Source organism: Methylobacterium frigidaeris, assembly GCF_022179185.1.
Taxonomy (GTDB): domain Bacteria; phylum Pseudomonadota; class Alphaproteobacteria; order Rhizobiales; family Beijerinckiaceae; genus Methylobacterium; species Methylobacterium frigidaeris.
In genome coordinates this window covers 1-54,573 of sequence record NZ_BPQJ01000038.1, presented here as the reverse complement: position 1 = coordinate 54,573, position 54,573 = coordinate 1, and the positions used below count along the sequence as shown (strand labels likewise).

The window sequence follows — 54,573 nt, the reverse complement described above, 5'->3', positions numbered from 1 at the left end:
CAGGACTTCACCGCCTCCCTGGTGCTCCAGGCCGATGACGGATTCCGGTTCAAGCCGGCAACCCGGGTCGAGAATGCCTGCGCGACCGGCTCGGCGGCGGTGCACCAGGGCATCAAGACCATCGAGGCCAAGCGCGCCCGGGTGGTGCTGGTGGTCGGCGTCGAGCAGATGACCCGCACGCCGGGCCCGGAGATCGGCCGCACCCTGCTCAAGGCCTCCTATCTGCCGGAGGACGGCGACAACCCGGCCGGCTTCGCCGGCGTGTTCGGCAACATCGCCGGCGCCTATTTCCAGCGTCACGGCGACCAGTCCGACGCGCTGGCGATGATCGCCGCCAAGAACCATCATAACGGCGTCCAGAATCCCTACGCGCAGATGCGCAAGGATCTCGGCTTCGAGTTCTGCCGCACCGAATCCGACAAGAACCCGTTCGTCGCCGGCCCGCTCAAGCGCACCGACTGTTCGCTGGTCTCGGACGGCGCCGCGGCCGTCGTGCTCGCCGACACCGAGACGGCGCTCCGCATGCGCCGCGCCATCGCCTTCCGGGCCACCGCCCACGCGCAGGACTTCCTGCCGATGTCGAAGCGCGACGTGCTGAAGTTCGAGGGGGCCGCCACCGCCTGGGCCAAGGCCCTGGGGCAGGCCGGCATCACCCTCGACGACCTCTCTCTCGTCGAGACGCACGACTGCTTCACGGTCGCCGAGCTGATCGAGTACGAGGCAATGGGCCTGACCAAGGAGGGCCGCGGCGCCGACGCGATCCGCGAGGGCTGGACCACCAAGGAAGGCAAGCTGCCGGTCAACCCGTCCGGCGGGCTGAAGGCGAAGGGCCACCCGATCGGCGCCACCGGCGTGTCGATGCATGCACTCTCGGCGATGCAGCTCTGCGGCGACGCCGGCGGCATGCAGATCCCCGACGCGACCCTCGCCGGCGTGTTCAACATGGGCGGCGTCGCGGTGGCGAACTACGTCAGCGTGCTCGAGCGCATCAAGTAACCGCGAACCGTGAACGGGGCGGCAGGACCGTGACACCCTTCCTGGTTCTGCTGCTCGCCTACACGATCAGCCAGTTCGACCGCGGTTTCCTGGCGATGGTCGCGCCCGATCTCGGGCCCGACCTCGGCCTCGCGCCCTCAGATCTCGCGCTGCTCTCGGCAGGCTGGTTCATGGCCTTCGCCCTGGGCCAGGTGCCGACCGGCCTCCTCCTCGACCGGGTCGGGCCGCGGCGGACCGTGGCGGGATTCCTGGTCGTCGCCGCGCTCGGGGCGGCCGCCCTGGGGCTGGCGCAGGGCTTCCCCGGGGCGGCCGCCGCGATGGCGCTGATCGGGCTTGGCTGCGCGCCGGCCCTGATGGGCGGGCTCTACCTGTTCGGGCGGGCCTATCCCCCTGAGCGCTTCGCCATGCTGTCCTCGCTTATGATCGGGCTCGGCACGTCGGGCGACCTCCTCGGCTCCACGCCGCTGGCGCTCGCGAGCCACGCCTTCGGCTGGCGCACGATCCTGTTCGGGCTGTCCGCCGTCACCCTGGCCGCGGCCGGGCTGGTCCTGTGGCTGATCGAGGATCCGCCCCGCCTCGCCGATCCGCCAAAGACCTCGGTCTGGCGCGGCTTCGCCGAGGTCGCCCGGATGCGGGCCCTGTGGCCGATCTTTCCCGTGGTGTTCGTGAGCTACGCCGTCGTCATTGCGACACGCTCGCTCTGGGTCGGATCGTATCTCGGCAGCGTCCACGGTCTCGACGCGCTCCAGCGCGGCAACGGCACGCTCGCGATGAGCGCCGCCATGGCGGCCGGTGCCATCGGGTACGGGCCGCTGGAGCGGTTGCTGCGCGATCCGAAGCGCACCGCTTTCGCCGGCTGCCTCGTCACCGGCCTGGCGCTCGCCGGCCTCGGCCTGTTCGGCGGCGGCTCGACCGCGCTCGCGGTTGCGCTGCTGGCGCTGACCGGCGCGGCGGGCCTGAGCTACGGCATCCTGATGGCCCATGCCCGGCGGTTCTTCCCCGCCCACCTGCTCGGGCGCGGCGTCGCTTTCATGAACATCGTCTTCATGGGCGGGGCAGCAGCTTTGCAGGGGCTGTCGGCGCTGTTCGTGCTGGGCACCGGCGGACTCGCCCCGGACGCGCTCTACGGCCGGCTGTTCCTGGCCTACGGGCTGGCGCTGCTCGCCGCGACGGTGGTCTACGCCTTCGCGCCGCGGGAGCCAGTGTTCGGGTCGTTAGCCCCCACCGATCCGGGTCGAGGATCGCCCGGCCCTACCCCGCCTCCCCCGGCGTCCGCGCCCGCAGCGCCAGGGCGTGCAGGCCGCGCTTGAAGGCGTCGTCGAGCAGCGCGTTCACCATGCGGTGGCGCTCGACCCGGCTCTTTCCCTCGAAGGCCGCCGACACCACATCCAGTCGGAAGTGAGTTTCACCCCCCTCCCGCCAGCCGGAATGGCCGGCATGTTGGTGTGACTCGTCGACGACGCTGAGCGCCGTCGGCGCCAGCCGCTCCTCCAGCGTCGTCCTGATCCAGTCGTTCAGGCTCATCGCGCACCCGTCCTTAACCTGCTTCGGCTCGAGTGACCGGAGCGGGCGATCCCCGTCAAGCCGTCCGGTTCCGCCTGCGGCATCAGGCCCGAAGGCCTTGTGCCCGTCCGCCCGCCCCTCATAATCGCTCCGTCATGGATCTGAACTCGCCCCTGTTCGACCGCATCCGCATCCGGCCCTCCTGCGACGAGCCGAAGAAGGCCGAGGGCCCGGCCTGCGACCGGCCGGGCTGCACCCAGCCCGGGCTGCACAAGGCGCCCAAGGGGCGCAAGCAGGAGGGCCAGTACTGGCGCTTCTGCATGCAACACGTGCGCGAGTACAACGCTGCCTACAACTACTTCGACGGGATGAACGACGCCGCCGTCCAGGCCTATCAGAAGGACGCGGTGATCGGGCATCGCCCGACCTGGACGATGGGCGTCAACCCGGGTGGGAAGACCGGCCCGAAGCCCGAGGCGCCCCAGCGCGACTGGGACTACGTCGACCCCCTCGGCATCCTGCGCGGCGAGGGCGCTGGTCCGGCCTCGCGCCGGGCCCGGGCCGAGCCGCCGCCGCCGCGCTACTCCGCGCCGGTGCGCAAGGCCCTTGACGTGCTCGGCCTCGACGAGAGCGCCGATCCGGCCGCCATCAAGGCGCAGTACAAGGTGCTGGTGAAGCGCTTCCACCCCGATGCCAATGGCGGCGACCGCTCGTTCGAGGACCGGTTGCGCGACATCATCAGGGCCCACGACACCCTGCGGGCCGCCGGCCTGTGCTGATGCGGCGGGCACTCCGGAGGTGGGCACGGATCTCGCATCCCTGATCCGCGGCGGGAGGGGCTCGAAACGCGCCGCCTCCCCCATATATCCGGGTCAGGCACGTTTGCGCCGGCTCCCCCCGCAGATTAAGGACATGCGGCGCCCGCCGGTCTCTCCCGCGCCGTCGCGACATTCGCAGGCTCGCCCATGGAGGGCCGCCTGCCCCGACGAGGCTCCGTATGCTTGCTGAGAATACGCCACCCGCTCTCCCGGACACGACCGTCTCGGTGCGCAAGGTGTTCGGAATCGATTCGAACCTCGAGGTGCCGGCCTTCTCGGCCACCGACGAGCACGTGCCGGATCTCGACCCCGACTACCTGTTCGACCGCGAGACCACCCTGGCGATCCTGGCCGGCTTCGCCCGCAACCGCCGGGTGATGATCACCGGCTATCACGGCACCGGCAAGTCCACCCATGTCGAGCAGGTCGCCGCGCGCCTGAACTGGCCCTGCGTGCGCATCAACCTCGACAGCCACGTCTCGCGCATCGACCTCGTCGGCAAGGACGCGATCGTGCTGCAGGAGGGCAAGCAGGTCACCGCCTTCCAGGACGGCATCCTGCCCTGGGCGCTGCAGAACAACGTCGCCCTGGTCTTCGATGAGTACGATGCCGGCCGGCCGGACGTGATGTTCGTGATCCAGCGCGTGCTGGAGGTGTCGGGCCGCCTGACGCTCCTCGACCAGAAGCGGGTGATCCGCCCCCATCCCGGCTTCCGCCTGTTCGCCACCGCCAACACGGTCGGCCTCGGCGATACCTCGGGCCTGTATCACGGCACTCAGCAGATCAACCAGGGCCAGATGGACCGCTGGTCGATCGTCACCACGCTGAACTACCTGCCGCACGACCGCGAGGTCGACATCGTCCTGTCCAAGGCGCCGCATTATCGCGGCGAGGGCGGGCGCGACATCGTCAACAAGATGGTGCGCGTGGCCGACCTCACCCGCAACGCCTTCATCAACGGCGACCTGTCGACCGTCATGAGCCCGCGCACGGTGATCACCTGGGCCGAGAACGCCGACATCTTCAACGATATCGGCTTCGCCTTCCGGGTCACCTTCCTCAACAAGTGCGACGAGCTGGAGCGGGCGCTGGTGGCCGAGTTCTACCAGCGCTCCTTCGGCAAGGAGCTGCCCGAGAGCGCGGTCAACGTCGCGCTGAGCTAAGCCTTCAGGAGGTCGTCCGATGGCGGACCCGGTCTTGAGCGAGCAGCGTTCCGACGAGGCGCGGCCGTCGCAGGACCGGGCCCGCTACGAGGACGATACTTATGCCTGGGCGCTCGAACAGGCGCGGCTGCTGCGCGCCGGCCGCCTCGATGCGGTCGATGCGGAGCACGTGGCCGAGGAGCTGGAGAGCTTGGGCAAGAGCGAGTTCGCCAAGCTGCGCAGCGGCCTGCGCGTGCTCGTGATGCACATGCTCAAATGGGACCAGCAGCCCGAGCACAGGACAGCGAGCTGGATCTTCTCGATCCGCGAGCAGCGCCGACGCTACGAGCAGGTGATACGCGAGAATCCGAGCCTCAGGCCTCGCCGGCCAGCGGCACTGGCGGAGGCCTACGAGGAGGCCCGGCTCTGGGCCGCCAACGAGACGCATCTCCAGCCGGAGGAGTTCCCCGGCACCTGCCCCTACACCTGGGACGACCTCCTGGACCGCCCCTTCGACTTCGACTCGCTGAAGAAGTAGCCTCGCCATGTCCATCTCCAACCGCAAGCCCGGCGAGAAGCGCGAGTCCGTCGCCGAGCCGCTGAAGCGCTCGGTGGCCGGGACGCTGCGGGCCATTGCCCGCAAGGCCGAGATCGAGGTCACCTTCGCGACCGACCGGCCGGCGCTCACCGGCGACAAGGCCCGCCTGCCCGAGCCGCCGCGCAAGCTCGCGCCCGGCGATGTCGCGATCCTGCGCGGCCACGCCGACTCGATGGCGCTCCGCCTCGCCTGCCACGACAACGCCGTCCATCGGCGCCTGGCGCCCGAGAACGCCGCCGCCCGCGCGGTCTACGACGCCGTCGAGCAGGCCCGCGTCGAGGCGATCGGCTCGCGCCGCATGGCCGGTGTGGCCAGCAACCTCACGGCGATGCTGGAGGACCGCTACCACCGCGGCGGCAAGTACGAGGAGATCACCGATCGGGCCGACGCGCCGCTCGAGGATGCGGTCGCCCTGATGGTGCGCGAGCGCCTGACCGGCCAGACCCCGCCCCCGGCGGCGCAGCGCATCGTCGGGCTGTGGCGCGAGTTCATCGAGGACCGGGCCGGTCGCAACCTCGACGGGCTGCTCGGCACCCTCGAGGACCAGCGCGCCTTCGCCCGCTCGGTGCGCGACCTGCTCTCCTCCCTCGACATGGCGGACGAGGCCCCCCTCGACCCCGACGACGAGGAGAGCGACGACGAGAACGAGGCCGAGTCCGACGAGCAGCAGGCCGGCGAGGGCGAGGCCGAGCAGCAGAGCCAGGGCGACCGGGCCGAGATGGAGGTCTCGGACGAGGCCTCCGACGAGATCGAGGAGGGCGCCACCGAGGCCGCCGACGCGCCGTCGGGCGAGTTGCCGGAGGATGCCGAGGACGCCGATTCGGAGGAGGCCTCCGAGTCCTGGCGCCCGCCGGGTCCCCGGGCGAACGAGCCGCGAGGCCCGGACTACAAGGTCTTCTCCCAGAAATACGACGAGGTCGTCCACGCCGAGGACCTGTGCGACGCCGACGAGCTGGCGCGCCTGCGCTCCTACCTCGACAAGCAGCTCGCCCATCTCCAGGGCGTGGTCGGGCGCCTCGCCAACCGCCTGCAGCGGCGCCTGCTCGCGCAGCAGAACCGCGCCTGGGAATTCGACCTGGAGGAAGGCCAGCTCGACCCGGCCCGCCTGGTGCGCGTCGTGATCGATCCGTTCCAGCCGCTCTCGTTCAAGCACGAGAAGGACACGAACTTCCGCGACACGGTCGTCACGCTGCTCCTCGACAATTCGGGCTCGATGCGCGGCCGGCCGATCACCGTGGCGGCGACCTGCGCCGACATCCTGGCCCGCACGCTGGAGCGCTGCGGCGTCAAGGTCGAGATCCTCGGCTTCACGACGCGGGCCTGGAAGGGCGGGCAGTCGCGGGAGGCCTGGCTGCAATCGGGCAAGCCGCCGACACCGGGCCGGCTCAACGACCTGCGCCACATCGTCTACAAGTCGGCCGACGCGCCGTGGCGCCGGGCGCGCAAGAATCTCGGCCTGATGATGCGCGAGGGCCTGCTCAAGGAGAACATCGACGGCGAGGCCCTGGATTGGGCCCACAAGCGCCTGCTCGGCCGGCCCGAGCAGCGGCGCATCCTGATGGTGATCTCCGACGGCGCCCCGGTCGACGACTCGACCCTCTCGGTCAATCCGGGCAACTACCTGGAACGCCACCTGCGCTACGTGATCGACGAGATCGAGACCCGCTCGCCGGTGGAGCTGCTGGCCATCGGCATCGGCCACGACGTGACCCGCTACTACCGCCGGGCCGTCACCATCATCGATGCCGAGGAGCTGGGCGGCGTGATGACCGAGAAGCTGGCCGAATTGTTCGACGAGGATGCGGGCACCGTGCCGGTGCGCAGGATGGCGGCGGGCGGGCGGCGCTGAGCCGCCCTGCTCCCGGGCCGCCGCGCGGCGGCCCGGGACCCGATCCATGCGAAAAACCCCCGGGCGCCGCTGGCGCATCCGGGGGTTTTTCATGGTCTTCGCTGGTGGAGGCGCCGAGCGCCTCCGTCGAGGAGTCAGGCCGCCTCGGCGATCTTCTTCTCGATCTCGCGCTTCAGCAGGCGGGCGTTCTGCGACAGGTCGGTCTCGCCGGCCTTGATCAGGAACGCATCGAGGCCGCCGCGGTGCTCGACCGAGCGCAGGGCGTTCGCGGAGACGCGCAGGCGCACCGAGCGGCCGAGCGTGTCGGAGAGCAGGGTGACGTTGCACAGGTTCGGGAGGAACCGGCGCTTGGTCTTGCGGTTCGAGTGGCTCACGAGGTGGCCGGAGAGCACCCCCTTACCGGTGAGCTCGCAGCGACGCGACATGGTCTGTATCCTCAACTGGTCTTCGTTCGGCGAGGGACCACGCAACGCGAGAGCCGGGCGTGCTGCGCACCCCGGACTGAACCGGACCCCGCGAAGTCCCTGGAAAGCACGCGCCTATAGAGGCGGAAGGCGGGTCTCGTCAAGGCGCATGCTCCGGACGCCGACGAGGACCGGTCATCGGCCGGGGGTCCTCGCCGGCGGCCCTGGGGTCGAACGGGAACCGGCGAGAGTTGCGGCGAGGTCCACCGCCCAGGTTTCCGCTGCTGTGAACGCCGCCGCCGCAAGTTGTCCACCGGATTGGCGCCGATCGGGGCCGTCGATGGGCGAGACCCGCGACGTGCCCTTGATTGTCCCTCGACACTTCGGCATCCGGGACTACGGCGATCGACTGCGAACGAAGCCGGGCGGACGCTCACGGACGCACGGGTCGGTCATGCAAAGGGTTCGTCATGGCCGAGAGCAGCTTCCTCGCCTGCATCGATGCGGTCTATGCGGCCGGCCTCGACCCCGAGCTTTGGCCCGAGGCGCTCGGCCAGGTGTCGGAGGTCACCGCATCGGTCGGCGCCCTGCTGATCCCCGTCTTCCCCGCGGAGGCAATCCCCCTCGTGGTCTCGGAGAGGCTCGAGGAGGCGAATCGCGATTACGGGGCCGGTTGGGCGCAATACGACAGCCGGGTCCTCGCCAGCCATCGCCTGGCGCTCCGGCCGGGCCTGCTCGTCACCGACACGGCATTGTTCACCCCCGAGGAGATCGCGCGGGATCCGTTCTACCAGGACTTCCTGCGCCGCCACGGTCTCGGCCTCGGTGCCTACCGGCTGATTCCCGACGGGACCGGCGCCCTCGCCTCGGTCTCGCTCATGCGCGGGTTCGGCTGCGGCACGTTCGACGGCGATGAGTTGCTGCGGGTGGACCGGCTCTCCGGCCACCTGGCGCGGGCGCTGGGCGTCAACGCGCGGCTCGCCGAGGCACGGCGCCTCGCCGGCACTCTCGCGGAGGCGATCGAGCATCTGGGAACCGGCCTGATCCTGCTCGATGACCGCGGCTGCGCACGCTTCGTCAACGCCTCGGCCCATCGCCTGCTCGGCGACGGGCTCGATCTCAGCCGCGACCGCCACCCCGTGGCACACATGCCGACGGAGCGCCCGCGGCTCGCCGCCCTGCTCGCCGCCGCCCTGTCCGGACAGCCAACCGGGCCGCTGCTGCTCGCCCGGCCGCAGGGGGCACCGCTCCACCTCGACGCCGTGCCGATCCACGGCCGCGGCGCGGCGGCGGACACCCTGTCGGCCACGGCCGGCACCCGGCACGCGATCATGCTGCTCCTGCGCGATACCGCCCGGTCGGGACCGGCCAGCACAGTCGACCAGCTCCGCCAGCTCGGCCTCTCCCTGGCAGAGGCCCGCGTCGCCGACCTGATCGGGCAGGGGCAGTCCCCGGCCGATGCCGCCGATGCCCTGGCGGTCGGCATGGCCACGGTGCGCACGCATCTCAAGGCGATCAACCTCAAGCTCGGCCTCTCGCGCCAGGGCGAGCTCGTCGCTCTGGTGATGCGGCTCGCCGGCTGGACCCGTCCCGACCGCCCGTAAGCATCCAACCATACGTAAGCACTTGGGGAGACGATCACTTGGGGAGACGATCCGTTAACCCTAATCGCGTCACGATAGAGCCAGATTTCCCCCGCTTCATCGGTAGCGGGCGACGGCGTTCGAGATCGGTTCCCGCATGCGTTCCAAGGCCTTCCTCTCGCTCGCCCTTGCGGCGGGGCTCGCCCTTCCGGCCGGCGAGGCGAATCCGGCCCAGGCCGCGCGGGGCCGCGCGCCGAAGGCCGGCGAGACCGCCGTCACGGTCGATTACGGCATCATGCTGGCGGGCATGCCGATCGGGACCGCGCAGGTCACCGGCTCGGTGCAGGGCCAGCGCTATACGATGGATGTCAGCGCCCGCCTCACCGGCCTCGTCGGGGCGATCACCGGCGGCTACGGCTCGGGCCGGGCGAGCGGCACGGTGGCGGCCCGGCCGGTGCCGGCCGCCTTCGCGCTCGCCTCCCACAGCGCCAGCGCCTCGATCACCGTGCGGATGGCGCTGGCCCGCGGCAACGTGGTCGCCTCCGACATCGCCCCCCCGCTGGTGCCGGACCCCGAGCGGGTCACCGTCAGCGAGGTGCACAAGCGCGGCATCATCGATCCGGTGAGCGCCCTAATGATGCCGGCGCAAGGGCGCGGCGACCTCACCGACCCTCAGAACTGCAACCGCACCATCCCGGTCTTCGACGGCGCGAGCCGGTTCAACGTGGTGCTGAGCTACGGCGAGACCCGCAGCGTCCAGAAGCCCGGCTATGCCGGCCCGGTCCTCGTCTGCAACGCCCGCTACCAGCCGATCGCCGGCCACCGGCCGGACCGGCCCGGCGTGAAGTTCATGGAGGAGAACACCGAGATGTCGGTGTGGCTCGCCCCCGTCGAGGGGGCGCGGGTGCTGCTCCCCCTGCGGATCGCCGTGCGCACCCAGCTCGGCCTCAACATCATCGAGGCGACGCGTTGGTCGCAGAGCGGCGGCGGCCAGGCCGCCCCGGACGCGACCGTGCAGGCGGCCGTGCAAGGGCCGGAGACGCCGACGGACGGGCGCTAGAGCGGTGCTTCGCGCCCTCCCCCTCCTCCTGCTGCTGGCTCCGCTCCCGGCTCTGGCGAACGGATCCGCGAGAGAACCCGATTGCGGCGGCGACGCCTATTCCTCGGCGACGATCGGGACGAACCCGCCGGGACCACTCACTGCCGTGCCCGACACGCTCTGCGCCGACCTGGAGCAGGGCCAGGCGCCCGGCACCCGCATCGAGATCATCGCTCCGGGAATCACCTCTCCCGGCCTCGCGCCGCCCTCCCCTTATGGCGATCGCTACGCCCCCGCCCCATATGACGGGAGGCCGCTGCCCGGGCCACGGCCGCGGGGCGGCCGCGATCCGGAGCGCTAGACGGGGTCGCGCGACGGTCCCGGCGCCGAGTTCGGGACGGCGCGGCGGCCGCCGCCGCTTCTCGCCCCGAGGATGTCTGTCCAGCCCGATGACGCGCCGTTCCCTCTCACCGCAGGCCCGCTTGCGCGGCGCCACGGCGGTGCTCGGTCCTACCAATACCGGCAAGACCCACCTCGCCATCGAGCGGATGCTCGGCCACCCGACCGGCATGATCGGCCTGCCGCTGCGGCTGCTCGCCCGCGAGGTCTATCACCGCGTTGTCGAGCGGGTCGGGCCCGAGCGGGTCGCCCTCGTCACCGGCGAGGAGAAGATCAAGCCGAACCGGCCGAGCTACTGGATCTGCACCGCCGAGGCGATGCCGCGGGACAATACCGTCGACTTCGTCGGCATCGACGAGATCCAGCTCGGCGCCGACCGCGATCGCGGCCACACCTTCACCGACCGCCTGCTGCACCAGCGCGGCCGCGAGGAGACGCTGCTGATCGGCTCGGCGACGATGGAGCCGCTGGTCAAGGCGCTGATCCCGGGCATCCACGTCACGACCCGCCCGCGCCTGTCGCAGCTGAGCTTCGCTGGCAGCCGCAAGCTCTCGCGCCTGCCGCACCGCAGCGCCATCGTGGCGTTCTCGGCCGAGGAGGTCTACGCCATCGCCGAATTGCTGCGGCGCCAGCGCGGCGGGGCGGCGGTGGTGCTCGGTGCCCTCTCGCCGCGCACCCGCAACGCCCAGGTCGAGCTCTACCAGTCCGGCGAGGTCGATTACCTGGTAGCGACCGACGCCGTCGGCATGGGGCTCAACCTCGACGTCGACCACGTCGCCTTCGCGTCGAACCGCAAGTACGACGGCACGCGCTTTCGCGACCTCTCCCCCTCCGAGATGGCGCAGATCGCAGGGAGAGCCGGGCGCCACCTGCGCGACGGCACCTTCGGCACCACCGGCCGCTGCCCAGCCCTCGAGGCCGAGATGGTCGAGGCGCTGGAGAGCCACACCTTCGAGCCGCTGCGGATGCTGCAATGGCGCAACCCGGACCTCGATTTCGGGTCGGTCGACGCCCTGCGCCGCAGCCTCGCCGAGCACCCGACCGAGCGCGGCCTGACCCGGGCGCCGACCGGTGACGACGAGGCCGCCCTCGATCTGCTCGCCAAGGAGGACGACATCCGCGACTACGCCACCTCGCGCAGCGCGGTGGAACGGCTCTGGATGGTCTGCGGCGTGCCGGATTACCGCAAATCCGCGATCCAGACCCATGCCGACCTCATCGCCCAGCTCTTCCGCTTCCTGATGCGCGGCATGGCCGGACGGATCCCGGTCGACTGGTTTGCCCAGCACGTCGCGATGGTCGACCGTACCGACGGCGACATCGACGCCCTGTCGCAGCGCATCGCCCACGTGCGCACCTGGACCTTCGTGGCGAACCGTCCGGACTGGCTCGCCGACCCGGAGCATTGGCAGGGCGAGACGCGTCGGGTAGAGGACAGGCTGTCCGACGCCCTGCACGAGCGGCTGGCGAGTCGATTCGTCGATCGGCGCACCAGCGTGCTGATGCGGCGCCTGAGAGAGAATACCATGTTGGAAGCTGAGATCACCGCGGGCGGCGACGTGACGGTCGAGGGACAGCACGTCGGCCATCTGCACGGGTTCCAGTTCGTGCCGGATCCCGGCGCCGAGGGCCAGGAAGCCAAGACCCTGCGCAGCGCCGCCGAGAAGGCGCTGGCGAGCGAGATCGAGGCGCGGGCCGACCGGTTCGCCGCCGCGGCCGACGCGGCGCTGGTGCTCTCGAACGACGGCACGATCCGCTGGACCGGCAATCCGGTCGCCAAGCTCGTCCCGGGCGAGAAGCTCTACGCCCCCGGCCTGCGCCTGCTCGCCGACGAGCAGCTCACGGGCGCGGCCCGCGAGAAGGTCGAGACCCGGCTCAACGCCTGGCTCAAGGCTCACATCGTGCGCCTGCTCGGGCCGGCGCTCGAGCTCGAGACCGCCGCCGACCTGACGGGCCTTGCTCGCGGCATCGGCTTCCAGGTCGCGGAGGCGCTCGGCGTGCTGGAGCGCGCCAAGGTCCTCAACGAGATGCGCAGCCTCGACCAGGAAGGCCGCGCGGCCCTGCGCAAGCACGGCGTGCGCTTCGGCGCCTACCACATCACCATGCCGGCGCTGCTGAAACCCGCGCCCCGCACCCTCGCGGCGCAGCTCTGGGCACTGCAGAATGGCGGCCTCGACCAGCGCGGCCTCGACGAGATCGCGCATCTCGCCGGCTCCGGCCGCACCTCGATGCCGGTCGATCCCGAGATCGCCAAGGGCCTCTACCGCGCCGCCGGCTTCCGGGTCTGCGGCGGCCGGGCGGTGCGCGTCGACATCCTGGAGCGCCTGGCCGACCTGATCCGCCCGGCGATCGCCTACGTGCCCGGCACCACCCCCGGCGAGCCGCCTCCGGGCGCCGCCGACAAGGACGGTTTCGTGCCGACCGTCGGCATGACCTCGCTGGTCGGCTGCTCGGGCGAGGATTTCGCCTCGATCCTGAAGTCGCTCGGCTACGTCGTCGACCGCCGCCCCGGCCCGGCCATCACCGTGCCGCTGCGCCCCTCCGCCCCGACGGTGCCGGTGCAGGCGAAGCCCGCGGAGGCTTCGGCCGAGGCGGGCGAGACCGCCGACGCTCAGTCCGAGACGCCGGACGAGGCCGTGACCGCCGAGGTGGCGCCGGACGACAGTGCGCAGGCCGAGGAGGCCGCGCAGCACGAGGCTGCTGCCGACGAGATCCCGGCCGCAGAGCCGGTCCAGGCCGAGGCGGTCGAGCCTGCGGCGACGGCCCAGGACGCGACAGCTCAGGGCGCGACAGCTCAGGACGCAGCGGCTCACGACGCTCCGGCTGAAGATGCCGTGGTCGAGGACGTGCCGGTCGAGGCGCCCGCATCCGAGGAGCCGGCCCCGGTGGAAGCCGAGGCTGCCGATGCCGCACCGGTCGCGCAGGCCGGGGCGGGCGAAACGGCCGCCGAGGGCACGGAGGCTGCGGGTACCGAGGCTGCCGTCTCCGGCGAGATCGCGACGGCGGAGACCGCCGAGGCCGCGGGCGAGCCCGCCGCGCCGGCGGAGCCGATCGTCATCGACGTGTGGCGGATGCATCGCCACCAGCGGGGCCACGCGCCACGTCACCAGGGCCGCGGCCGGCCGCAGGACGGCCCGCAGCGCGAGGGCCAGCGCGACGGTCGCCCGCGCAGCGGTTTTCAGCGTCCGGAGGGCGGCGAGGGTGCGGCGGCCGAGCAGCGCGCCCATCGTGGAAGCCCGCGGGACGGCCAGCGCTGGGGTGACCGGCGCCAGGGCGAGCATCGTGGCGAGAACCGCCCCGCCGGGGAAGGCCGGCCCGAGAACCGCTTCGAGAGCCGCGGCGGTGAGAACCGGGGCGAGGGCCGCCGCGACGGCCGTCCGCCGCGCGGGCCGCATCCGGGCGGGCGCGAGGGTGGTCGTCCCCCGCAGGACCGGCGCGACGGCGCTCCCCGCAACGGCGGCATGCACGACGCCCGGCCGCCCCGGCGCGAGCGCGCCCCGGACCCGGATTCCCCCTTCGCCAAGCTTCTCGCCCTCAAGGCGCAGATGGAGGCGAGGGACGGCGACAAGCGCTGACTGCGAGCCATGCGCGCGGACCGGCAGCGCCTCGACAAGTGGCTGTGGTTCGCGCGCTTCGCCAAGACGCGCTCCCTCGCCGCGCGGCTGATCGAGGACGGCTTCGTGCGGGTGAACGGCCAGCGGGCCGATGCCCCGTCTAAGGCCGTGGCGGTGGGCGACGTGATCACGGTCGCGGCCCAGCACGTCACCGCGGCGGTGCGGGTGCTCGATCTGGGCGAGCGGCGGGGCCCGGCGCCGGAGGCCCGGCTGCTCTACGCCGACCTCTCGGCGAACGCGTCGCCCGACGAGGCGGGCTGACCGGTCCGCCGCGAAAGCGTGACGCGAAGGCGACGCTTCCCGGTTACGCAACGCTGCCCCCCATAGGGCGGCTTGCAAGCCCGCCCGCCCGGGTCTAAGGCCCGCCCCATACGCCCGGGCGCCGCGCGCGAGCGCCCTTCCCTGGCTGCGAGGTTTCACCAGCCCATGACCTACGTCGTCACCGACAACTGCATCAAGTGCAAGTACATGGACTGCGTGGAGGTGTGTCCGGTCGACTGCTTCTACGAGGGCGAGAACATGCTCGTCATCCAGCCGGACGAGTGCATCGATTGCGGCGTGTGCGAGCCCGAATGCCCGGCCGAGGCGATCAAGCCCGACACCGAGCCGGGCCTGGAGAGCTGGCTGAAGCTCAACGCCGACATGGCGAAGAGCTGGCCGAACATCACCCAGAAGAAGGCCGCGCCGGCCGACGCCAAGGAGTGGGACGGCAAGCCCGGCAAGTTCGAGGCCCATTTCTCGGCCAATCCCGGCTCGGGCGACTGAGCGGATCGCGCGCGATCCGACCGGGTTCGGTTGCTGCTGCGTTGCGATCCCGGCAGGGATCAGCTCCCATCTGTCGCGATCCCTGCCGGGATCGCATGGCGGGTCTGCGATCGGCCAGCCAAGCTGGTGAAACATGGTGCAAGGTGCCCGCGCAGCCATGCCGGGCGCCTGAATTTTTTTGATTTTCAGGCCTCTTCGTGCTAGGTTCCTGATTGCCGTCGCTTGCGTCCGACGTGCAGCCTTCGTCCACCGAGCGGGAATTTTTCGATGGGACGAGGCGGCATGCGATCAGCCGAGGTGGATCTAATGCGGTCCGCAGCGCGTTCGGACGTTCCTTAGCTATGGTTTGACAGGGACTGACGGGCGCCCCTCGGGACGTCCGGCAGGCGCGTATTTTTCGCCGGGCGCCCTGACCCGGATGAATGATCCGGTCGCGGACATTGCCGCGAACGGTGACCTGGAGGCCACCCCCGCATGACGACCGCCAAGAAGACGACAGCCGCCCGGCAGGGCTTCAAGACCGGCGAAGCGATCGTGTATCCGGCTCACGGCGTCGGCCGCATCACGGCCATCGAGGAGCAGGAGATCGCCGGCTACAAGCTCGAGCTGTTCGTGGTGTCGTTCGAGAAGGACAAGATGGTCCTGCGGGTCCCGACCGCCAAGGCGAACTCGGTCGGCATGCGCAAGCTCGCCGAGCCGGAGCTGGTCAAGAAGGCGCTCGACGTGCTCACCGGCCGCGCCCGGGTGAAGCGCACCATGTGGTCGCGCCGGGCCCAGGAATACGAGGCGAAGATCAATTCCGGCGACCTGATCGCCGTCACCGAGGTGGTGCGCGACCTCTTCCGGTCCGATGCCCAGCCCGAGCAGTCCTATTCCGAGCGCCAGCTCTACGAGGCGGCGCTCGACCGGGTGGTGCGCGAGATCGCAGCGGTGAACCGCATCACCGACACCGAGTCGCTCAAGTTGATCGAGCAGAGCCTCGCCAAGTCGCCCCGCCGGGCCAAGGGCGCCGAGGCCGAGGCCGATGGCGAGGACCTGCAGGACGAGGCCGAGGCCGCCTGAGCCTCCAGCACTGTCCGAGACGAACGAAAGCCCGGCCATCGTGCCGGGCTTTCGCGTTCGTGACCCCGCTCCCGACGGTCCGGTTCCCACCTTGGATGCCCCTGAACCAGCTCGCGAAGCGCTGCGCCCGCCAAAGAATCGTGCCACCGGCGATTTTTTCGCAATGCGGGAACCGACGAGGGGATCCCGCCGTTGTCGCAGGCCTTGCGGTGTAACGGGCGCGCATCATGCTGCGCTTCCGCCTCATCGCGACACACAGCGCTCACCACAGCGGCGGAGGCGGGGATGGCGGAAATCGCAGGCATACGTCGGCAGTTCGTGCGAGTTGCGATGGATGCCCCCTTCCTCGAGAGGGAGGAAGAGCGCGGCCTCGCGGTGCGCTGGAAGGACGAGCGTGACGAGCAGGCCCTGCACCGTCTGATCTCCGCTCATATGCGGCTCGTGATCGCCCTGGCCGGCCGCTTTCGCCATTACGGCCTGCCGATGGCTGACCTGGTCCAGGAAGGCCATGTCGGCCTGATGGAGGCCGCCGCCCGCTTCGAGCCCGAGCGGGACGTTCGCTTCTCGACCTACGCGACCTGGTGGATCCGGGCCTCGATCCAGGACTATATCCTGCGCAACTGGTCGATCGTGCGCGGCGGCACCTCCTCGGCCCAGAAGGCCCTGTTCTTCAACCTCCGTCGGCTGCGTGCCCGGCTGATGCAATCGACCGACGAGCGCGTCGGCGACGAGATCCACCGCCGCATCGCCACCGCCATCGGCGTCTCCCGCGAGGACGTGGCGCTGATGGATGCCCGCCTCTCGGGCCCGGACATGTCGCTCAACGCCCCGGTCGGCGACGACGGCGAAGCCTCGGCCGAGCGTGTCGACTTCCTGGTCGACACCTCGCCCCTGCCCGACGAGACCGTCTCAGACGCCGTCGATGGCGAGCGGCGGCTGACTTGGTTGCGCCAGGCGCTCACCGTGCTCTCCGAGCGCGAGCTGCGCATCCTGCACGAGCGGCGTCTCGCCGAGGATCAGGCAACCCTGGAAGCGCTGGGCCATCGCCTCGGCATCTCCAAGGAGCGGGTGCGCCAGATTGAGAATCGCGCCCTCGAGAAGCTGCGCCGCGCCTTGGCCGAGCGCTTCCCGCAGTCGAATGCCGGCATGAGCGCTTACGTCTGAGTCCCTTGATCTCTGTCCTGAAGTTTTGACGCACTCCATGTCATTCCGGGCCCCGCTTCGCGACCCCGGAATGACCCGGCGAGTAGCCATTCTTCAATGCAGATCAGGTGAGCGTTCGCTGGCGAGAAGGAACATCACCGCAACGCACGTCGAGTGATCTCCTCGATCAGTTCTCCACTACGACCGTCACCCCCACGCCCTCCTCCACCGCCCAGGCGAACCGGGCCCCGTCCGGGAGAACCCGCGACGCCGCCCGCAGCGACAGGCCCGCCCGCGCCAAGCGCCAGGCTGCACCGTCCGGCGTCAACCAGATCGAGCGGGGCTCGGCGACCAAGCCCTCGCCGGTCGCCTTCAGGCAGGCCTCCTTGACCGACCAGAATTCCAGCGCCCGGCGCGGCCGTGCGCCGGCCGGCAGGCCGCGATAGGCGGCAAGTTCGGCTGGGTGCAGGAACACCGGTGCTATCCCATCCCAGTCGACCGGTCGGGCTGCGCCCTCGACATCGACGCCGATCCGGCCGGAGGTCGACAGCCCGACCGCGACCCAACCGGCGCCGTGGCTGAGATTCAGGTCGAGGCCCGGCACCCCGGGCAGGAACGGCCGGTCGCCCGCATCCCGCGCCAGGACGATCCCGGTCGGGTCGTGGCCGAGCCAGGGCGCGAGCAGGTGGCGGAGCAATCCATGCGCCGCCGCCCGCTCGTGACGGTCCTGCGCCTGCCGGAAGCGGGCGATGCGCACGGCCTCGTCCGGCGGCAGGCTCAGGCGCTCCGCCGGCAGGGTGGCCACCGCAACGGCCGGCGCCGCCACCGCCAGCGCGCCGCCCGTGAACACGAGATCCGAGAGTGTCGTCACGTCGCCCCCCCGTCCACCGAGCTAAAGCACGGGCGGCCCGTATGCGTCACGCCTCCTCCAGGTCGTACAGGGCGGCGAGTTCGGCCTCGTCCAGGGCGATGCCGCGGGGCGTCAGCTGCTCGGCGAGCTGGCGCGAGGCGAAGGCGATGAAGCTGCGAGTCTTTGCCGGTAGCAGCCGCGAGGTCGTGACGATGTAGACCGGGCTCGGGAGGCCGCGCCACCCGGGCAGCACCCGCTCCAGGCGACCGGCTTCCACATCCTGCTCGGCGTCGATCGCCTGCAGGAGACCGATGCCGTACCCCGACGTGGCCAGGCGCCGGGCCATGCCCTGGCTGTTGCTGGAGACCGCGCGGCCGACGGGGGCCGAGACCGTGTCGTCGTCCCTCTCCAGCGTCCAGGTGCTCGACGCGGTCGGCGGGCCCACCATGACCGTCTGATGCTGCGCGAGGTCGGTCGGGCTCTCGGGCCGTCCGGTCCGGTCGAGGTAGGCGGGCGCAGCGAACAGGCAGGTCTCGAGCTGCGCCACCTTGCGGGTGATCATCGACGTCTCCCGCGGCGCCCCGACGGCGAGCGCCAGGTCGTAGCCGTCCTGGGCGAGGTCGACGAGATGGGGCCAGAGGTCGAGATGCACCCGCACCTGGGCGTAGCGGCGCGCGTACTCTCCCGCGACGGCCGAGAGATGGTGAAGCACCCAGGGATCGGGCGGCGCCGCGATCTTGAGGAGGCCGCTCGGCCCCTTCGCTTGGGCGATCAGCTCGTCGAAGGTGCGCTGCGCCTCTTCCACCAGGCGGGTCGCCTGCTCGTAATAGGCCTCGCCGTGCGGGGTCAGCACCAGCTTGCGGGTGGTACGGTCGAGCAGGCGCAAGCCGATCGAGGTCTCGAACTGGGTGATGCGCCGGGAGAGGGAGGAGATCGGCACGTCGAGCGCCACAGCGGCCTGGCTGAAGCTCTTCCTTTTCGCGACCTCGACGAAGAGCGCCATGTCGCGAAGGACTTGCGGGTGGGCCAAGCGGGAACCTCCGGGCGGCGGACGGGGAGGCGCGGCCGCGCCTCCCGAGCCTGATCCTCTAGATAATAAGGTGCAACTCTAGATAATGGAACTCCGTCCCGTCCCTGCGTCAGCTCGTGCCTGGAAAACAGATTTGCGCCCGCCTGTCCCAGCGGGCCGCCCGTGCGACGGACGCGGAGCCGGCTTCTCAACTCGGGCATGCACAACCGAACATACAACCGACCTCACGGTCGAGGCTCCGGCCAGTTGACGCAGGGCGCCTTCGCGGGGCAACACCGCCGCGCCGACGCGGACGACGAGGCGTCGGCGGACCGGAGTCCCGCATGTCTCACCCCGTCTCGCCGCTCGCGCCCAAGCACCAGCCCGCCCTGCCGCCGATCGCCGGCGTGCGCCTCGCCACCGCGCAGGCCGGCATCCGCTATCGCGGCCGCACCGACGTGCTGCTGGTCCTGCTCGACCCCGGCACCCGGGCCGCCGGCGTCTTCACCCGCTCGAAATGCCCCTCGGCGGCCGTCGACTGGTGCCGCGAGACCCTGCGCGGCGAAAAGTCGGCCCGGGCGCTCGTGGTCAATTCCGGTAACGCGAACGCCTTCACGGGCCTCAAGGGCCGTGACTCGGTGCGCCTCACCGCCGAGATCGCCGGCAAGGCGGCGGATTGTGCGCCGGGCGAGGTCTTCATCGCCTCGACCGGCGTGATCGGCGAGCCCCTCGACGCCACCAAGTTCGACGGCGTGCTGGCCGAGTGCGCCGGTCGCACCGGCGAGGGCGCCGAGCGCTGGACGGAAGCCGCCAGCGCCATCATGACCACCGACACCTTCCCGAAGCTCGCCACCCGCCGGGTGCGGCTCGGCGGGGTCGACGTGACGATCAACGGCATCGCCAAGGGCGCCGGCATGATCGCCCCCGACATGGCGACGATGCTCTCCTTCGTGTTCACCGATGCCGACCTGCCGGCGGAGGTGCTGCAGGCGCTGCTCACTCGCGGCGTGGCGAAGAGCTTCAATTGCTGCACCGTCGACGGCGATACCTCGACCTCCGACACCCTGATGCTGTTCGCCACCGCCAAGGCCGGCAACGCTCCGGTTACGTCGGCCGAGGATCCGGGCCTCGCCGCGTTCGCGGAAGGACTCGACGACCTCCTGATCGAGCTCGCCCAGCTGGTGGCCCGCGACGGCGAGGGCGCGCGCAAGTTCGTCACCGTCGAGGTCGGCGGTGCGACCGACGACGCCTCCGCCCACCGGATCGCGATGTCGATCGCCAACTCGCCGCTGGTGAAGACTGCGGTGGCGGGCGAGGACGCCAATTGGGGCCGGGTGGTGATGGCGGTCGGCAAGGCCGGCGAGCCGGCCGACCGCGACCGGCTGGCGATCTGGTTCGGCGACGTGCGCGTCGCCGTCGAGGGCGCCCGCGATGCCGGCTACGACGAGGAGGCGGCGTCCGCGGCGATGCGCGGCGACGAGGTTACCATCCGGGTCGATCTCGGCCTCGGCGCCGGCACCGCCCGGGTCTGGACTTGCGATCTCACCAAGGCGTACGTCGAGATCAACGGGGATTACCGCTCGTGAGGGCGGCCCCCTTCCTCCTGGCGCTCGTCCTGGCGGGGCCCGCTCTCGCCGACGAGCCCCCCGGACGGATCAGCGTCATCGGCCGGGCGAGCCGGGAGGTGCCGCCGGACTTCGCCACCGTGGAGGTCGCGGTGGAGAGCCGCGGCCCCAACCCGGCGGCGGCCCTCGACCAGAACTCGACGGCGGCCCGCAAGGTGGTGGAGCTCGCCGGCGAGTTCGGCATCGCGGGTCCCGACATCGCCACGGCGGCCGTGTCCCTGCGCCCCGCCAGCAAGACGGTGCGCGACCCCGGCGGGCAGATGCGGGACGTGCCCGACGGTTACCAGGCCACCAACGCCGTTTCGGTGCGGGTGCGCGACCTCAAGCGCCTCGGTGCCCTGATGCGCCGCCTGCTCGATGGCGGGGCCGACCGGATCGGCGGCGTCGCCTTCGGGCTGTCGGATCCCGGCCAGACGGAGAACGCCGTCCGGGCCGACGCGGTGCGGGACGCGCGGCGCCAGGCCGAGACCCTGGCCGAAGCGGCCGGCACCCGCCTCGGCCGCCTCGAGAGCATCGTCTCGCCGCCGCGGGAAAATGCGCCGGCACCGATGCACGCTCGCGCCTTCGCCGCCAAGGCGGCGCCCGGCGGCGTCGCCGTCCCGATCGAGCCCGGCACCCTCGCGGTCGAGGCCGCCGTCGAGGTCACGTATCAGGTCGCGCCCTGACGGGCGCGACTTCCCCCCTCAGGCGAGCCGCCCCGCATGACCGAACCCCTCAAGCTCCTCCTCGTGGTGGCGGTCGCCCTCGTCGACCCGGACGGGCGCGTGCTCCTGGCGCAGCGCCCGCCCGGCAAGCAGCTCGCCGGCCTGTGGGAGTTCCCGGGCGGCAAGATCGAGCCCGGCGAGCGCCCGGAGGAGACGCTGATCCGCGAACTCGCGGAAGAGCTCGGCATCGCCGTGAAGGCAGACTGCCTGGCGCCTCTCAGCTTCGCCAGCCACGCCTACGAGACCTTCCACCTCCTGATGCCGCTCTATGTCTGCCGGCGCTGGGACGGATTCGTGCAGTCGCGGGAGGGGCAGGCGCTCAAATGGGTGCGCCCGCGCGACCTCGCGAGCTACCCGATGCCTCCGGCCGACCTGCCGCTGCTGCCGGCGATCGTCGATCTGCTCGGGCCGTGATGCTCAATCCGTGAATTCCTCGATCGCGTCGACCTTGTTCGGGTAGAATGCCAGATATCCGGCGATCGCCGATACCGCCGGGAACGGCGCCTCGTAGGTCCACACCGCGTTCGCCCGCTCGACCCCGCCGGCCGTGAGCGAGTAGTAGCTCGCATCGCCCTTGTGCGGGCAGTGCGTGCGGTGCTCGGTGCGGTCGAAGAGATCCATCTCGGCATCCTCCCGCGGGATGTACTGCACCGGCGGCAGGCCGCCCTCGCGCAAGGTGAGCGCCCGGGTGGTCTCGGCGACGATCGTGCCGCCGAGCATCACGCGGATGCGGTGCGGGTTCGGCGTGATCGTGATCGGATGATCGGTCATGACGGCTCCTTGCGTTCGACGGTGCCGAGGGCGTCGGCCAGCCGCGCCTGGGCACTGCCCGGGCGCAACGGCTTCTGCTGGCTCTCGTGCGGCACCCAGCCCGAGAGCCAGATCAGCTCGAAGGTCGCGCGCAGGCGCCCGTCCGGATCGGCGAAGCGCTCGGCATAGAGGCTGGCGGCGCGCATCAGGGTCTCGCGGCGCAAGGTCCCGCGGCGCTCCCGCAGGGCGTTGGTGAGCCCCATGGCACGCAGGTCGCGCATCAGCCCGAACGGGTCGCCGTAGCGGACCGTCAGGGTCTCGACATCGGTGACCGGCAGGGCAAAACCGGCACGCTGGAGCAGCCCGCCGAGGTCGCGCACCTCCGCGAAGGGGGCGACCCGCGGGCTCACCCCGCCCTCGACCTCGCTCTCGGCCTGGGTAAGGACCTGGCGCAGCTCCGTCAGCGTGCGCCCGCCGAGCAGGCAGCCGACGAACAGCCCGTCGGGCTTCAGCGCCCGGCGGACCTGGACCAGGGCGCCCGGCAGGTCGTTGGCGTGCTGGAGCGCGAGCAGCGACACCGCGAGGTCGAAGCTGCGATCCGCGAAGGGCAGCGCCTCCGGGTCGCCGACCGCGACCGCGAGGCCGGGACTGGCCGGCTCGGGCACCGGGGCGAGGCGCGTGACGGCGCCGGCCCGGCCGCTCAGCCGAAGCCAGGTCGCCGCCGCCGGCACCGGGGTGGCGAAGTCGAGGGCGCGCGGAAACTTCCGCAGCACCGCGCCGAGGCGGTCCGACAGGTCGTCGACCGCCCGCGCGACCAGGAAATCGGCGAAGCCGGTGCGGCGGGCGCGCGCGAGGCGCTGGCGGATGAGGGCGGAGTCGAACAGGAGCGGCGAGGACATCGCCCGCTAGATGGCGCGGGTCTGTACCCGGCGCCAGGGCCTCACGCCTCGCGCGGACCTGAAACACCCCCGCGACGATCACACCTTGCCGAATCGTTCAGCGAATCGCGGTAAAGGTGCACCCGTGACCCGCATCGCACTCCCCCTCCTCCTCGCCCTGACCCTCGCCGCCCCGGCTTTTGCCGCTCCGGCGGCGCCCGCGCCGGCCGGCCCCGCCGAGAGCAAGGAAGAAACCGTCGAGCAGGCCCTGTGCCGGCTGATCGAGGGGGCGGCCAAGTCCAAGGGGCTGCCGGTCGCCTTCCTGACCCGCCTGATCTGGCGCGAGAGCAGCTTCCGGCCCGGCGTGGTCAGTCGCGCCGGCGCCCAGGGCGTGGCGCAGTTCATGCCCGGCACGGCGCAGGAGCGCGGCCTCGCCGATCCGTTCGATCCCGAGCAGGCCATCCCGGCGGCGGCGCGGTTCCTGATCGACCTGCGCGGGCGCTTCGGCAATCTCGGCCTCGCAGCGGCGGCCTATAACGGCGGGCCAGGCCGCGTCTCGGCCTGGCTCGCCGGCACCGGCGGCCTGCCGGCCGAGACGCGCGCCTACGTCGCGGCGATCACCGGGCGCAGTGCCGAGGACTGGGCCGCCGCCGCCAAGGAGGACCCGCGCACCGACCTCTCCGAGCCCGAGGGCACCCGCTGCCTGCAGGTCACGGCCGCCTTGCGCATCCGCGGCCGCACCGAGACGTTCTTCGCCGAGACTGCGGCGGCGCTCGCGCCCTGGGGCGTCCAGCTCGCCGGCAACTTCTCGAAGTCGATCGCGCTGGCGAGCTTCGGCCGAGCCCGCGACCGCTACGCCGCGATCCTCGGCGACGTGCGCCCGATGATCATCGGCACGCGGCTGCGCCACCGCGGCACCCGGGCCTTCTACCGCATCCGCGTGCCCTCCGAGACCCGCGCCAGCGCCGAGGCCCTGTGCGGCCGCATCCGCGGCGTCGGCGGCGCCTGCATCGTGCTGAAAACCTGAGGTTGGCGCCACGTCACCCAAATGGGTGATGACAGGGGGGACCGCCCCTGTTTCGTTCACAAGGCGACATCGGTCGCGTGGCGGGCGAGCAGGGAGGGAAGCCCCATGAAGTTCGGCGATGGCGTACCCCGGTGGGCGCGGAGACGGGTCGAGCGGCATCTTGCACGTCACAGCGACGGCAAGGTGGTGCGCTGGATGTCGTTCGCGATGGGGAATCAGCGGGTTCGCGCCGAAGCGGGGCCGACCGCGACCACCGGAAACGTCCTCCCCTTCATCCGCCGGGCCCCGGTGGCGGAGCCCGGCGGCGGCGCGTCGGTGCTCGACGCGACGGGATCGTGACTCTCACCTAGAGTAACAGAGAGCCGGGGCCAGGGGCGCCGGCTCTCCTCGACGCCTGCGGCCTCAGGGTCGCGGATCTCGGCCGATCTGGTCCTGACCGATCTGGGCCAGCAGCGCGGCGAACCACGGCGCCGTCGGATCGAAGGCCTTTCCGCCGCGGATGCGCGGGAACTCGATCGCGCGCAGGCGGCCGCCCTGGTCCTCGTCGTGGCCGATCACGCCGGAGACGCCCTTCAGGCCACACTCGACCGCGAGGTCGACCATGCCCTGGATCAGCCGCAGGTCGTCCGGGTTCGGCGCGGCCGAGCGGCCGAAATGGCCCGACTTCAGCACCAGGGTCTTCTCCGCCCCGATCATCGGCGCGAAGCGATCGGCGAACCACTTGCCGACATTGACCGTGTCGATCTTGACGTGGCCGAACGGATCGCGGCCCAGCACCTCGCCGCGCCCCTCGATCTCGGCCACGATCTCGTCGAGGCCGGCGCCCTCGCTCAGGAAGATCGTGACGCAGTCCTTGGCGTCGAGCCGCTCCTTAAGCCGCGCGGCCTCGCGCTCGATGTCGAGGGGCATCTCCGGCAGGTAGACCGCGTCCACCTCCTTGTGCGCCCGGTCGAGCCCGAATTCCGGCAGGAAGGCGGTGCGGTCCAGGCGCTCGCGATAGGCCCGGGCCGTCGCGGCGGTGAGCCAGCCGCATTTGCGGCCCATGATCTCGTGGACGATCAGCATGCGCGGGTTGGCGCTCTGCTCGTTGACGATGTTCTCGGCGAAGATCGCCCCCTGCTCCGCCGCCGTCCAGGCGCCCAGCGTCTGGCGGATCGGTACCACGTCGTTGTCGATGGTCTTCGGCAGGCCGACCACCGTCAGGTGGTAGCCGTTCGCCTCGAGATAGGCCGCGAGATCGGCCGCCGTGGTGTTGGTGTCGTCGCCGCCGATCGTGTGCAGGATCGTGACCTGATCGCGGGCGAGCTGCTCGGCCGCCACCTTGAGCGGATCCTGGCCCTCCTTGACGAGGCCGCGCTTCACGCAATCCTTGACGTTGGTGAGCTTGATCCGGCTGTTGCCGAGGGGCGAGCCGCCGTGGCGCAGGAGCACATCGGCCTTTGCCCGCACCTGCGGAGTGACGGGCAGGTGGTCGCCCAGGAGCAGGCCCTTGTAGCCGCTGCGATAGCCGATGATCTCGGCTTCGGGCGCGAGGTCGGTGTAGCGGGCGATCAGCCCGCCGACCGCGGCCGACAGGCAGGGGGCGAGGCCGCCGGCGGTGAGCATGGCGATCTTCTGGGTGGGCATGGTGGGCTCCGCTTGACGACGCGAGGCCCACATTGGGCCACTGAGCCCGTCGGTCCAGTCCCGAACGCTCAATCCTTGTCGAGGCTGAGGTCCGGCGCCTCGGGATTCTTCATGCCGACGACGTGGTAGCCGGCATCGACGTGCAGGATCTCGCCGGTCATGCCGCGGGACATGTCGGAGATCAGGTAGGCGGCGGTCTCGCCGACCTCGTCGATGGTCACCGTGCGCCGCAAGGGAGCGTTGTACTCGTTCCACTTCAGGATGTAGCGGAAATCGCCGATGCCGGAGGCGGCGAGCGTCTTGATCGGGCCGGCCGAGATCGCGTTGACGCGGATCTTCTGCGGCCCGAGATCGGCCGCGAGGTAGCGCACCGAGGCTTCCAGGGCCGCCTTGGCGACGCCCATCACGTTGTAGTGCGGCATCCACTTCTCGGCGCCGTAATAGGTCAGCGTGAGCAGCGAGCCACCGTTGCGCATCAGCTTCTCGGCGCGCTGCGCGACCGCCGTGAACGAGTAGCAGGAGATCAACAGCGACTTCGTGAAGTTCGCCTCGCTCGTCTCCAGATAGCGGCCCGTCAGCTCGTCCTTGTCCGAGAAGGCGATGCAGTGGACGACGAAGTCGATCCCGTCGGGGAAGTGCCGGCCGGTGGCCTCGAAGGCCGCGTCGATCGAGGCCGGGTCGGTGACGTCGCAATGGCCGACGACGACGGCATCGAGTTCGCGGGCGAGCGGCTCGACGCGCTTCCTCAGGGCCTCGCCCTGATAGGTGAAGGCCAGCTCCGCGCCGTGCTGGCGCGCGCTGCGGGCGATACCCCAGGCGATCGAGCGGTTGTTGGCGACGCCGAGCACGAGGCCGCGCTTGCCGGCGAGAAGTCCGGCCTTGGGGGATGCGGCCTGCCCGTCATCCTGTACCTGTGCCCGGTTCGAGTCAGCCAGGTTCGAGTCAGCCATGAGTCACCCAAAGAACAGCCGCCACGGGAGGCCGGTGGCGGCCGGGTGGACCCGGCCGTGCATGGCTCCCCAGCGGCTTCCTTAACCGACGCCCGCGGGCGACGGAAGTGCGCCGGCTCCGGTAAAGCCGCGGACGCCCGCGGGCTCAGCTCGTCGCGGTTGCGGCCCGGCGCTTGCGGGCGAACTCGGTCAGGGCCTCGTCGGCATTGGCCGGGAGGGTGACCGCGATGGTGGCCATCAGGTCGCCGCGGGTGCCGTCCTTCTTCGGCAGGCCCTTGCCGCGCAGGCGGAAGACACGGCCCGAGCTGGTCATGGCGGGAATCTTCATCTCGACGGCGCCGGTCAGGGTCTGGACCCGGATCGGTCCGCCCAGGATCGCGTCCTCGAGCGGAACCTCGGCGGTGGTGCGCAGGTCCGAGCCCTCGATCTGGAAGCGGGAATCGGCAGCGAACCGGATGGTGAGCAGCGCGTCGCCCGGATCGGCGCCGTGGGCGCCCGGATAGCCGAGGCCGCGCAGGCGAATCACCTGCCCGTCGACCACGCCCTTGGGCACCACCACGTCGACCTCGCGACCGCTCGGGAGGTTGAGGCGCAACTTGGCCTCGCCCGCGACCTGGTCGAGGGTGACGGTCAGCTCGGCCGCGACGTCCTCGCCCTTCTGGGGTGCGGCGCGCCCGGGCCCGCCGGCGGAGCGGAACGCCTCGCCGAACAGGTGCGAGAAGATGTCCTCGCCGAACCCACCGGCACCCGCGCCGCCGGCCCCGCCGCGGCCGCGGGCCATCGACTCGAAGTCGAACCCGGCCCCGCCGCCACGACCGGCGCCGCCGCCGAAGCCCTCGAAGCCGGTGAAGCGGGGCTTGCCCTCGCCGTCGATGGCGCCGCGGTCGAACTGCTCGCGCTTCTTGGCGTCGCCCAGGATCTCGTAGGCCTGGTTGACCTCGGCGAAGCGGTCCTGCGCCTTGGCGTCGTTCTTGTTGCGATCGGGGTGGTAGGCCTTGGCGAGCTTGCGGAAAGCCTTCTTGATCTCCGCCTCGTCGGCCGAGCGGCTCACGCCGAGTACGTCGTATGGGTTGCGCATGGCGATCCGATGGCGATTCGAGCGGCACCGGCCCCGGGGCTTGACCGCCCGGGGCCACGCCGCCGAGTGAAAGAGGTGAGCCCTATCTGGCGACCGTGTTGCCGGATTGCAACGCAGGCGGCGCAGGAAGCGGCCAGGTTACGTCACTTCCCGCGGCGGCGCCAATTCCTCCGGAGCCGCCCGGCTCAGCTCGGCTTCGTCGTCGCCTTCAGGCTCTTCAGCTCCCAGGCGCCACCCGAGGGGCGGCAGCCGGTGCCGCGCACGAAGCGGTTGCCGCCGGGCCCGATCACCGAAGCCAGGAAGCCGCGGCAGATCTCGTCGTTCTTCACGAAGGGCAAACCGGTCGGGTTGACCATGCCGCGCATGCCCGAGTCCGGATTGTCCCACTTCACCGGCTGGCCGTTGCCCTGGGGATCCAGGGCCACGGAGAGCGCTGCCTTCGCCCGGCGCCAATCCTCGCCGGAGAGGTCCGGGCCGAAGCTCTTCGGCGCCGCAGGCTCGATGCTGCCGGTGCTCTCCGGCTCCGGCGGCGCCGTATCGACCTGAGGCGCGAACATGATGAGCGGCTGACTGCAGCCGCCGATCGCCAGGACGCTGCCCAAGGCGCTCGCCGCAACGACGAGCCCGAGCGTCACCGAACCGACTTTACACGCACCGCGACGCATTACACCTGTTCTCACGACCGGACGGTCCGCCGCGACGCATGAGGATGCGATGCCGGCCCGCCCCCGGTTCCGGTTGTCACATTGGCGCTCAAGCCACTTGGGTAAGGACGATGCCGTGGACGGGTTAACGAAAAGTGATTTTACCCTGAACCCGGATCCCTGGGGACTGTTCCGGCAATGGTTTGCCGAGGCGCAGGCCTCGGAGCCGGAGGATCCGAACGCCATGGCGCTCGCCACCTGCGACGCCGACGGGCTGCCGGACGTGCGCATCGTGCTCCTGAAGGATGCCGACGAACGCGGATTCGTGTTCTACACCAACACCCTCTCGACGAAGGGGCTGGAGCTCTCGGCCAACCCGCGCGCCGCCCTCGTTCTGCACTGGAAGAGCCTGCGCCGCCAGGTGCGGGCCCGCGGCACGGTGACGAAGGTCGAGGATGCGGAGGCCGACGCCTATTTCGCCACCCGCGCCCGCGACAGCCGTCTCGGCGCCTGGGCGAGCCGCCAGTCGCAACCCCTCGACAGCCGCGAGACCCTGATGCGGGCGGTGGAGGACGTGGGCCAACGCTTTCCCGGCGAGAGCGTGCCGCGCCCTCCCCACTGGACAGGCTACCGCATCGCCCCGGTGACGATGGAGTTCTGGCAGGACGGCGCGTACCGCCTGCACGACCGGGTGCGCTTCACCCGCCGGGGCGGTGCTTGGGAGAGCAACCGCCTCTATCCTTGAAGCCTTGCCTTAAAGCCTTGCCCTGACTCCCGATCCGGGCAAGCTTTGCTGCGGCGCGGCGAGCCCTGGATTTCCGGGACATGGAGCCCTACCCTGAGGCTCTTCGCGCCGCGCAGCCCACCGCCGGCGCCCCGCACCGGACATCCCGAGGAACGGCCGTGGCCCAACCGTCGAACGAACGCCGCCGCGTGATGCTGCTCACCGGCGCGAGCCGGGGCATCGGCCATGCCACCGTCAAGCGCTTCTCGGCGGCGGGCTGGCGCGTCATCACCTGCTCCCGCCACGCCTTCCCGGAGAATTGCCCGTGGGAGATGGGGCCGGAGGACCATCTGCAGGTCGACCTCGCCGACCCCGAGGACACGGTCCGCGCCGTCAAGGAGGTGGCCGGGCGGCTCGAGGCCGAGGGCGGGCTGCTGCACGCCCTCGTCAACAACGCGGGCATCTCGCCGAAAGGGGCCGGAGGGGCGCGGTTAGGGGCGATCGATACCCCGTTCTCCGACTGGCAGCGGGTCTTCCAGGTCAATTTCTTCGCCCCCATCCTGCTCGCCCGCGGGCTGTGCGAGGAGCTGACACGGGCCCGCGGCTCGATCGTCAACGTGACGTCGATCGCGGGGTCCCGCGTCCATCCCTTCGCGGGAGCGGCCTACGCCACCTCGAAGGCGGCGCTCGCCGGCCTGACCCGCGAGATGGCCTCCGATTTCGGGCCCCTGGGCGTGCGGGTGAACGCGATCTCGCCGGGCGAGATCGACACCTCGATCCTGTCGCCCGGCACCGACAAGCTGGTGGCGCAGATCCCGCAGCGGCGCCTCGGCACGCCGGACGAGGTCGCCAAGGCGATCTATTTCCTGTGCACCGAGGCCTCGTCCTACGTGAACGGCGCCGAACTGCACATCAACGGCGGCCAGCATGTCTGAGCGGCGGCCGCTCGCGGTTGCGCTCGCCTGCGGCTGCCTTGCCGCCCTGCTGCCAGCGGTGCCCGCCGCCGCCGAGCCGCGCGTCACGCTCCTCGACCTACCGTTCCGGGTGACGCAGCTGCGCGATCAGGCCAGCGAGGCGGCGCTCGCCGTCACGACCGCCGGGCTGCCCCAGCTGCCGCGCAAAGCCGGCCCGGTCGCCGTGGTGTGGGGCGAGGGCGGTGCGGCCGTCCTGACGCTGTCGGGCGACCGGGTCGCGGCCGTCCCCCTCCCGCTCGACGCGATCGAGGGCCTGACCGCTGGCGAGACGCCGAAAGGCGCGCTGCCGGGAACGCGCCGGGTATTGGCGGGGCCGGTCAGCGCCTACCTGTCGGGGCCGAGCCGCGCGCCGGACGGGCGCCCGGGCGCCGCCGGCGTGACGGTCCGCGAGCGCCAGAAGGTGACGATGAGCGCCGACCCCAAGCCCGTGCCGGTGGCGACCGCGACGGTGCCGCCGGGGGCCGGCGCGGTCTTCTCCGCCGACACACTGCGGCCGGTCGAGATCGACGGGTCGCTCAACCTGCTCGCGCTCGGCGAGCACCCGGAGGGCACGGGCCTCGCCGTGATCGGGCGTCAGGACGGCGCCTGGCGGGTGCGGGCCGAGACTCCGCCCGAGCCGGGTCCCCTGGCCCTCGCGGCCGACCTTCCGGGCCAGGCGCCGGGGGCCGTGCTGGTGCGCGGCGAGGAGGGCCGGCTCGAACACTGGAGCCTCGCGGGGGGTAAGCCGGCCCGGCAGGCGCAGGGCGCCAGGAGTGCCGACGGCAAGGGCTTCTCCGCTCCCGGTGCCGTCCTCGGGGGCGAGGTGGTGGTGGCATCCCGCGACCGTGCCGCCCTCGCCTACGTCTCGCTGAAGGACCTGACCGAGCGGACGCGCGCGACCTTGCCGGCGCCGATCGGACCCGGCCTCGCGGTGCTCGGCAACCAGGTCGTGGCGGCTCTGGCCGACGGGCGGCTCGCCGTTCTGCAGGACGGGGATGCGCGGCCTTGAGCGCGGATGCCGAGGACCTGGCCTGGCGCCGACGCTACCCCCTTCGCCCGTTCATCGCCGCCTCCGCGGCGGTGGTGCGCGATGGCCGGGTGCTGCTCGCCGCCCGCGGCCAGGCGCCGATGCGCGGGATCTACACTCTGCCGGGCGGCCAGGTCGAGGTCGGCGAGACGCTGGCCGAAGCGGCCCTGCGCGAATTGCACGAGGAGGTCGGGGTAGTGGCCGAAGTGGTTGCGGGCCTGGATCCCCTCGAGGTGATCGAGCGCGATGCCGACGGCGCAGTGCTGCACCACTTCGTGATCCATCCCCACGCGGCGCGCTGGCGTTCCGGCGAGCCGACGACCGGGCCGGAAGCCCTCGATCTGCGCTGGGTGACGCCGGCGGAGGCGCGCGACCTGCCGACAACCAAGGGGCTGCATGGGGTGATCGCGCAGGCGCTCGCGGCGGTCGGGGAAGAAGTAGCAGGGGACTTGGCAGGGGACTTGGCAGGGGACTTGGCGAGGAACTTCGCAAGGAACTTGGCAGGAGGCACGACATGAGGCGCGCCGTCATCCTGGCCGCCTGCCTCGTCGCGGCGGCCCCGGCTCTGGCCCAGAACCGCCCGAAACCTGCGCCTAAACCGCCCGAGAAGGAGGCCCCCGCCCCGCCCCCGCCGGCCGACACGCCGGCGCCCTACGACCGCGACCTTCTGCGCCTGTCCGAGATCATCGGCTCGCTGAGCTTCCTGCGTGAGTTGTGCGGTAATCCCGACGCACCGGAATGGCCCGCCCGGATGAAGGCCCTGCTCGATGCCGAGGGCACCAGCCCGGGCCGGCGCGACCGCCTCGCGGGGGCCTATAACCGCGGCTATGGCGGCTATGCCGTGACCTACCGGGTCTGCACGCCCTCGGCGGTCGAGGCCGCCACCCGCTACATTGCGGAGGGCGAGCGCCTGTCGGTCGCCCTGGCCGGGCGGTTCGGAGGCTGAGCCCCTCTGTTGCAGTTGCGTCACGCTGTGGCGTCCGTGTCGGAGAGGGCGGCATTCTCGTGGCGCCGTTAACCTCTTCGCAATTCCTTGCTGGCTCGCCGCCGGGCAAGGGCCTATGAATCAGGTCATCACACGAGGCCGCTGCGGATCCGAGACCGCCGTTCTCGCCAGAGACCCGATCTCAAGGCTGTCGATGACCGAGTTCGAAACCCACGACCCCGCGCTCGATTCCGACCAGGAGGCGAAGCGCGTCGCCCTGAGCTACGTCTCGGAGGCCTTCGCGGAAGGTTGCCTGGACGGGATCGACGGCGACTGCATGGCCCAAGCCGCCCTGTTCGCGGCCTTCCAGGAGCTGGTCCAGACCTACGGCGAGGAAGCCACCGCTCGCTACGCGGAAGGCTTTCCCGAGCGCATCCGCGGCGGCACCTACACGGTGCGGCCTCAGGCCCGGCATTAACGTCCGGCAGTGAGGCGCGGCATCAACGCTCGCCCGTTCGATCGTTAACGATCGGGACCCGGAGAGCCGCCCCGCGCGTTCGCCGGGCATGACCCTCCCCGATCCCGCCCCCGCCCACGCGGCCCGCCTCTGGCGCCCGCGCCGGGTCATCGTCACCGCGGCGGCGCGGGAGCACGCCCATGGGCGGGCGATCATGGCACGGGCGGAAGCGCTCGGGTTGCCCGTCGAGGCCCTGCCCGGCAACCGCCTCACCGGCCTGCGCCACCCGGACCCGCGCCGGGCCTATATCGAGGCGAAGAACACCCTCGCGGTGTTGGTGGCGCCGCCGACCAAGCTGAAGCTGCAGCCGATCCCGCCGAGCGCCGACTGGCGCATCGACCTCGCCGAGGGCTGCCCGGCCCATTGCCAGTACTGCTACCTCGCGGGTTCGCTCTCCGGCCCCCCGGTGACCCGGGTCTACGCCAACCTGCCGGAGATCCTGGACAACCTCGCGATGTACGTCGGCCAGGGCGGCGTCACCTCGGCGAGCGCGGAGCGCGCGCACGAGGGCACGACCTTCGAGGCATCCTGCTACACCGATCCCCTCGGCATCGAGCATCTGACCGGCTCGCTCTCGGCGGCGATCCGGCATTTCGGCGCATGGGACGCCCCGGTGGCCTTGCGCGCCACCACCAAGTTCGCCGCGGTCGAGCCGCTGCTCGGCCTGGAGCACCGGCGCCGCACCCGGCTGCGCTTCTCGGTCAACGCGGCGGCGGCCGTCCGCTACGAGGGCGGCACCGCCCCCTTGCGCGACCGCCTCGCCGCGATGGGGGCGGTCGCCCGCGCCGGCTACCCGGTCGGACTCACGGTCGCGCCGATCTTAGCCTTGCCGGACTGGCGCGAGGCCTATGCCGACTTGTTCGCCGAGGCCGCGGAGGCGCTCGACGGCGTCAAGGATCTCGACCTCACCGCGGAGCTCATCACCCACCGCTTCACCCCGGGCTCGAAGGAGGTGCTGGCGGGCTGGTATCCGGGCTCCGACCTGCCGATGCGGGAGGACGAGCGCAGCCGCAAGCTCACCAAGTTCGGCTCGGTGAAGTATGTCTTTCCGGCCGAGCTGATGCGGGAGATGCGCCAGCACCTCACACGGGCGCTGGAGCAGCGGCTTCCGGCGGCGCGGGTGCTGTACTGGACGTGAGACCGCCCCGGTTGCGAGTGGGAGGCGGCGGACGAATCGGGCAAACATGCTCGGAGCGCCATCGACCGGAGACCCCGCCATGACCGCCCGCTTCGCCCTGATCGACGTGTTCCACGACGGTGCCTTCACCGGCAATCCGCTCGCGGTGGTGAGCGGGGTCGAGCCGGACACCGCGACGATGCAGGCGATGACGCGGTGGTTCAACCTGTCGGAGACGGTGTTCCTGCTGCCGCCGACCGATTCCAGCGCCGATTACAGGGCGCGCATCTTCACCCTCGCCCACGAACTGCCCTTCGCCGGCCATCCGACCCTCGGCGCCTGCCACGCCTGGCTGGCCTTGGGCGGCACGCCGCGGCGGCCGGGGCGCGTGGTGCAGGAATGCGGCGCAGGCCTGGTGCCGATCCGGCAGGATTCCGGCCGCCTCGCCTTCGCGGCACCGCCGCTCCTGCGCGCGGGCCCGGTGGACGAGGCCACCTTGCGGGAGATCGTGACGGTGCTGCGGATCGACCCTGAGCAAATCGTCGAGGCGCGCTGGGCCGATAACGGCCCGGGCTGGGTCGGGGTGATGCTGGCTTCGGCCGAGGAGGTGCTGGCGGTCGAGCCGATGCGCCGCCACGAGGGCCGGATCGATATCGGACTCGTCGGCGCCCATGCCCCGGGCGCGGAGGTGGCCTGGGAGATCCGCACCCTGTTCAGCGACGGCGCGGGCGCCCTCGTCGAGGATCCGGTGACCGGCAGCTTCAACGCCGCCGTCGCCGGCTGGCTGCGGGAGACCGGCCGCGCCACGGGCCCCTACATCGCCGCGCAAGGAACGCGGCTCGGCCGCCGCGGCCGGATCTTCGTCGATTACGACGGCGCCGACTGGATCGGCGGGCGCACCCTCACGGTGGCGGAGGGAACGATCCCCCTCGACCTCGATTCGCTCGGGTCTCAATTGGCGTAGGTGAAGACCCCGTCGCGCCAGACGTAGAGCACGTAGCCCGGCGCCGTCACGTCGCCCTTCTGGTCGAACCCGACATTGCCGAGCACCAGGGTGAAGCGCTCCGCATGCAGGGTCTCGGCGATGGCCTTCGGGTCGGTGGACTTGGCAAAGTTGCCGGCCTCGACCAGCGCCTGGAGCGCGGCGTAGCCGTAGAGGGTGAAGCCGGCGGGGTCGATCCCATCGGCTTGCAGCGCCTTCACGGCGGCGGCAGCCTCCGGCTTGCGGCGCAGGTCCGGGTTGAAGGTCATCAGCACGCCGTCGCTTGCCGGGCCGGCAAGCGCCCCGAACTCCTTCGTGGCGATGCCGGAGGTGCCGAACCATTGCGGGCGATAGCCCGCCTCGGCCGCCTTGCGCACCAGCTTGCCCATCTCCTGGTAGTGGCCGCCGTAATAGACCACCTCGATCCCCGCCCCCTGCAGGCGCTTGACCAGCGCGGCGTCGTCGGTCTGGCCCGGCACGATGGCGGCGAACAGGGTCTCGTTCTGGCCGATCTTGTTCAGGTTGGCCTTGGTCGACTCGGCGAGGTTCCGCGACAGCGGCGTGTCGTCGTACAGGATCGCGATCTTCTTGTCGCGAAACCGCTCGGCCAGGATGGTGGCCGAGAGCCGGCCCTGATCGTCCTCGCGGCCGGAGACCCGGAAGATGGTGGGCAGGCCGCGATCGGTCAGGCGCGCGGCGTTGGAGGCCGGGCTGATCATCACCGCGCCGGCCGCCGCGTAGACGTCCGAGGCGGCGAGCGAAGCGCTGGAGCAGACATGGCCGATCACCAGCCGCACGCCGGAGCGCACGAAGCGCTCGGCCACCGCCATTGCCTGGCCGGGGTCGCAGGCATCGTCCTGCACGTCGAGCACGATCGGCTCGCCGGCGATGCCGCCGCGGGCATTGGCGTCCCGGACGGCGGCCTGCACGCCCTGGAGCACCTGCTCGCCGATGCCGGCGACCGCGCCGGTGCGCGGGACCGCGACGCCGATGGCCACGTCGGCGCGGGCGGCGCCCGCCCCGTACAGCAGCGCTCCGATCGCCAGCCACAGGGCGGCGACGGCCCTGGTGCGCGTCATCACCGGCGCTCCCGCATGGTTCGAACCACTCCGACCTCCGGCTTCGATCGTCCGGCCGCTTAGCACGGCCGCCGCCCCTCTGTCCGTGCCTGTCTCCGTGCGGACCCGCGAGGGCGCCCGCTCTATCGGGCGCGAGCCCGCAGGGGCGCAAGGGGGGCACGGCGCGTCAGGGTGCTGCGGCGAGCATAGCACGGACGGCACGGCTGGAATGCCCATCCGACGCCGGATATTGACGGAATCATGACCGGACAAGGTCAGGCGCCCGCTCGGGCGCGACCAGGCGAGGGACGATGACGATGACGCAGGCCGACGGGATCCGGGTCGCGGTGCTCGACGATTACCAGGGCGTGGCCGCACAGCTCGCCGAATGGGGCAGCCTCGGCCCGGAGGTCGCGGTGGAATTTTTCCGCGAGCCGATCCCGCGGGCGGAGGCCGCCGCGCGGCTCGCGCCCTACACCGTGCTCTGCCTGATGCGCGAGCGCATGCCCCTCGACGCAGAGCTGATCGCGGCCCTGCCGAACTTGAGGCTCGTGGTGTTCACCGGCGGGCGCAACCCCTCGGTCGATACCGCGGCGCTTGCCGCTCGCGGCATCACCGTCTGCAACACCCGCAACGGCGAGGGCGGCGTCGCCACCGCCGAACTGACTGTCGCGCTGATGCTGGCCTGCGCCCGCAACCTGCCGCGGGAATTCGCCAACATGACGGGCGGGCGCTGGCAGGAAACGCTCGGCGAGGGCCTGGAGGGGCGCACCCTCGGGCTCCTCGGCCTCGGGCGCATCGGGGCCCGCGTGGCGGCAGTCGGCCGGGCGCTCGGCATGCGGGTGACGGCCTGGAGCCCCAACCTGACACCGGAGCGGGCCGAGGCCGGCGGCGCGGCGCTCGTCGCGCGCGAGGCCTTGTTCTCGGAGAGCGACGTCGTCAGCCTGCACATGGTGCTGGCGCCCGCGACCCGCGGCATCGTCGGGGAGGCCGAAATCGCCCGGATGCGCAAGGGCGCGATCCTGATCAACACCTCCCGCGGCCCACTGATCGACGAGGCGGCGCTGGTCGCCGCCCTGCACGAGGGCCGCATCCGGGCAGGGCTCGACGTGTTCGACGGCGAGCCCCTGCCCGCCGACCATCCGTTGCGCGGCGTGCCGAACGCGGTGCTGACGCCGCATCTCGGCTACGTCACCCAGAGCACGTTCCGGATGTTCTACGAGGACACCGTCGAGGCGATCGCGGGCTGGCGCCGGGGGGCGCCGGTGCGGGTGGTGACGCCCTGACGCGATAGGGCGGGCGCGTGGCGCCCGCCCTATCGCCCTTACCGTACGCCGGAATAGACCGAGGCGCCGGCCGAGACCGGTGCCGTGATGGTCGAGAACACGCCGAGCACCTTCTGGACCTCGGTGAAGGGCGCGTTCGAGACGTAGACGAGGTCGCGGTTGCGCATCCGGAAGGCCTGGGAGACGAACAGGCTGTTGGGGTCGCGCATGTTGATCCGGTAGACCACCGGCACGAAGTTCGAGGAGAGCAGCGGGCTGTTGGGGCGGATGCGGCGCACCACCGAGGCCGGCTCGAACCGGAACAGGAACACCCCGGCCGGGTCGGCCTGCAGGTCCGAGAGGCCCCGCGCCTTGGCGAGCGCCTGGGCGAGGGTGATGCCCTCGGCGGCGAACGGGATCTCGGACTGGGCGCCGAGCGCGCCGACGGCCAGGAAGGTCTGGGGATCGCGCACCAGGGTGAGGGTGTCGCCCGGGCGCAGGAAGATGTTCTCGCGGGGATTCGAGACGATCGCGGTGAGCGGCACCGTCGCGGTGGTCGAGCCGCGCGACAGCCGCACGAAGGTCTCGCTCACCGGCGCGCGCACGCCGCCGGCGGAGGCGACCACGTCGAGCAGCCGGTCGCCCTTGGTGGAGAGCGGCAGACGGGCGCCCGCCGTCACCTCGCCGGTCACCGTCACGGCGGTGCTGGTCGGCTGCACCACGGTGACGATCACCTGCGGCTCGATCGCCTTGCCGGCGAGCTCCTGCTCGATCTGGGCCTGCACGTCCTGGACGCGCTTGCCCGCCACCTGGATGCGGCCGGCATACGGCACCGTGATGGCACCGTCGCGGGTGACGATCTGCGGCGGGATGGTGGCCGATTTCGAGCCGGAGGAGAACCGGTCGACCGACAGGGAGCCGGAGAACAGGCCGCCGGTGCTGGCCTCGTAGATGGTCACCGCCACGGTGTCGCCGACGCCGATCACCGGCTCGACGGAGGGACGGCGGTCGCCGAAGGAGGCGAGCAGGCTGTCGAGGGGACGGCCGCGCAGGGCCTCGACCACGGCGGCGTTGACGTCGATGATCTCGTAGCGGGCGAGCAGGCCCTGGTCGGTGGCGACGTCGGCGCCCGACGCGACCGCACTGGCCGTCGGCCCGGCCGCCGGCAGGAAGTTGGAGCAGCCCGAGACCGCGAGCGCGGTGCAGAGGGCGATCGGGAGTGCGCGCATCAGCGAGAGTGCTCGTCCTTACCTTGAGAGTGGTCCGTAGCCGAGTCGAGGGCCCCTGTCCGTGGCCCCTGTGTCACAGTGTTGTCGGGAGCCCTCCCCCGGCGCCGCCTTCCCCGTTAGACACAGGGCCAGGAGAACGGCGCGTGGCCTTCGTCGTGCCGTGGAAGCACGACAAGGGTTACCGAATCGCGGCGTCAGGATGGCGTGACGCGGATGACAGGGCAGCGATGACCACACAGATCGGCTACACGCCGCCCGACGCGGCCGCACGAGGCCAAGGACGAGACTCCCTGCCGGTGCGGCGGCGCCACGTCGTCTACCTGCCGGGCTACGATCCGGAATCGGGCAAGCGCTACCGGGCGCTGTTCGCCCGCGAGTTCTCCCGCTACGCCAAGCGCTTCGACCTCGGCCAACGGTCGATCACCCGGGCCGAGACCCGGCCCGACGGCCTGGTGCAGACCTGGACCGTCGAGACCGGGCATCCCGGCGCCGAGACCCGCACCACCTACGAGGTGCTCCTGTGGGACGACCTCGTGCGGGCGGATTTCCGCCGGCCGCTGATCGCCTCGATGGCACTGCTCACCGCCGGCATCCTGCACAGCCTCGTGACCGGAAAGCTCTTCCGGCTCTACGGCCTGAACTGGAAATACGGCAACGTCATCCTCTATCCCTTCGGCATGACAGTGATCTTGGGCGCGCTCGCGGCCCTCCTCGGCACCGGCGTCGCCCGGCTGCTGGTCGGCTGGCTGCCGAGTCTGGCCGCCGGCGGGATCGGGGCGCTCGCCGGGATCGGCCTCGTTCTCGCCGCCACCCCGCTCCTCGACCGGATCTTCCTGCGCCAGCTCATCAACGACTGGGTGTTCAACTGGCAGCACAGCAACGGCTGGCGCGCCGATTACGAGGCGCGCCTGACGCTGTTCGCCGACCACGTCGCGGGGATCTGCCGGGCGGGCGAGGTCGACGAGGTGCTGATCGTCGGCCATTCCTCGGGCGGCCTCACCGCCGCCGAGGTCGCCGCGCGGGTGCTGGAGCGGGACCTGCCGGAGAGCCCACGCCTCTCGCTCCTGACCCTCGGGGCCGGGCTGCCCCTCGTCACCATCAACCCGCGGGCGCGGCGGGTGCGGGCCGACGTGATGCGCCTCGTCGAGAGCGAAAGGCTGGTCTGGGCCGACTACCAGGCGCCGCAGGACTGGATGAACTTCCCGGGCTTCAACCCCGCCCGCGACCTCGGCGAGACCCCGGCGGGCCCGGTACGCAACCCGCTGATCCGCTCGACGAAGTTTCGCGAGATCATCGTCCCGGACGTGTACCGGCGGATCTCGTTCCGGCCGTTCCGGATGCATTTCCAGTTCCTGATGGCCAACGACCTGCCGGGCGAGTACGACTTCTTCGCCCTGACGCTGGGGCCGCAGGCCCTGCGCGACCGGGTGCTGGCGCCCGAGATCGTTCCGCTGCGGCCCGAGGCCGCTCCCGAGCCGGTGCCGGTGCACAGAGAAATCTGAGGCTGAGATCTGAGGAGACCGTTCCCTTGCCCATCTCCCTCGTGGTCACCGACGTCGACGGCACCCTCGTCACCGGCGACAAGCGGCTGACGGAGCGCGCCACCCGCGCGGTCGCGGCCCTGCGCGAACGTGGCATCGCCTTCACGGTGGCCTCGAGCCGCCCGCCGGTCGGCCTGCGTCCCCTGGTCGACCCGCTCGGGCTCACCCTGCCGATGGGAGCCTTCAACGGCTCGACGGTGGTGCGGCCCGACCTTTCCCTCGTCGACGAGACGTTGATCCCGGAAGGAGCGGCCAGAACCGCCGCAGCCCGCTTCGCCGCCGAGGGCATCGACCTCTGGGTCTTCGCGGAAGGGGCGTGGCTCGTCACCGACCCGACCGGCCCCTATACCGACCTCGAGCGCCGCACCCTACAGGCCGATGCCCGGGTCGTCGACGACCTCACGCCCCACCTCGCCCGCGCGGCCAAGCTCGTCGGCATCTCCCGCGACCACCCGCGCCTCGCCGCCCTCGAGCCTCGCCTCGCGGCCGAGATCGGCGACGGCGCGGCGGTCCACCGCTCGCAGGCCTACTACCTCGACGTCACCCCGCCCCATGTCGACAAGGGCCACTTCGTGGCGCGCATCGCCGGCGAACTGGGCACCCCGCTCGACCGGGTCGCGGTGCTCGGCGACATGGCGAACGACACGGCGATGTTCGCCCGCGCCGGCCTGTCGATCGCGATGGGTAATGCGAGCGACGCGGTGAAGCGGGCGGCGACCCACGTGACCGGGACGAACGAGGCGGAGGGATTCGCGGAGGCGGTCGAGCGGTACGTGCTGGTGTGAAATCCCTCACAGCGCCTGTCCGACGCGCGCGGGACGCGCGCGGCGAGATTAACACTCTCCACGTCATTCCGGGGCCGCGCAGTGGAGCCCGGAGTGACGACGCGAATGAGAAACCACCCGCACGATCAGTCTGCTGAACACCGAGAACAGTCTCTCGGGTTGAGGTCGAGGGTGGAGCAACCGGACAAACCGGAACGCTCCAACCGCAACGCCCCCTTTAATGCAGCTCGACGTGGTAGCGCACCCGCTGAACATCCCCGAGGGGACCGACCAGCTCGACCGCGAACCGGTCGTCATCCGCCGCACCAGGAGGCGCGCTGTAGATGAGCCGGGTCGCCGGGACCTTGCGCTTGTTGCAGGCCGACCGCGGATTCGCGGGGTGGAACCCGGGATATTCCGATCCCTGGTCGATCATGATCTGCCCCTTGCCCGGCGGCTCGATCAGGTTGACGGTCATCGCGCCCATCGAGCGGCAGGTCGGATCGAGGGCGACGAACCACCCGATCTTCTGGGTCTGCCCGGGCTTGACGACTTTCTCGATGGTTGGAATGGGCCGCGGCCAGGCGAACGCGCTCGTCGGCACCAGGCAGAGGAGCGCGGCGCACAAGGCAATCGTGTGATCACGCATCGATCATGTCCCGCGTGCGGATGACGCCGACGGGTGTTTACAATCAGGAAATGCCGCGGAGGCGGCATTCACCTGCAAACGCCCGATGGCGCGGGACATCAGTAGATCTGGTCCCGACCTGCCGCAAGGACAATCGAAGATACGACAGACGACTCCGCGATGCTGGAAGCGACCGAAGCCTCGGCGCAGATGGGGCGCGACGGGTCAGGCCAACGCCGCATCCACCTCCCGCCCCCGCCCCAGGCCCCGCATCAGCTCGGCAAGGTGCGGCCGGACCCGCAGCTGTTCGGCGTGCAGGCGGCGCACCGCCTCGGTGAGGCTGCCGTCGTAGCCCAGCGCCTCGTCCGCGAAGGCGATCAGGCGGGCGTTGGGCCAGGCCTTCTCGCGTAAGGAATGGACCTTGGCGACGACCGCCTGCGCGTCGAGGTCCGGATGGGCCCGGCCGAGGAGCATGGTCATCGCCGCGGTGGAGCGGGAGATGCCGGCGTGGCAGTGGATGAGGAGATGCGTCTTGCGCCGCGCGGTCTCCGCGGCCAGCTCCTCGCCGAAGCGCAGGATCGCCTCGACGTCCCGGCGCTCGGGCAGGATCTGGCCCTCGACCGGCTCGATGATGTCGTGGAAGCGCAGGGTGGTGCGGTGATGCGCGTCGTAGGTGCCGAAGGCCTCGGGCTCGGGCCAGGCCGGGTCGAGGATCGACAGCACGTGGGTGACGCCGCGGGTCGAGTGGTGGCCCAGCTCCTCGAGGCCGCAGACCGTGTGCAGGGAGATCGGTTCGGGCTTCACGGTCGGGTCGCGCTCCGGCGAGGGGCGGGGCGCCGGGCGCCGCCGCGGGATCCTCTCGGGTTAGCATAGCCCTTACCCTCGCACGAGGGCTTTCCCGGGCGGCAGCGGCACCGGCCCCGGTGCGCTTTCGCCCGAAGCGCGCTACCTGTGGTCCCGTAGAGACTCTTGGATGGTGGGCATTTCCGTCGATGGGGAGAGCATGAAGCGTCGCGACATCCTGACGGCCGGCATCGGCCTCGCCGGCAGCGCCGCCGTGGCGGCCCCGGCCGTGGCGCAGAGCACGCCCGAGCTGCGCTGGCGCCTGCACTCCGCCTTCCCGCGCAACCTCGACGCGCTGTACGGCGCCGCCGAGCTCTTCGCCCGCCTCGTCGCCGAGGCGACGGACAACCGCTTCCAGATCGAGGTCGCGGCGGCGCCCTCCGGCGAACCCGCGGCGCTCCTCGATTCCGTCGGCGCCGGTACCCTGGAGATGGCCTACTCGGCCGCCTATTACGAGGTCGGCCGCGACCCGACCTACGCGCTCGCCACCGCGATCCCCTTCGGCCTCAATGCCCGCCAGCAGAACGCCTGGATGCTGCAGGGCGGGGCGCTGGACCTGTTCAACGAGATCTTCGCGAAGAGCAAGCTCTACGCCCTGCCAGGCGGCAATACCGGCACCCAGATGGGCGGCTGGTTCCGGCGCGAGGTGAAGTCGGTCGCCGACCTGCAGGGCCTGCGCTTCCGCATCGCCGGCCTCGGCGCGCAGGTGCTCGCCAAGCTCGGCGTCGCGACCCAGACGATGCCAAGCGCCGATCTCTACGCGGCGCTCGAGGGAAAGACCCTCGACGCCGCGGAGTGGATCGGCCCCTACGACGACGAGAAGCTCGGCCTCAACAAGGTGGCGCCGTTCTACTACTACCCGGGCTTCTGGGAGGGCGGCTCCGTCATGCACTTCTGGTTCAACGCCCAGAAATGGGCCGAGCTGCCGAAAGCCTACCGGGCGATCGCGGCGGCGGCGGCGGCGAGCGTCAACGGCGACCTTCAGGCAAAGTACGACGCGCGCAATCCGGCGGCCCTGCGCCGGCTGGTCGGGGGCGGCGCGCAGCTGCGCCCCTTCCCCCAGGAGGTAATGGAGGCCGCCCTCAAGGCGGCGAACGACATCTACGCCGATATCGGCGCCAAGAACCCGGACTTCAAGCGCATCCACGACGCGCTGAAGGCTTTTCGCAATGAAGAATACCTCTGGTTCCAGGTCGCCGAGTATACCTACGACAATTTCATGATTCGGGCGCGGGCCCGGGGCTGATCCGCGTCGCGCCCGGGCCGGGGAGCGCGCCTATTCGGCAGCCTCCTCGCCCGGCAGCGTGCCGCGGCCCTCTTCGCGCATGAGCGCCCGCACCACGCTCGGCACTGCTTCCAGCGCGCCGGCCAGGGTCTCGTCGGCCACGAACAGGCTCTTGATCTCCGGACTGGTGATGCAGACGAGGCCTTCCCCACTCTCCTCGACCCGCAAAGTGAATTGCCGCATCGCTCGACAGCTCCCTCACGCTCGGCTCCGATCGCCTCGCGATGCACGAGGCGGGCCAGCATCCGGACGACAACGCGGAGCGCGGCCATAAGCTCCACCGGACGTAAAGCAACGCCGGTCGCGACCCGGCGCCGAGAGATGAGGCCAAGAAAAAAGGCCACCTTTGCAGGCGGCCCGAAGTCTAGGGAGGAAACGCCCAAGGAGGGCAGCGGGAGCACGACGCCATCGCGCTCCCGCACTGCAATAACATAAGGGTGCGATGCCAGGTGGCAAGGCGCGATTGTCGGCAGCCTTGCCGCTTTTGCGGGCAGTCTCGGCCTGCCGCTGGACCCCGCCCCGCCACGGCCTAGTTTCCTCTGCCTGGTTTCCTGAGCCTGACGGGGGCGCGGCATGGCGATTCAGGCGGGGCGGATCCGGGTTCTGAAGGACGTGGAGCCGCGGGACGGTGCCTACGTGCTGTACCTGATGCAGCAGGGCATGCGCAGCCGCGACAACCCGGCCCTGGAAGTCGCGGTGGAGGAGGCGAACCGCCTCGGCCTGCCGGTGGTGGCGGGGTTCGGTCTCCTCGACGGCGGCGCTCACTTCCCCGAGGCCAATGCCCGCCACTACGCCTTCCTGCTCCAGGGCTTGCGCGACGCGAAGGCCGGCCTGGAGCGCCGGGGCATCGCCTTCGTGCTGCGCCGCGCCACTCCGGCCAAGGCCGCCCTGGCCCTGGGCAGGAAGGCTGCGATGCTGGTGCTCGACCGGGGCTACCTGACGATCCAGAAGTCCTGGTACGCCGAGATCGCGGAGGGGTTCGACGGCCGTCTGATCCAGGTCGAGGGCGACGTGGTGGTGCCGGTCGACGTCGTGACGAACAAGCACGAATTCGCCGCCCGGACGCTGCGGCCGAAGCTGCACCGGACCTGGGAGCCCTATCTCGCGCCGTTGCGTGCGCGGACGGTCAAGCATCCGGCCGACGACCTTCACCTGAAGAGCGACATCGACGTCTCGGATCCCGACGCGGCGCTCGCCGCGATGACGCTGGACCGCAGCGTGACGCCGGTGCGCCGCTTCCACGGCGGCGAGACCGAGGCGTATCGCCGGCTCGATGCCTACCTCGCCGGGCCGTTCTCGGATTACGGTACGGTGCGCAACCGGCCGGAGGCGGGAGCCGCCTCGCATTTGAGCCCCTACCTGCATTTCGGCCAGATCTCGCCGGTGGCGGCCGCCCTCAAGGTGCGGGCGGCGAAGACGGGCGGCCCGGAGGACCGGGCGGCATTCCTGGAGGAGCTGATCGTCCGGCGCGAGTTGGCGATGAACCACGTCCACACCAATCCGGGCTACGACGCTTACGCGCAGGCGGTGCCGGACTGGGCCCGCAACGCGCTCGCCGAGCATGCCGACGATCCCCGCCCGCACCTCTACGACGAGGAGGCGCTGGCGGAAGGGCGCACCCACGACGAGTACTGGAACGCCGCGATGCGCGAGATGCGCGTCACCGGCTACATGCACAACCACCTGCGCATGTACTGGGGCAAGAAGATCCTCGAATGGTCGCCCTCGCCGGAAGAGGCCTTCGCGGTGACGTTGCGGCTCAACAACCGCTACTTCCTCGACGGGCGCGACGCGAATTCCTTCACCAACGTCGCCTGGCTGTTCGGCCTGCACGACAGGCCGTGGGGCCGGCGCAAGGTGTTCGGCACCGTGCGCTATCTCGGGCAGAACACGCTGAAGAAATTCGACGCCAAGGCCTACCTGAAGGCCGTGGATGAACTGTGCCGGGCAGAGGAAGAGCAGAGCCCCATCACATGAGACGGGTGATGCAGGCCTTCTTGATCCCGCCCACGACCGCATCCTGAGGTGCGAGCGGGAAGGAGGATGCAGCCGCAGAGCAAGCCCCCGGTTGACCGCCCCGCCCGACCGGCGTCATCAACCTGCATGACCTCCCCCACCCCCCTCTCGCCCTGGCGCGCCACGGTCCTGACCCTCTACCCCGAGATGTTCCCCGGCCATCTCGGGCTGTCCCTCGCCGGCGATGCCCTCGCGCGGGGCGCCTGGAGCCTGGAGGCACGCAACATCCGCGACCACGGCATCGGCCGGCACCGGGCGGTGGACGACACGCCGGCCGGCGGCGGGGCCGGGATGGTGCTGCGCTGCGACGTGCTCGCCGCCGCGATCGATGCCGCGGCACCCGCGGACGATCCGCGCCCACGCCTGCTGATGAGCCCGCGCGGCCGGCCGCTGACGCAAAGCAGGGTCCGGACGCTCAGCGAGGGGCCGGGCGTCGTCGTGGTCTGCGGCCGCTTCGAGGGCGTCGACGAACGGGTGATCGCGGGGCGCGCCCTCGAGGAGGTCTCGATCGGCGATTATGTGCTGTCGGGCGGCGAGCCCGCGGCCCTGGTGCTGCTCGATGCCTGCGTGCGCCTCCTGCCCGGCACGATGGGCAAGCACGCCTCCGGGGTCGAGGAAAGCTTCGAGAGCGGCGCTCTCGAATACCCGCACTACACCCGGCCGCGGGACTGGGAGGGGCGGGAGATCCCGGACGTGCTGACCGGCGGCAACCACGCGGCGATCGCCCGTTGGCGGGCGGCGGAATCGGCCCGCCTCACCCGCGAGCGGCGCCCGGATCTCGTCCCGGACCTCTCGACGCGGGACCGGAATCCGTGACCGGCGGCAAACTCCAGTGGAGTATTCCTGAAAAACAACACAGGTAAATGTCCGAGGAGACGACCCTTCCTAGAGCCCTCCCGTGGCCGGGCGTCGTCCCGGGTGCCTCTCCTCGCGACGCCTCCCCCGGACCACCCCGCCGCCATGCCCGATTCCGCCCGCTACCTGCAGCACCGGCCCGAGATCCTGGAGGCCCTGCGCCGGGGCGAGGCGGCCATCGACCGGGTGATGGAGGGCACCGGCCGCCTCTTCCCGGCCGGTCGCCTGCTGGTGGAGGCCGACAGCCCGAACACCACGATCTTCCGGCTGCGCAAGGGCTGGGCCGGCCGCCTGCGCACCCTGGAGGACGGGCGCAGCCAGTTCATCCTGATCTTCCTGCCCGGCGACCTCTTCGCGGTCAAAAGCCTGTTCGTCACCCACAGCCCAGACGCGGTGCAGGCCCTGTCCGAGGTCGTGGTCGAGCAGGTCGACCACCGCATCCTGCGCGAGGCCTACGAGCGCGACGCCGACCTCGCCACCCGCTGCATGTGGCAGGTGATCGAGGAGGAGCGCCGGCTGCACAACTGGATCGTCGGGCTCGGCCGCGGCAGCGCCGACGAGCGCCTGGCGATGCTGCTCATCGACTTCCGCGGCCGCCTGATCCTCTCCGGGGCGCTGCCGCCCGACGCGATGGCCTACGACCTGCCGATGACCCAGGAGCAGATCGGCGACCATCTCGGCATCTCGAACGTGCACGTCAACCGAGTGCTGCGAGCGTTCCGGGAGGACGGCCTCGTCACTATGCGGGGGCGCCGGGTGACGATCGGCGACCTCGACGCCCTGGTGCGGATCGCCAAGCCGCTCCTTGACCTGTCCGAGCGCGGCCGCCCGGAATTCGTCGGGAAGCGGGAGGCAGGAACCGGCGGCGAAGGGAAAGGTGGCAACGATGCCGGCCACTGAAGAAGGCATGACGCAGGACGGGAAGGGTCGGGACGGGATGGACCGGCAGCACGCCGCCAGCGGTCAGGCCGCCCTGATGCTGATCGAGAGCCTGATGCTCGCCCTCGTCGAGCGCAAGGTGATCCCGGCCTCCGAGCTGGTCGAGGCGGTGGAGACCGTGATCGAGACCAAGCGGCGCCTGGCCGCGAACGGGCACGAGCCAGAGATCGCCGCCCGGGCCGCCGCCCTGCTCACCACCCTCGCCAACAGCCTCGCGGCGGCGGAACCGGCGGCCAAGGGTTGATCCCGCGGAGGCCGATAGATCCTGGCGCTGAGCCCGTGCCGCAGGATACGCAGGACAGCAGACCCTACCGGAGCCAAGTCCGTGAGCCGCCTGTTCCCGCGTCGCCTCGCCCTTCTCGCCCTCCTCGCCGTCGCGCCCGCCCTCAAGCAGCCCGCCGTCGCGCAGGAGCGGGCGATCACGCTCGCCTCGACTACCTCGACCGAGCAATCGGGCCTGTTCGGCCACCTGCTGCCGATCTTCCAGCGCGAGACCGGCATCGCGGTGCGGGTCGTCGCGGTCGGCACCGGCCAGGCGCTCGCCATCGGCGCCAAGGGCGACGCCGACGCACTCCTGGTCCACGACCGGCCCGGCGAGGACAAGTTCGTCGCCGAGGGCCACGGCCTTGACCGCCGCGACGTGATGGCGAACGACTTCGTGATCGTCGGCCCCGCCGCCGACCCGGCCGGCCTCAAGGGCGGGCGCGACGCCGCGGAGGCGCTCGCCCGCACCGCCCGCGCCAAGGCGCCTTTCGCCAGCCGCGGCGACGACAGCGGCACCAACCGCACCGAGCTGCGGCTGTGGAAGAAGGCCGGGGTCGATGCCCGAGGCTTGGGCAGCAGCTACCGCGAGCTCGGCCAGGGCATGGGCCCGACGCTGAACGCGGCCGCCGCGATGGACGCCTATACCCTGACCGACCGGGCGACCTGGGCGAGCTTCAAGAACCGCCAGAACCTCGTGATCCTGGTCCAGGGCGATCCCGCCCTGTTCAACCCCTACGGCTCGATCCTGGTCAATCCCGCCAAGTTCCCTCAATCGAATCGCCCGCAGATCCACGCCGCCGACGCGACGATCTGGCACGAGTGGCTGACCTCCGAGCGCGGCCGGGCGGCGATCGCCTCGTTCAAGATCAACGGCGAGCAGCTGTTCTTCCCCACCGGCACGATGCCGACTCACTAGGCCTCACGCCCTGGGCAACGCCGCCATCCGGTTGAGCCCGAAGGCAGCGGCACTCACCACCAGCGTCAGGCTGACGAGGACGAGACCGAGGCCGAGCGCGAGAGCTAGGTCGCCGCGGCTGGTCTCGAGCGCGATGCTGGTCGTCATGGTGCGGGTGTAGCCGCGGATGTTGCCCCCGACCATCAGGATGGCACCGACCTCGGCGATCGCCCGCCCGAAGGCCGCCAGGAAGGCGGTGACGAGGGGTGCGGGCGCCATCGCGAGCAGGATCAGGGCCGCGTGCCCCGTCCCGACCCCATCGACCCGCAGGGCGTCGCCGTATTCCGCCCACAGGGCCTCGCAGGTGCGGTGCGAGAGTGCCGCGACGATCGGCAGGGCGAGCGCCCCCTGGGCGATCACCATGGCGCCGGGGGTGAACAGCAGGCCGAGGCTCCCAAGGGGCCCGGAGCGCGAGACGAGCAGGTAGAGCACCAGACCCACCACCACCGGCGGCAGGCCGAGCAGCGCATTGACGAGGACGAGGAGCGCCCCGCGGCCGGGGAAGCGGGTCGCGGCGAGCAGCGCCCCGAGGGGCGCGCCGAGGATGAAGCCGAGGCCGGCCGCCGTGAGGCTGACGCGCAGCGACAGGCCGACGATGGCGACGAGATCGGCATCCGCCCGCAGGATCATCGCGACCGCCAGCCCCAGGGCGCGCCCGAACTCGTCCATGTCACCCCAGCTCATGCCTGCCACTTGACGGTCTCTTACCCGTCCTATCCGGGCGGACCCGCCCGTGCCATAGTGCCGGAAGGTCAGTCGGTTCCGGTGCGCGATCCACCAGCTGCCCATCGGCCGGGCCGGCCCGACTGCCTCCGTGGCAGGAGGGCTCCGCCATGCAAGCGGCTCATCGGCTTCGCGAAACGGATCTCGAGATGGCTTTGCGCCACGTCATCGAGGCGGAAGCCCGGGTCGCGCGCCAGCGTGCCCTGGTGGAGCGCCTCGCCCCGGGGGGCGGGCGGACCGCGGCTCTGGCCGAGGCGCTGCTCAGCGACTTCCAGGCGACGCTCGCGGCCCACCGCGCCCATCTCGCGCGTTTGATGCCGCAGCAGGGTTGACGCGACGTCCGGCCTGGCGCATGCGAGCCGGCGGGACACCTCTCCCCACCGAGAGGCGCCCATCTGGAAGGATGGACACCAGGCATGACGACCCGCCCCGCGGCGCGCCCGCGCGCGCCCTTCTTCTCGTCCGGACCCTGCGCCAAGCGCCCTGGCTGGACGCCCGAGGCCCTCTCCGACGCGGCGCTCGGCCGCTCGCACCGGGCGAAGCTCGGCAAGGCCAAGCTCAAGGAAGCGATCGACCTTACCCGCACTGTGCTGCAGGTGCCGGCCGAGTATCGCATCGGCATCGTGCCGGCCTCCGATACCGGCGCCGTCGAGATGGCGATGTGGTCGCTGCTCGGCACCCGCCCGGTCGACATGCTGGCCTGGGAATCCTTCGGCGAGACCTGGGTCACCGACGCGGTCAAGCAGCTCAAGCTCGACGCGCGCGTCATCAAGGCGCCCTACGGCCGCCTGCCCGATCTCTCCACGGTCGACACCCGCACCCGCGACGTGGTCTTCACCTGGAACGGCACCACCTCGGGCGTGCGCGTGCCGGATGCCGACTGGATCGCCGCCGACCGCGAGGGGCTGACGCTCTGCGACGCCACCTCGGCGGCCTTCGCGCAGGATCTCGACTGGGCGAAGCTCGATGTCGTCACCTTCTCCTGGCAGAAGGTGCTCGGCGGCGAGGCGGCGCACGGCATGCTGATCCTCTCGCCCCGCGCCGTCGCGCGGCTCGAGAGCTACGTCCCGGCCTGGCCGATGCCGAAGATCTTCCGCATGACCAAGGGCGGCAAGCTGATCGAGGGCATCTTCCAGGGCGAGACCATCAACACGCCCTCGATGCTCGCGGTCGAGGACTACATCGACGCGCTGCGCTGGGCGGAATCGCTCGGCGGCCTGCCGGCCCTGCGGGCCCGGGCCGACCGCAATGCCGGCGTGATCGCCGACTGGGTCGCCCGCACCCCCTGGATCGCGAACCTCGCCGAGGATCCGGCGACGGCCTCCAACACCAGCGTCTGCCTGGTGGTGAGCGATCCCGACGTGGTCGGGCGCGGCCCCGAGGCCGTGGCGGCCGTCGCCAAGGGCATCACGACGATGCTGGAGCGCGAGGGCGTTGCCCACGACATCGGCTCCTACCGCGACGCCCCTCCCGGCCTGCGGATCTGGTGCGGCGCCACCGTCGAGGCCTCGGATCTCGAAGCCCTGACCCCGTGGCTCGACTGGGCCTTCGCCCAGGAGAAGGCCCGCCTGACGAAGGCGGCCTGACCAGCCATCGTCATCATCGGCGCCGGAGCCCTGCGAGGACCGGCGTCGGCCACGGGTGGCCGCACGAAGCGCACACATCGCCAAGCGAGGCGCGGGATCTCTCCTCTCCCCGCGGGTGGGGAGAGGGTCACGGCCCCCTTGGCGGGGCCGTGACGAGCGCAGGCGAAGCCGAAGCGACGGTGAGGGGGTATCTCCGGACGTTACTCCTCCGGCACCTCCCCCCTCACCCTCGGCTATCGCCCCGCCGTGTCTCCCGAACGGGACCACGGCCCTCTGCCCGCCGAGGGGAGAGGAGAATGCGCCCGACCCGGTGTGACTCCGCGAGCCCAGGCCGACGCGCTCCCTTGCGCGGGGCGATGGCGCGCACCCGTTCGAGGCCGCCATGCCCACCACACCCAAAAAAGTCCTGATCTCCGACACCCTCTCCCCCGCCGCCGTCGCGATCTTCCGCGAGCGCGGGATCCAGGCCGATCTCCGCCCGGAGCTCGGCAAGGACAAGGAGGCCCTCGCCGCCGCCATCGGCGACTATGACGGTCTCGCTGTCCGCTCGACCACGAAGGTTACGGCTGCCCTGCTGGAGCGCGCCCGCAACCTCACGGTGATCGGAAGGGCCGGCATCGGCGTCGACACGATCGACGTGCCGGCCGCCACGTCCCGCGGCGTGATCGTGATGAACACGCCGCACGGCAACGCCGTGACGACCGCCGAGCACGCCATCGCGCTGATGCTGTCGCTCGCCCGCCAGATCCCGCAGGCCGACGCCTCGACGCAAGCCGGACGCTGGGAGAAGAACCGCTTCCTCGGCATCGAGCTGACCGCCAAGACCCTCGGGGTGATCGGCTGCGGCAATATCGGCGCCATCGTCGCCGATCGCGGCATCGGCCTGCGGATGCGCGTTGTCGCCTACGACCCGTTCCTGACCCCGGAGCGGGCGATGGCGCTCGGCGTCGAGAAGGTCGAGCTCGACGAGCTGCTGCGGCGGGCCGACGTCGTCACCCTGCACGTGCCGCTGACCGACAAGACCCGCAACATTCTCTCGGCCGAGGCCCTGGCGCGCACGAAGCCGGGGGTGCGGATCGTCAACTGCGCCCGCGGCGGCCTGGTGGACGAGGTGGCGCTCCGGGCAGCGCTCGAATCCGGCCACGTCGCCGGGGCGGCGTTCGACGTGTTCACGGAGGAGCCGGCCAAGACCAACGTGCTGTTCGGGCACCCGAACATGGTCTGCACGCCGCATCTCGGCGCCTCGACCACCGAGGCGCAGGAGAACGTGGCGCTGCAGGTAGCCGAGCAGATGAGCGACTACCTGCTGCACGGGGCGATCCGCAACGCGGTCAACTTCCCGTCGATCTCCGCCGAGGAGGCCCCCCGCCTACGGCCCTACGTGACGCTCGCCGAGCAGCTCGGCTCCTTCCTCGGCCAGCTCACCGAAGCGCCGATCCGCGGCATCCGCATCGTCTACGAGGGCGAGGCAGCGGAGCTGAACACCCGCGCGCTCACCGCCGCCGCGGTGACCGGGGCGCTGCGGCCGTTCCTGGAGGGCGTCAACATGGTCTCGGCGATCGAGGTGGCGCGGGCCCGCGGCATCCAGGTCGAGACTGCGACCCGCACCGCGATCGAGGGCCCCTACGCCTCGCGCATCCACCTCACGGTCGAGGCCGAGGACATGCCCCGCGACGCCGCCGGCACGGTGTTCCAGGACGGCCGCCCGCGCTTCGTCGAGATCCGCGGCATCGCGCTCGAAGCCGCGGTGGCGCCGCACATGCTCTACATCCGCAACGCCGACCAGCCCGGCTTCATCGGGCGCTTCGGCACGCTGATGGGCGAGGCCGGCGTCAACGTCGCCACCTTCCATCTCGGCCGCGACCGTCCCGGCGGCGACGCGATCTGCTTCGCCGCCGTCGACGAGCCGGTCTCGCCGGACCTGCTGCGGGCGATCGAGGCGATCCCGCAGGTGAAGCGGGCGCGGGCGGTGCGGTTCTGAGTAGGAAAGCGCGGGATTCGGACTTCGCATCCCGCGCTTTCAGCGACTCGTTTCACTCTGTAAGGCGACGACGGCCGCGATGTCGCGCCAGCGTCGCTCCGCAGTCGCAGCCGTCGCGCCTTCCCGTTTAGCCAAGGCCAGGCAGTCTCGATCACCCAGCGACAATCCGAGCCGGAGCGTAATACAGCCGCACCTTCGAACGGACGCGTTCGACGGTGCCAGACAAGCCCGAACGGGCGCCGGCGCTGATGCGCCGCTCGCCTTCGCATCGACACGCCGATGCGAAGGCGCAAGGGTATGACGCACCCGTCTTCCCCTCGACGAGCCCGAGGCTCAAGGCCTGCACCCGGGCGACGGCCTGATCCAGCGTGCGCGGGACGATCGCAGCGCCGGTATCCTCGACCGACACCTCTCCGCCTCGCGTAAGGCCGTGCCTCTCGCGCAGAGCGGCGGGAAGGCTGAGGCTTCCATCAGGCAAACCCATAGCCTTCATGGCAATCCACTGATCTCGATCGGAACTCTAGCATGGATGGACAGGCTCCGGCTCAGGTCTTCGTCAGCATGCGGGGCCCGCCTTCCGCTTGGTCGGTTCGCGTGAACAGCCTATCACGGTCTGAATCTGCTCCGCCCGGTGGCAAAGCAGGTCGAAATGACCGAACTCAAGGTTGTGGCTATCGATGACGCGCTTGCGCTCGCACTGACTGATGAGATTCGTGAAAGTCTGCCATTGACCAAGGGATCGGCGCTGTGTCTCACAGAAATCCCCGACGGATATTGAATGACAGCGCGATCTGCTTTCGAGGCCGGACAGATGGCCGTCGCACGCGAGGTCATGCGGCGTTGCCGCACTGCTCTGGGTGAACTCGCGAGGTCGTCGCGCGTCGGCGCCGATCGTGAGATCGAGCTGACGTGGCAGATTGGCTGCATCCCAGTACGCGCTCAGTGTGCCGCCGCGCAGGCTCCCCGCCCCCGCCTTTCGTGCTAAAACGCCCGCCATGAAGATCGACGGCCGCCACTACCGCACCATCTTCCCCGCGCCCGATGGCGGGGGGATCTGCGTGATCGACCAGACCCGCCTGCCCTTCGCCTTTGAAACGAAGGTTCTCGCGAGCGAGGCGGAGGCGGCGGTCGCGATCCGCACCATGATCGTGCGCGGCGCGCCGCTCATCGGCGCCACAGCCGCCTACGGACTGGCGCTCGCGATGCGCGAGGATCCGTCCGACCGCAATCTCGACGGGGCCAGGAGCCGGCTCGCCGCGACGCGGCCGACCGCGATCAACCTGCGCTGGGCCCTCGACCGGGTGGCGGGGGTGCTGCAACCGCTCTCCGCCAAAGAGCGCGAGGCCGCCGCCTTCGCGGAGGCCGCCCGCATCGCCGACGAGGACGTGGCGAGCTGCCGGGCGATCGGCGAGCACGGGGCGGCGCTGATCGCCGAGATCGCGCGCAGGAAGGCCGGGCCGGTCAACGTGCTGACCCATTGCAATGCCGGCTGGCTCGCCACCGTCGACTGGGGCACGGCGCTGGCGCCGATCTACGTCGCGCACGATGCCGGCTTGGCCGTCCATGTCTGGGTCGACGAGACCCGGCCGCGCAACCAGGGCGCGGCGCTCACCGCCTTCGAGCTCAACGCTCACGGCGTGCCGCATACGGTCATCGCCGACAATGCCGGCGGGCACCTGATGCAGCACGGGCAGGTCGATCTCTGCATCGTCGGCTCGGACCGCACCACCTCGACCGGCGACGTTTGCAACAAGATCGGCACCTACCTGAAGGCGCTCGCCGCCCGCGATTGCGGGGTGCCGTTCTACGCCGCCCTGCCGTTCTCGACCATCGACTGGACCCTGACTGACGGCGTCGCCGGCATCCCGATCGAGGAGCGCGACGCCCGCGAGGTGACCCACCTCACCGGCCGCACCGACGAGGGCGCCTTCGCCACCGTGGCGGTGGTCTCGCCCGGCAGCCCGGTGGCGAACCCGGCCTTCGACGTGACTCCGGCCCGCCTGGTGACCGGGATCATCACCGAGCGCGGCGTGGCGGAGGCGACTCCGGAGGGGCTGCTCGGGCTGTATCCGGAGCGGCGGGTGGCGGCGTGATCGAGTGAGAGACAGCGATCGTCTCACCATGACCATCGAACGCAACACCCGATCGATCGACGTCCCCTTTTCCTCCCCGCAACCTCATCCTGAGGTGTCAGTCCATCAATGATGGACTGACCTCGAAGGAGGCCTCCAGAAGCCTCTGTGATCCCTGGAAGCCTCCTTCGAGGTCAGCCGATTTTCAATCGGCTGATACCGCCGCGCTTATATTTTGACTCGTGAGGGTTTTCACCGGTTCGTGGAG

The 54,573-nt window shown here is 71.2% G+C and carries 57 protein-coding genes (1 of these 57 only partly in view); 41 read left to right on the top strand and 16 right to left on the bottom strand.

Annotated elements, in window-relative coordinates; genetic code table 11:
• Both MFF64_RS27875 and MFF64_RS27870 read left to right on the top strand, forming a co-directional pair.
• Window positions 1-996 carry the 3' portion of an acetyl-CoA acetyltransferase gene (locus MFF64_RS27875; RefSeq protein WP_099904696.1) on the top strand. Its footprint begins 171 nt before the window's first position, so the window shows 996 of its 1,167 coding nt (coding positions 172-1,167); its start codon lies off the left edge, out of view; it ends in the stop codon at window positions 994-996.
• Window positions 997-1,025: 29 nt separating this feature from the next.
• Entirely contained in the window at window positions 1,026-2,306 is a 1,281-nt protein-coding gene (locus MFF64_RS27870) for an MFS transporter (protein ID WP_238192898.1), read from the top strand.
• Here MFF64_RS27870 and MFF64_RS27865 read toward each other — a convergent pair.
• Entirely contained in the window at window positions 2,248-2,520 is a 273-nt protein-coding gene (locus MFF64_RS27865; protein ID WP_099900772.1) for a BolA family protein, read from the bottom strand. The genes MFF64_RS27870 and MFF64_RS27865 overlap by 59 nt on opposite strands.
• A 134-nt stretch (window positions 2,521-2,654) precedes the next feature.
• Between MFF64_RS27865 and MFF64_RS27860 the strand changes: the two genes are divergently transcribed.
• The 4 genes from MFF64_RS27860 to cobT all read left to right on the top strand — a co-directional run bounded on the left by MFF64_RS27860 (window position 2,655) and on the right by cobT (window position 6,906).
• On the top strand, window positions 2,655-3,278 hold the full coding sequence (locus tag MFF64_RS27860) for a J domain-containing protein (protein ID WP_099900777.1): 624 nt from the start codon (window positions 2,655-2,657) through the stop codon (window positions 3,276-3,278).
• A 218-nt stretch (window positions 3,279-3,496) separates the two neighbouring features.
• Window positions 3,497-4,480 carry a cobaltochelatase subunit CobS gene (gene cobS, locus MFF64_RS27855; protein ID WP_099900254.1) on the top strand — a complete coding sequence of 328 codons (984 nt, stop codon included), beginning with the start codon at window positions 3,497-3,499 and terminating at the stop codon, window positions 4,478-4,480.
• Between the two features lie 19 nt (window positions 4,481-4,499).
• Window positions 4,500-4,997 carry a DUF29 domain-containing protein gene (locus MFF64_RS27850; RefSeq protein WP_099900252.1) on the top strand — a complete coding sequence of 166 codons (498 nt, stop codon included), beginning with the start codon at window positions 4,500-4,502 and terminating at the stop codon, window positions 4,995-4,997.
• Window positions 4,998-5,004: 7 nt separating this feature from the next.
• Window positions 5,005-6,906 carry a cobaltochelatase subunit CobT gene (gene cobT / locus MFF64_RS27845; RefSeq protein ID WP_238192897.1) on the top strand — a complete coding sequence of 634 codons (1,902 nt, stop codon included), beginning with the start codon at window positions 5,005-5,007 and terminating at the stop codon, window positions 6,904-6,906.
• Between the two features lie 134 nt (window positions 6,907-7,040).
• Here cobT and rpmB read toward each other — a convergent pair whose 3' ends face one another.
• Entirely contained in the window at window positions 7,041-7,331 is a 291-nt protein-coding gene (gene rpmB / locus MFF64_RS27840; RefSeq protein WP_099900250.1) for a 50S ribosomal protein L28, read from the bottom strand.
• A 449-nt stretch (window positions 7,332-7,780) separates the two neighbouring features.
• On the opposite strand from rpmB, the gene MFF64_RS27835 reads away from it, so the two are divergent.
• From MFF64_RS27835 to MFF64_RS27800, 8 genes are all read left to right on the top strand, one after another.
• Window positions 7,781-8,914 carry a helix-turn-helix transcriptional regulator gene (locus MFF64_RS27835; protein WP_238192896.1) on the top strand — a complete coding sequence of 378 codons (1,134 nt, stop codon included), beginning with the start codon at window positions 7,781-7,783 and terminating at the stop codon, window positions 8,912-8,914.
• Between the two features lie 136 nt (window positions 8,915-9,050).
• Entirely contained in the window at window positions 9,051-9,953 is a 903-nt protein-coding gene (locus tag MFF64_RS27830) for a DUF3108 domain-containing protein (protein ID WP_099902113.1), read from the top strand.
• A gap of 4 nt (window positions 9,954-9,957) precedes the next feature.
• Window positions 9,958-10,293, top strand: a complete 336-nt coding sequence (locus MFF64_RS27825) for a hypothetical protein (protein WP_099902111.1) — start codon at window positions 9,958-9,960, stop codon at window positions 10,291-10,293.
• 88 nt (window positions 10,294-10,381) lie between these two features.
• Entirely contained in the window at window positions 10,382-13,906 is a 3,525-nt protein-coding gene (locus tag MFF64_RS27820) for a helicase-related protein (RefSeq protein ID WP_238192895.1), read from the top strand.
• A 9-nt stretch (window positions 13,907-13,915) separates the two neighbouring features.
• Complete coding sequence (locus MFF64_RS27815) at window positions 13,916-14,206, top strand: RNA-binding S4 domain-containing protein (protein WP_099906952.1); 291 nt, start codon at window positions 13,916-13,918, stop codon at window positions 14,204-14,206.
• Window positions 14,207-14,371: 165 nt separating this feature from the next.
• A complete protein-coding gene (fdxA, locus tag MFF64_RS27810) occupies window positions 14,372-14,710 on the top strand; it encodes a ferredoxin FdxA (RefSeq protein ID WP_048445664.1) in 339 nt (112 codons plus the stop codon).
• A gap of 474 nt (window positions 14,711-15,184) precedes the next feature.
• Entirely contained in the window at window positions 15,185-15,772 is a 588-nt protein-coding gene (locus MFF64_RS27805) for a CarD family transcriptional regulator (protein WP_099906955.1), read from the top strand.
• A gap of 285 nt (window positions 15,773-16,057) precedes the next feature.
• Window positions 16,058-16,936: an RNA polymerase factor sigma-32 gene (locus tag MFF64_RS27800; RefSeq protein WP_048452125.1), complete on the top strand. Its 879-nt coding sequence runs from the start codon at window positions 16,058-16,060 to the stop codon at window positions 16,934-16,936.
• A gap of 166 nt (window positions 16,937-17,102) precedes the next feature.
• Here MFF64_RS27800 and MFF64_RS27795 read toward each other — a convergent pair whose 3' ends face one another.
• Entirely contained in the window at window positions 17,103-17,786 is a 684-nt protein-coding gene (locus MFF64_RS27795) for a 4'-phosphopantetheinyl transferase family protein (RefSeq protein ID WP_099906958.1), read from the bottom strand.
• Between the two features lie 46 nt (window positions 17,787-17,832).
• A complete protein-coding gene (locus MFF64_RS27790) occupies window positions 17,833-18,795 on the bottom strand; it encodes a LysR family transcriptional regulator (RefSeq protein WP_099906960.1) in 963 nt (320 codons plus the stop codon).
• Between the two features lie 323 nt (window positions 18,796-19,118).
• On the opposite strand from MFF64_RS27790, the gene argJ reads away from it, so the two are divergent.
• The 3 genes from argJ to MFF64_RS27775 are packed head-to-tail and all read left to right on the top strand — an operon-like array spanning window position 19,119 to window position 21,517.
• Window positions 19,119-20,360, top strand: a complete 1,242-nt coding sequence (argJ, locus tag MFF64_RS27785; RefSeq protein ID WP_099906963.1) for a bifunctional glutamate N-acetyltransferase/amino-acid acetyltransferase ArgJ — start codon at window positions 19,119-19,121, stop codon at window positions 20,358-20,360.
• Complete coding sequence (locus MFF64_RS27780) at window positions 20,357-21,064, top strand: SIMPL domain-containing protein (RefSeq protein ID WP_099906965.1); 708 nt, start codon at window positions 20,357-20,359, stop codon at window positions 21,062-21,064. Before argJ ends, MFF64_RS27780 begins: the two co-directional genes overlap by 4 nt.
• A 36-nt stretch (window positions 21,065-21,100) precedes the next feature.
• The gene (locus MFF64_RS27775; RefSeq protein ID WP_238192894.1) at window positions 21,101-21,517 is read left to right on the top strand and encodes a (deoxy)nucleoside triphosphate pyrophosphohydrolase; all 417 of its coding nucleotides are present in this window, start codon (window positions 21,101-21,103) and stop codon (window positions 21,515-21,517) included.
• 3 nt (window positions 21,518-21,520) lie between these two features.
• Here the strand turns inward: MFF64_RS27775 and MFF64_RS27770 are convergent, their stop codons facing one another.
• Entirely contained in the window at window positions 21,521-21,874 is a 354-nt protein-coding gene (locus tag MFF64_RS27770) for a DUF427 domain-containing protein (RefSeq protein WP_238192893.1), read from the bottom strand.
• Window positions 21,871-22,752 (bottom strand): methyltransferase domain-containing protein, encoded by an 882-nt coding sequence (locus MFF64_RS27765; RefSeq protein WP_099905823.1) that lies wholly within the window; start codon window positions 22,750-22,752, stop codon window positions 21,871-21,873. The genes MFF64_RS27770 and MFF64_RS27765 overlap by 4 nt, the downstream gene beginning before the upstream one ends.
• 124 nt (window positions 22,753-22,876) lie before the next feature.
• Between MFF64_RS27765 and MFF64_RS27760 the strand changes: the two genes are divergently transcribed.
• Entirely contained in the window at window positions 22,877-23,758 is an 882-nt protein-coding gene (locus tag MFF64_RS27760; protein ID WP_238192892.1) for a lytic transglycosylase domain-containing protein, read from the top strand.
• 105 nt (window positions 23,759-23,863) lie between these two features.
• Window positions 23,864-24,097 (top strand): hypothetical protein, encoded by a 234-nt coding sequence (locus tag MFF64_RS27755; RefSeq protein ID WP_099905827.1) that lies wholly within the window; start codon window positions 23,864-23,866, stop codon window positions 24,095-24,097.
• 63 nt (window positions 24,098-24,160) lie between these two features.
• Here MFF64_RS27755 and MFF64_RS27750 read toward each other — a convergent pair whose 3' ends face one another.
• From MFF64_RS27750 to MFF64_RS27735, 4 genes are all read right to left on the bottom strand, one after another.
• Window positions 24,161-25,384: a pyrophosphate--fructose-6-phosphate 1-phosphotransferase gene (locus MFF64_RS27750; RefSeq protein ID WP_099905829.1), complete on the bottom strand. Its 1,224-nt coding sequence runs from the start codon at window positions 25,382-25,384 to the stop codon at window positions 24,161-24,163.
• Between the two features lie 68 nt (window positions 25,385-25,452).
• On the bottom strand, window positions 25,453-26,319 hold the full coding sequence (gene fabI / locus MFF64_RS27745; RefSeq protein ID WP_099905835.1) for an enoyl-ACP reductase FabI: 867 nt from the start codon (window positions 26,317-26,319) through the stop codon (window positions 25,453-25,455).
• 160 nt (window positions 26,320-26,479) lie between these two features.
• A complete protein-coding gene (locus MFF64_RS27740; RefSeq protein WP_099905831.1) occupies window positions 26,480-27,412 on the bottom strand; it encodes a DnaJ C-terminal domain-containing protein in 933 nt (310 codons plus the stop codon).
• 185 nt (window positions 27,413-27,597) lie between these two features.
• Complete coding sequence (locus tag MFF64_RS27735) at window positions 27,598-28,047, bottom strand: RT0821/Lpp0805 family surface protein (RefSeq protein ID WP_438823101.1); 450 nt, start codon at window positions 28,045-28,047, stop codon at window positions 27,598-27,600.
• A 145-nt stretch (window positions 28,048-28,192) separates the two neighbouring features.
• Between MFF64_RS27735 and pdxH the strand changes: the two genes are divergently transcribed.
• The 8 genes from pdxH (at window position 28,193) to MFF64_RS27695 (ending at window position 34,283) form a co-directional block, all read left to right on the top strand.
• Entirely contained in the window at window positions 28,193-28,801 is a 609-nt protein-coding gene (gene pdxH / locus MFF64_RS27730) for a pyridoxamine 5'-phosphate oxidase (protein ID WP_238192891.1), read from the top strand.
• 191 nt (window positions 28,802-28,992) lie between these two features.
• Complete coding sequence (locus tag MFF64_RS27725; RefSeq protein ID WP_099906798.1) at window positions 28,993-29,715, top strand: SDR family NAD(P)-dependent oxidoreductase; 723 nt, start codon at window positions 28,993-28,995, stop codon at window positions 29,713-29,715.
• Window positions 29,708-30,742 carry a hypothetical protein gene (locus MFF64_RS27720; RefSeq protein WP_099906784.1) on the top strand — a complete coding sequence of 345 codons (1,035 nt, stop codon included), beginning with the start codon at window positions 29,708-29,710 and terminating at the stop codon, window positions 30,740-30,742. Before MFF64_RS27725 ends, MFF64_RS27720 begins: the two co-directional genes overlap by 8 nt.
• Window positions 30,739-31,278 carry an NUDIX hydrolase gene (locus MFF64_RS27715; protein WP_099906786.1) on the top strand — a complete coding sequence of 180 codons (540 nt, stop codon included), beginning with the start codon at window positions 30,739-30,741 and terminating at the stop codon, window positions 31,276-31,278. Before MFF64_RS27720 ends, MFF64_RS27715 begins: the two co-directional genes overlap by 4 nt.
• Complete coding sequence (locus tag MFF64_RS27710; protein WP_099906788.1) at window positions 31,275-31,706, top strand: TIGR02301 family protein; 432 nt, start codon at window positions 31,275-31,277, stop codon at window positions 31,704-31,706. The genes MFF64_RS27715 and MFF64_RS27710 overlap by 4 nt, the downstream gene beginning before the upstream one ends.
• A 193-nt stretch (window positions 31,707-31,899) precedes the next feature.
• Window positions 31,900-32,163 carry a hypothetical protein gene (locus tag MFF64_RS27705; protein ID WP_099906790.1) on the top strand — a complete coding sequence of 88 codons (264 nt, stop codon included), beginning with the start codon at window positions 31,900-31,902 and terminating at the stop codon, window positions 32,161-32,163.
• An 88-nt stretch (window positions 32,164-32,251) separates the two neighbouring features.
• Window positions 32,252-33,340 (top strand): SPL family radical SAM protein, encoded by a 1,089-nt coding sequence (locus MFF64_RS27700; protein WP_099906792.1) that lies wholly within the window; start codon window positions 32,252-32,254, stop codon window positions 33,338-33,340.
• A 79-nt stretch (window positions 33,341-33,419) separates the two neighbouring features.
• The gene (locus MFF64_RS27695) at window positions 33,420-34,283 is read left to right on the top strand and encodes a PhzF family phenazine biosynthesis protein (protein WP_099906794.1); all 864 of its coding nucleotides are present in this window, start codon (window positions 33,420-33,422) and stop codon (window positions 34,281-34,283) included.
• On the opposite strand, the gene MFF64_RS27690 is transcribed toward MFF64_RS27695, so the two are convergent.
• Window positions 34,271-35,380: a branched-chain amino acid ABC transporter substrate-binding protein gene (locus tag MFF64_RS27690; protein WP_099906796.1), complete on the bottom strand. Its 1,110-nt coding sequence runs from the start codon at window positions 35,378-35,380 to the stop codon at window positions 34,271-34,273. The genes MFF64_RS27695 and MFF64_RS27690 overlap by 13 nt on opposite strands.
• Window positions 35,381-35,676: 296 nt before the next feature.
• On the opposite strand from MFF64_RS27690, the gene MFF64_RS27685 reads away from it, so the two are divergent.
• Entirely contained in the window at window positions 35,677-36,645 is a 969-nt protein-coding gene (locus MFF64_RS27685; RefSeq protein WP_099906800.1) for a D-2-hydroxyacid dehydrogenase family protein, read from the top strand.
• A 38-nt stretch (window positions 36,646-36,683) separates the two neighbouring features.
• Here MFF64_RS27685 and MFF64_RS27680 read toward each other — a convergent pair whose 3' ends face one another.
• Entirely contained in the window at window positions 36,684-37,853 is a 1,170-nt protein-coding gene (locus MFF64_RS27680) for a polysaccharide biosynthesis/export family protein (protein WP_238192890.1), read from the bottom strand.
• Between the two features lie 227 nt (window positions 37,854-38,080).
• On the opposite strand from MFF64_RS27680, the gene MFF64_RS27675 reads away from it, so the two are divergent.
• Window positions 38,081-39,355, top strand: coding sequence for an alpha/beta hydrolase family protein (locus MFF64_RS27675; protein ID WP_238192889.1), 1,275 nt, complete (start codon window positions 38,081-38,083; stop codon window positions 39,353-39,355).
• A gap of 26 nt (window positions 39,356-39,381) precedes the next feature.
• Window positions 39,382-40,179, top strand: a complete 798-nt coding sequence (locus MFF64_RS27670) for a Cof-type HAD-IIB family hydrolase (protein ID WP_238192888.1) — start codon at window positions 39,382-39,384, stop codon at window positions 40,177-40,179.
• Between the two features lie 217 nt (window positions 40,180-40,396).
• Here MFF64_RS27670 and MFF64_RS27665 read toward each other — a convergent pair whose 3' ends face one another.
• Together MFF64_RS27665 and MFF64_RS27660 are read right to left on the bottom strand one after the other, a co-directional pair.
• Window positions 40,397-40,807, bottom strand: coding sequence for a hypothetical protein (locus MFF64_RS27665; RefSeq protein WP_133123599.1), 411 nt, complete (start codon window positions 40,805-40,807; stop codon window positions 40,397-40,399).
• A gap of 204 nt (window positions 40,808-41,011) precedes the next feature.
• The gene (locus MFF64_RS27660) at window positions 41,012-41,590 is read right to left on the bottom strand and encodes a tyrosine phosphatase family protein (RefSeq protein ID WP_099904864.1); all 579 of its coding nucleotides are present in this window, start codon (window positions 41,588-41,590) and stop codon (window positions 41,012-41,014) included.
• 199 nt (window positions 41,591-41,789) lie between these two features.
• Here MFF64_RS27660 and MFF64_RS27655 point away from each other — a divergent pair, with 199 nt between their 5' ends.
• Window positions 41,790-42,875, top strand: coding sequence for a TRAP transporter substrate-binding protein (locus MFF64_RS27655; protein ID WP_099904862.1), 1,086 nt, complete (start codon window positions 41,790-41,792; stop codon window positions 42,873-42,875).
• A gap of 30 nt (window positions 42,876-42,905) precedes the next feature.
• On the opposite strand, the gene MFF64_RS27650 is transcribed toward MFF64_RS27655, so the two are convergent.
• Window positions 42,906-43,097, bottom strand: coding sequence for a hypothetical protein (locus MFF64_RS27650; protein ID WP_048429329.1), 192 nt, complete (start codon window positions 43,095-43,097; stop codon window positions 42,906-42,908).
• A 390-nt stretch (window positions 43,098-43,487) separates the two neighbouring features.
• Between MFF64_RS27650 and MFF64_RS27645 the strand changes: the two genes are divergently transcribed.
• The 5 genes from MFF64_RS27645 (at window position 43,488) to MFF64_RS27625 (ending at window position 47,904) form a co-directional block, all read left to right on the top strand.
• On the top strand, window positions 43,488-44,891 hold the full coding sequence (locus MFF64_RS27645) for a deoxyribodipyrimidine photo-lyase (protein ID WP_099904860.1): 1,404 nt from the start codon (window positions 43,488-43,490) through the stop codon (window positions 44,889-44,891).
• A gap of 126 nt (window positions 44,892-45,017) precedes the next feature.
• Window positions 45,018-45,746 (top strand): tRNA (guanosine(37)-N1)-methyltransferase TrmD, encoded by a 729-nt coding sequence (gene trmD, locus MFF64_RS27640; RefSeq protein ID WP_238192887.1) that lies wholly within the window; start codon window positions 45,018-45,020, stop codon window positions 45,744-45,746.
• A gap of 144 nt (window positions 45,747-45,890) precedes the next feature.
• Entirely contained in the window at window positions 45,891-46,685 is a 795-nt protein-coding gene (locus tag MFF64_RS27635; protein ID WP_099902118.1) for a Crp/Fnr family transcriptional regulator, read from the top strand.
• Between the two features lie 7 nt (window positions 46,686-46,692).
• The gene (locus tag MFF64_RS27630; RefSeq protein ID WP_133123390.1) at window positions 46,693-46,968 is read left to right on the top strand and encodes a hypothetical protein; all 276 of its coding nucleotides are present in this window, start codon (window positions 46,693-46,695) and stop codon (window positions 46,966-46,968) included.
• Window positions 46,969-47,049: 81 nt separating this feature from the next.
• Window positions 47,050-47,904, top strand: a complete 855-nt coding sequence (locus MFF64_RS27625) for an ABC transporter substrate-binding protein (RefSeq protein ID WP_438823100.1) — start codon at window positions 47,050-47,052, stop codon at window positions 47,902-47,904.
• Between the two features lie 3 nt (window positions 47,905-47,907).
• Here the strand turns inward: MFF64_RS27625 and MFF64_RS27620 are convergent, their stop codons facing one another.
• Entirely contained in the window at window positions 47,908-48,612 is a 705-nt protein-coding gene (locus tag MFF64_RS27620; RefSeq protein ID WP_238192900.1) for an ABC transporter permease, read from the bottom strand.
• Between the two features lie 164 nt (window positions 48,613-48,776).
• On the opposite strand from MFF64_RS27620, the gene MFF64_RS27615 reads away from it, so the two are divergent.
• From MFF64_RS27615 to mtnA, 5 genes are all read left to right on the top strand, one after another.
• Window positions 48,777-48,998, top strand: a complete 222-nt coding sequence (locus tag MFF64_RS27615; RefSeq protein WP_099902700.1) for a hypothetical protein — start codon at window positions 48,777-48,779, stop codon at window positions 48,996-48,998.
• An 84-nt stretch (window positions 48,999-49,082) separates the two neighbouring features.
• The gene (locus tag MFF64_RS27610) at window positions 49,083-50,252 is read left to right on the top strand and encodes a phosphoserine transaminase (protein WP_099902698.1); all 1,170 of its coding nucleotides are present in this window, start codon (window positions 49,083-49,085) and stop codon (window positions 50,250-50,252) included.
• A 382-nt stretch (window positions 50,253-50,634) separates the two neighbouring features.
• On the top strand, window positions 50,635-52,233 hold the full coding sequence (serA, locus tag MFF64_RS27605) for a phosphoglycerate dehydrogenase (protein ID WP_238192886.1): 1,599 nt from the start codon (window positions 50,635-50,637) through the stop codon (window positions 52,231-52,233).
• 649 nt (window positions 52,234-52,882) lie between these two features.
• Window positions 52,883-53,011 (top strand): hypothetical protein, encoded by a 129-nt coding sequence (locus MFF64_RS37905; RefSeq protein WP_273557177.1) that lies wholly within the window; start codon window positions 52,883-52,885, stop codon window positions 53,009-53,011.
• 217 nt (window positions 53,012-53,228) lie between these two features.
• A complete protein-coding gene (mtnA, locus tag MFF64_RS27600) occupies window positions 53,229-54,326 on the top strand; it encodes an S-methyl-5-thioribose-1-phosphate isomerase (protein ID WP_238192885.1) in 1,098 nt (365 codons plus the stop codon).
• Window positions 54,327-54,573 lie beyond the last annotated feature (247 nt).

Coding starts and splice junctions, on each gene's coding strand:
- MFF64_RS27865 (WP_099900772.1), bottom strand. CDS start 2,520: ATGAGCCTGAACGACTGGATCAGGACGACGCTGGAGGAGCGGCTGGCG.
- MFF64_RS27860 (WP_099900777.1), top strand. CDS start 2,655: ATGGATCTGAACTCGCCCCTGTTCGACCGCATCCGCATCCGGCCCTCC.
- cobS (WP_099900254.1), top strand. CDS start 3,497: ATGCTTGCTGAGAATACGCCACCCGCTCTCCCGGACACGACCGTCTCG.
- MFF64_RS27850 (WP_099900252.1), top strand. CDS start 4,500: ATGGCGGACCCGGTCTTGAGCGAGCAGCGTTCCGACGAGGCGCGGCCG.
- cobT (WP_238192897.1), top strand. CDS start 5,005: ATGTCCATCTCCAACCGCAAGCCCGGCGAGAAGCGCGAGTCCGTCGCC.
- rpmB (WP_099900250.1), bottom strand. CDS start 7,331: ATGTCGCGTCGCTGCGAGCTCACCGGTAAGGGGGTGCTCTCCGGCCAC.
- MFF64_RS27835 (WP_238192896.1), top strand. CDS start 7,781: ATGGCCGAGAGCAGCTTCCTCGCCTGCATCGATGCGGTCTATGCGGCC.
- MFF64_RS27830 (WP_099902113.1), top strand. CDS start 9,051: ATGCGTTCCAAGGCCTTCCTCTCGCTCGCCCTTGCGGCGGGGCTCGCC.
- MFF64_RS27820 (WP_238192895.1), top strand. CDS start 10,382: ATGACGCGCCGTTCCCTCTCACCGCAGGCCCGCTTGCGCGGCGCCACG.
- MFF64_RS27815 (WP_099906952.1), top strand. CDS start 13,916: ATGCGCGCGGACCGGCAGCGCCTCGACAAGTGGCTGTGGTTCGCGCGC.
- fdxA (WP_048445664.1), top strand. CDS start 14,372: ATGACCTACGTCGTCACCGACAACTGCATCAAGTGCAAGTACATGGAC.
- MFF64_RS27805 (WP_099906955.1), top strand. CDS start 15,185: ATGACGACCGCCAAGAAGACGACAGCCGCCCGGCAGGGCTTCAAGACC.
- MFF64_RS27800 (WP_048452125.1), top strand. CDS start 16,058: ATGGCGGAAATCGCAGGCATACGTCGGCAGTTCGTGCGAGTTGCGATG.
- argJ (WP_099906963.1), top strand. CDS start 19,119: ATGTCTCACCCCGTCTCGCCGCTCGCGCCCAAGCACCAGCCCGCCCTG.
- MFF64_RS27775 (WP_238192894.1), top strand. CDS start 21,101: ATGACCGAACCCCTCAAGCTCCTCCTCGTGGTGGCGGTCGCCCTCGTC.
- MFF64_RS27770 (WP_238192893.1), bottom strand. CDS start 21,874: ATGACCGATCATCCGATCACGATCACGCCGAACCCGCACCGCATCCGC.
- MFF64_RS27765 (WP_099905823.1), bottom strand. CDS start 22,752: ATGTCCTCGCCGCTCCTGTTCGACTCCGCCCTCATCCGCCAGCGCCTC.
- MFF64_RS27755 (WP_099905827.1), top strand. CDS start 23,864: ATGAAGTTCGGCGATGGCGTACCCCGGTGGGCGCGGAGACGGGTCGAG.
- MFF64_RS27750 (WP_099905829.1), bottom strand. CDS start 25,384: ATGCCCACCCAGAAGATCGCCATGCTCACCGCCGGCGGCCTCGCCCCC.
- MFF64_RS27740 (WP_099905831.1), bottom strand. CDS start 27,412: ATGCGCAACCCATACGACGTACTCGGCGTGAGCCGCTCGGCCGACGAG.
- MFF64_RS27725 (WP_099906798.1), top strand. CDS start 28,993: ATGCTGCTCACCGGCGCGAGCCGGGGCATCGGCCATGCCACCGTCAAG.
- MFF64_RS27720 (WP_099906784.1), top strand. CDS start 29,708: ATGTCTGAGCGGCGGCCGCTCGCGGTTGCGCTCGCCTGCGGCTGCCTT.
- MFF64_RS27710 (WP_099906788.1), top strand. CDS start 31,275: ATGAGGCGCGCCGTCATCCTGGCCGCCTGCCTCGTCGCGGCGGCCCCG.
- MFF64_RS27705 (WP_099906790.1), top strand. CDS start 31,900: ATGACCGAGTTCGAAACCCACGACCCCGCGCTCGATTCCGACCAGGAG.
- MFF64_RS27700 (WP_099906792.1), top strand. CDS start 32,252: ATGACCCTCCCCGATCCCGCCCCCGCCCACGCGGCCCGCCTCTGGCGC.
- MFF64_RS27695 (WP_099906794.1), top strand. CDS start 33,420: ATGACCGCCCGCTTCGCCCTGATCGACGTGTTCCACGACGGTGCCTTC.
- MFF64_RS27690 (WP_099906796.1), bottom strand. CDS start 35,380: ATGACGCGCACCAGGGCCGTCGCCGCCCTGTGGCTGGCGATCGGAGCG.
- MFF64_RS27685 (WP_099906800.1), top strand. CDS start 35,677: ATGACGCAGGCCGACGGGATCCGGGTCGCGGTGCTCGACGATTACCAG.
- MFF64_RS27680 (WP_238192890.1), bottom strand. CDS start 37,853: ATGCGCGCACTCCCGATCGCCCTCTGCACCGCGCTCGCGGTCTCGGGC.
- MFF64_RS27675 (WP_238192889.1), top strand. CDS start 38,081: ATGACCACACAGATCGGCTACACGCCGCCCGACGCGGCCGCACGAGGC.
- MFF64_RS27665 (WP_133123599.1), bottom strand. CDS start 40,807: ATGCGTGATCACACGATTGCCTTGTGCGCCGCGCTCCTCTGCCTGGTG.
- MFF64_RS27655 (WP_099904862.1), top strand. CDS start 41,790: ATGAAGCGTCGCGACATCCTGACGGCCGGCATCGGCCTCGCCGGCAGC.
- MFF64_RS27650 (WP_048429329.1), bottom strand. CDS start 43,097: ATGCGGCAATTCACTTTGCGGGTCGAGGAGAGTGGGGAAGGCCTCGTC.
- MFF64_RS27645 (WP_099904860.1), top strand. CDS start 43,488: ATGGCGATTCAGGCGGGGCGGATCCGGGTTCTGAAGGACGTGGAGCCG.
- trmD (WP_238192887.1), top strand. CDS start 45,018: ATGACCTCCCCCACCCCCCTCTCGCCCTGGCGCGCCACGGTCCTGACC.
- MFF64_RS27635 (WP_099902118.1), top strand. CDS start 45,891: ATGCCCGATTCCGCCCGCTACCTGCAGCACCGGCCCGAGATCCTGGAG.
- MFF64_RS27630 (WP_133123390.1), top strand. CDS start 46,693: ATGACGCAGGACGGGAAGGGTCGGGACGGGATGGACCGGCAGCACGCC.
- MFF64_RS27620 (WP_238192900.1), bottom strand. CDS start 48,612: ATGGACGAGTTCGGGCGCGCCCTGGGGCTGGCGGTCGCGATGATCCTG.
- MFF64_RS27615 (WP_099902700.1), top strand. CDS start 48,777: ATGCAAGCGGCTCATCGGCTTCGCGAAACGGATCTCGAGATGGCTTTG.
- MFF64_RS27610 (WP_099902698.1), top strand. CDS start 49,083: ATGACGACCCGCCCCGCGGCGCGCCCGCGCGCGCCCTTCTTCTCGTCC.
- serA (WP_238192886.1), top strand. CDS start 50,635: ATGCCCACCACACCCAAAAAAGTCCTGATCTCCGACACCCTCTCCCCC.
- MFF64_RS37905 (WP_273557177.1), top strand. CDS start 52,883: ATGACCGAACTCAAGGTTGTGGCTATCGATGACGCGCTTGCGCTCGCA.
- mtnA (WP_238192885.1), top strand. CDS start 53,229: ATGAAGATCGACGGCCGCCACTACCGCACCATCTTCCCCGCGCCCGAT.